54 protein-coding genes and 3 pseudogenes (1 of these 57 running past the window's edge) are annotated in these 56,686 nt (G+C 65.6%); 23 read left to right on the forward strand and 34 right to left on the reverse strand.

The features are described 5' to 3' along the window. Positions 1–389 carry the 3' portion of a restriction endonuclease gene (locus QJS31_RS02120; protein WP_306355812.1) on the forward strand. Its footprint begins 169 nt before the window's first position, so the window shows 389 of its 558 coding nt (coding positions 170–558); its start codon lies off the left edge, out of view; the stop codon is at positions 387–389. A gap of 54 nt (positions 390–443) precedes the next feature. Beyond that, a complete protein-coding gene (locus QJS31_RS02125; protein ID WP_306355918.1) occupies positions 444–575 on the forward strand; it encodes a hypothetical protein in 132 nt (43 codons plus the stop codon). 230 nt (positions 576–805) lie between these two features. Here QJS31_RS02125 and QJS31_RS02130 read toward each other — a convergent pair. Next, positions 806–928, reverse strand: a pseudogene (locus QJS31_RS02130) (tetratricopeptide repeat protein); the annotation flags it as partial. Positions 929–1,271: 343 nt separating this feature from the next. On the opposite strand from QJS31_RS02130, the gene QJS31_RS02135 reads away from it, so the two are divergent. From QJS31_RS02135 to QJS31_RS02155, 5 genes and pseudogenes are all read left to right on the forward strand, one after another. Next, positions 1,272–2,570, forward strand: a complete 1,299-nt coding sequence (locus QJS31_RS02135; protein ID WP_306355906.1) for an ISL3 family transposase — start codon at positions 1,272–1,274, stop codon at positions 2,568–2,570. Between the two features lie 223 nt (positions 2,571–2,793). After that, positions 2,794–3,417, forward strand: a pseudogene (locus tag QJS31_RS02140) (LLM class flavin-dependent oxidoreductase); the annotation flags it as partial. A gap of 199 nt (positions 3,418–3,616) precedes the next feature. Further along, the gene (locus tag QJS31_RS02145; protein ID WP_306355813.1) at positions 3,617–4,234 is read left to right on the forward strand and encodes a class I SAM-dependent methyltransferase; all 618 of its coding nucleotides are present in this window, start codon (positions 3,617–3,619) and stop codon (positions 4,232–4,234) included. Positions 4,235–4,240: 6 nt separating this feature from the next. Continuing rightward, complete coding sequence (locus QJS31_RS02150; RefSeq protein ID WP_306355814.1) at positions 4,241–4,837, forward strand: N-acetyltransferase; 597 nt, start codon at positions 4,241–4,243, stop codon at positions 4,835–4,837. A 334-nt stretch (positions 4,838–5,171) separates the two neighbouring features. Next, positions 5,172–5,393: a hypothetical protein gene (locus QJS31_RS02155; protein WP_306355815.1), complete on the forward strand. Its 222-nt coding sequence runs from the start codon at positions 5,172–5,174 to the stop codon at positions 5,391–5,393. A 348-nt stretch (positions 5,394–5,741) separates the two neighbouring features. Here the strand turns inward: QJS31_RS02155 and hemC are convergent, their stop codons facing one another. From hemC to QJS31_RS02190, 7 genes are all read right to left on the reverse strand, one after another. Then, on the reverse strand, positions 5,742–6,668 hold the full coding sequence (gene hemC, locus QJS31_RS02160; RefSeq protein ID WP_306355816.1) for a hydroxymethylbilane synthase: 927 nt from the start codon (positions 6,666–6,668) through the stop codon (positions 5,742–5,744). A 10-nt stretch (positions 6,669–6,678) separates the two neighbouring features. Next, positions 6,679–6,936, reverse strand: coding sequence for a hypothetical protein (locus QJS31_RS02165; protein WP_306355817.1), 258 nt, complete (start codon positions 6,934–6,936; stop codon positions 6,679–6,681). 22 nt (positions 6,937–6,958) lie between these two features. Further along, entirely contained in the window at positions 6,959–7,402 is a 444-nt protein-coding gene (locus QJS31_RS02170; protein ID WP_306355818.1) for a hypothetical protein, read from the reverse strand. Positions 7,403–7,411: 9 nt separating this feature from the next. After that, positions 7,412–8,011, reverse strand: a complete 600-nt coding sequence (locus QJS31_RS02175) for an O-methyltransferase (RefSeq protein WP_306355819.1) — start codon at positions 8,009–8,011, stop codon at positions 7,412–7,414. Between the two features lie 38 nt (positions 8,012–8,049). Continuing rightward, positions 8,050–9,042 carry a hypothetical protein gene (locus QJS31_RS02180; protein WP_306355820.1) on the reverse strand — a complete coding sequence of 331 codons (993 nt, stop codon included), beginning with the start codon at positions 9,040–9,042 and terminating at the stop codon, positions 8,050–8,052. A 40-nt stretch (positions 9,043–9,082) separates the two neighbouring features. After that, entirely contained in the window at positions 9,083–9,394 is a 312-nt protein-coding gene (locus tag QJS31_RS02185; protein ID WP_306355821.1) for a hypothetical protein, read from the reverse strand. Positions 9,395–9,605: 211 nt separating this feature from the next. Then, positions 9,606–9,944, reverse strand: coding sequence for a hypothetical protein (locus QJS31_RS02190; RefSeq protein WP_306355822.1), 339 nt, complete (start codon positions 9,942–9,944; stop codon positions 9,606–9,608). 362 nt (positions 9,945–10,306) lie between these two features. Here QJS31_RS02190 and QJS31_RS02195 point away from each other — a divergent pair, with 362 nt between their 5' ends. Beyond that, positions 10,307–11,542 (forward strand): helix-turn-helix transcriptional regulator, encoded by a 1,236-nt coding sequence (locus tag QJS31_RS02195; RefSeq protein ID WP_306355823.1) that lies wholly within the window; start codon positions 10,307–10,309, stop codon positions 11,540–11,542. 131 nt (positions 11,543–11,673) lie between these two features. Here QJS31_RS02195 and QJS31_RS02200 read toward each other — a convergent pair whose 3' ends face one another. Next, on the reverse strand, positions 11,674–11,910 hold the full coding sequence (locus QJS31_RS02200; RefSeq protein WP_306355824.1) for a hypothetical protein: 237 nt from the start codon (positions 11,908–11,910) through the stop codon (positions 11,674–11,676). A 31-nt stretch (positions 11,911–11,941) separates the two neighbouring features. On the opposite strand from QJS31_RS02200, the gene QJS31_RS02205 reads away from it, so the two are divergent. Both QJS31_RS02205 and QJS31_RS02210 read left to right on the forward strand, forming a co-directional pair. Beyond that, complete coding sequence (locus QJS31_RS02205) at positions 11,942–12,196, forward strand: hypothetical protein (RefSeq protein WP_306355825.1); 255 nt, start codon at positions 11,942–11,944, stop codon at positions 12,194–12,196. Positions 12,197–12,248: 52 nt separating this feature from the next. Next, the gene (locus tag QJS31_RS02210; protein WP_306355826.1) at positions 12,249–12,434 is read left to right on the forward strand and encodes a DUF6374 family protein; all 186 of its coding nucleotides are present in this window, start codon (positions 12,249–12,251) and stop codon (positions 12,432–12,434) included. A 106-nt stretch (positions 12,435–12,540) separates the two neighbouring features. On the opposite strand, the gene QJS31_RS02215 is transcribed toward QJS31_RS02210, so the two are convergent. The 6 genes from QJS31_RS02215 to QJS31_RS02240 all read right to left on the reverse strand — a co-directional run bounded on the left by QJS31_RS02215 (position 12,541) and on the right by QJS31_RS02240 (position 18,508). Further along, positions 12,541–12,855, reverse strand: coding sequence for a tyrosine-type recombinase/integrase (locus tag QJS31_RS02215; RefSeq protein WP_306355907.1), 315 nt, complete (start codon positions 12,853–12,855; stop codon positions 12,541–12,543). Positions 12,856–12,935: 80 nt separating this feature from the next. Beyond that, the gene (locus QJS31_RS02220) at positions 12,936–13,562 is read right to left on the reverse strand and encodes a hypothetical protein (protein WP_306355827.1); all 627 of its coding nucleotides are present in this window, start codon (positions 13,560–13,562) and stop codon (positions 12,936–12,938) included. Between the two features lie 732 nt (positions 13,563–14,294). Continuing rightward, positions 14,295–14,624, reverse strand: a complete 330-nt coding sequence (locus QJS31_RS02225; RefSeq protein ID WP_306355828.1) for a hypothetical protein — start codon at positions 14,622–14,624, stop codon at positions 14,295–14,297. A gap of 481 nt (positions 14,625–15,105) precedes the next feature. Continuing rightward, positions 15,106–17,457: a tetratricopeptide repeat protein gene (locus QJS31_RS02230; protein ID WP_306355829.1), complete on the reverse strand. Its 2,352-nt coding sequence runs from the start codon at positions 17,455–17,457 to the stop codon at positions 15,106–15,108. 41 nt (positions 17,458–17,498) lie between these two features. Continuing rightward, positions 17,499–17,627, reverse strand: a complete 129-nt coding sequence (locus QJS31_RS02235) for a hypothetical protein (protein WP_306355830.1) — start codon at positions 17,625–17,627, stop codon at positions 17,499–17,501. Between the two features lie 431 nt (positions 17,628–18,058). Next, positions 18,059–18,508 carry a hypothetical protein gene (locus QJS31_RS02240; RefSeq protein ID WP_306355831.1) on the reverse strand — a complete coding sequence of 150 codons (450 nt, stop codon included), beginning with the start codon at positions 18,506–18,508 and terminating at the stop codon, positions 18,059–18,061. 194 nt (positions 18,509–18,702) lie between these two features. On the opposite strand from QJS31_RS02240, the gene QJS31_RS02245 reads away from it, so the two are divergent. After that, entirely contained in the window at positions 18,703–21,687 is a 2,985-nt protein-coding gene (locus QJS31_RS02245) for a hypothetical protein (RefSeq protein ID WP_306355832.1), read from the forward strand. A 586-nt stretch (positions 21,688–22,273) separates the two neighbouring features. On the opposite strand, the gene QJS31_RS02250 is transcribed toward QJS31_RS02245, so the two are convergent. Then, positions 22,274–22,468: a hypothetical protein gene (locus QJS31_RS02250; protein WP_306355833.1), complete on the reverse strand. Its 195-nt coding sequence runs from the start codon at positions 22,466–22,468 to the stop codon at positions 22,274–22,276. A 298-nt stretch (positions 22,469–22,766) separates the two neighbouring features. On the opposite strand from QJS31_RS02250, the gene QJS31_RS02255 reads away from it, so the two are divergent. The 6 genes and pseudogenes from QJS31_RS02255 (at position 22,767) to QJS31_RS02280 (ending at position 27,749) form a co-directional block, all read left to right on the forward strand. Beyond that, entirely contained in the window at positions 22,767–23,831 is a 1,065-nt protein-coding gene (locus tag QJS31_RS02255) for a hypothetical protein (protein WP_306355834.1), read from the forward strand. 115 nt (positions 23,832–23,946) lie between these two features. After that, positions 23,947–24,162 (forward strand): annotated as a pseudogene (locus QJS31_RS02260) (transposase); the annotation flags it as partial. Continuing rightward, positions 24,078–25,142, forward strand: coding sequence for an IS3 family transposase (locus QJS31_RS02265; RefSeq protein WP_306355908.1), 1,065 nt, complete (start codon positions 24,078–24,080; stop codon positions 25,140–25,142). The pseudogene QJS31_RS02260 and the gene QJS31_RS02265, both read left to right, overlap by 85 nt. A 257-nt stretch (positions 25,143–25,399) precedes the next feature. Then, the gene (locus QJS31_RS02270) at positions 25,400–25,816 is read left to right on the forward strand and encodes a hypothetical protein (RefSeq protein ID WP_306355835.1); all 417 of its coding nucleotides are present in this window, start codon (positions 25,400–25,402) and stop codon (positions 25,814–25,816) included. A 310-nt stretch (positions 25,817–26,126) separates the two neighbouring features. Beyond that, positions 26,127–27,125: a DUF6615 family protein gene (locus QJS31_RS02275; RefSeq protein WP_306355836.1), complete on the forward strand. Its 999-nt coding sequence runs from the start codon at positions 26,127–26,129 to the stop codon at positions 27,123–27,125. 285 nt (positions 27,126–27,410) lie between these two features. Beyond that, a complete protein-coding gene (locus QJS31_RS02280; RefSeq protein ID WP_282780694.1) occupies positions 27,411–27,749 on the forward strand; it encodes an Lsr2 family protein in 339 nt (112 codons plus the stop codon). A 299-nt stretch (positions 27,750–28,048) separates the two neighbouring features. Here QJS31_RS02280 and QJS31_RS02285 read toward each other — a convergent pair whose 3' ends face one another. After that, on the reverse strand, positions 28,049–28,648 hold the full coding sequence (locus QJS31_RS02285) for a TetR/AcrR family transcriptional regulator (RefSeq protein WP_306355837.1): 600 nt from the start codon (positions 28,646–28,648) through the stop codon (positions 28,049–28,051). Positions 28,649–28,686: 38 nt separating this feature from the next. On the opposite strand from QJS31_RS02285, the gene QJS31_RS02290 reads away from it, so the two are divergent. After that, on the forward strand, positions 28,687–29,910 hold the full coding sequence (locus tag QJS31_RS02290) for a saccharopine dehydrogenase family protein (RefSeq protein WP_306355909.1): 1,224 nt from the start codon (positions 28,687–28,689) through the stop codon (positions 29,908–29,910). Here the strand turns inward: QJS31_RS02290 and QJS31_RS02295 are convergent. Both QJS31_RS02295 and QJS31_RS02300 read right to left on the reverse strand, forming a co-directional pair. Then, positions 29,870–30,247, reverse strand: coding sequence for a hypothetical protein (locus QJS31_RS02295; protein WP_306355838.1), 378 nt, complete (start codon positions 30,245–30,247; stop codon positions 29,870–29,872). The two genes, QJS31_RS02290 and QJS31_RS02295, sit on opposite strands and share 41 nt — an antisense overlap. Positions 30,248–30,542: 295 nt before the next feature. Further along, positions 30,543–31,916, reverse strand: coding sequence for an AarF/ABC1/UbiB kinase family protein (locus QJS31_RS02300; protein ID WP_306355910.1), 1,374 nt, complete (start codon positions 31,914–31,916; stop codon positions 30,543–30,545). A 104-nt stretch (positions 31,917–32,020) separates the two neighbouring features. On the opposite strand from QJS31_RS02300, the gene QJS31_RS02305 reads away from it, so the two are divergent. After that, positions 32,021–32,701, forward strand: coding sequence for a TetR/AcrR family transcriptional regulator (locus tag QJS31_RS02305; RefSeq protein WP_282776723.1), 681 nt, complete (start codon positions 32,021–32,023; stop codon positions 32,699–32,701). On the opposite strand, the gene QJS31_RS02310 is transcribed toward QJS31_RS02305, so the two are convergent. Next, the gene (locus QJS31_RS02310) at positions 32,696–33,934 is read right to left on the reverse strand and encodes a CdaR family transcriptional regulator (RefSeq protein ID WP_282776676.1); all 1,239 of its coding nucleotides are present in this window, start codon (positions 33,932–33,934) and stop codon (positions 32,696–32,698) included. The genes QJS31_RS02305 and QJS31_RS02310 overlap by 6 nt on opposite strands. Before the next feature lie 395 nt (positions 33,935–34,329). On the opposite strand from QJS31_RS02310, the gene QJS31_RS02315 reads away from it, so the two are divergent. Continuing rightward, entirely contained in the window at positions 34,330–36,408 is a 2,079-nt protein-coding gene (locus tag QJS31_RS02315; protein ID WP_306355839.1) for an AMP-binding protein, read from the forward strand. 8 nt (positions 36,409–36,416) lie between these two features. On the opposite strand, the gene QJS31_RS02320 is transcribed toward QJS31_RS02315, so the two are convergent. The 11 genes from QJS31_RS02320 to QJS31_RS02370 all read right to left on the reverse strand — a co-directional run bounded on the left by QJS31_RS02320 (position 36,417) and on the right by QJS31_RS02370 (position 47,037). Further along, positions 36,417–36,575 (reverse strand): hypothetical protein, encoded by a 159-nt coding sequence (locus tag QJS31_RS02320; protein ID WP_282776680.1) that lies wholly within the window; start codon positions 36,573–36,575, stop codon positions 36,417–36,419. Positions 36,576–36,866: 291 nt separating this feature from the next. Further along, positions 36,867–37,385, reverse strand: a complete 519-nt coding sequence (locus QJS31_RS02325) for a hypothetical protein (RefSeq protein WP_306355840.1) — start codon at positions 37,383–37,385, stop codon at positions 36,867–36,869. A 176-nt stretch (positions 37,386–37,561) separates the two neighbouring features. After that, positions 37,562–38,200, reverse strand: a complete 639-nt coding sequence (locus QJS31_RS02330) for a hypothetical protein (RefSeq protein WP_282776683.1) — start codon at positions 38,198–38,200, stop codon at positions 37,562–37,564. Between the two features lie 25 nt (positions 38,201–38,225). Continuing rightward, complete coding sequence (locus QJS31_RS02335; RefSeq protein ID WP_282776684.1) at positions 38,226–39,467, reverse strand: MCE family protein; 1,242 nt, start codon at positions 39,465–39,467, stop codon at positions 38,226–38,228. Next, positions 39,464–40,711: an MCE family protein gene (locus tag QJS31_RS02340; RefSeq protein WP_282776686.1), complete on the reverse strand. Its 1,248-nt coding sequence runs from the start codon at positions 40,709–40,711 to the stop codon at positions 39,464–39,466. The genes QJS31_RS02335 and QJS31_RS02340 overlap by 4 nt, the downstream gene beginning before the upstream one ends. After that, entirely contained in the window at positions 40,711–41,940 is a 1,230-nt protein-coding gene (locus QJS31_RS02345) for an MCE family protein (protein ID WP_282776688.1), read from the reverse strand. Before QJS31_RS02345 ends, QJS31_RS02340 begins: the two co-directional genes overlap by 1 nt. 1 nt (position 41,941) lies before the next feature. Further along, on the reverse strand, positions 41,942–42,955 hold the full coding sequence (locus tag QJS31_RS02350; RefSeq protein WP_282776689.1) for an MCE family protein: 1,014 nt from the start codon (positions 42,953–42,955) through the stop codon (positions 41,942–41,944). Then, entirely contained in the window at positions 42,955–44,028 is a 1,074-nt protein-coding gene (locus QJS31_RS02355) for an MCE family protein (protein WP_282776691.1), read from the reverse strand. Before QJS31_RS02355 ends, QJS31_RS02350 begins: the two co-directional genes overlap by 1 nt. Beyond that, the gene (locus tag QJS31_RS02360) at positions 44,025–45,380 is read right to left on the reverse strand and encodes an MCE family protein (protein ID WP_372341528.1); all 1,356 of its coding nucleotides are present in this window, start codon (positions 45,378–45,380) and stop codon (positions 44,025–44,027) included. The genes QJS31_RS02355 and QJS31_RS02360 overlap by 4 nt, the downstream gene beginning before the upstream one ends. Further along, a complete protein-coding gene (locus QJS31_RS02365) occupies positions 45,373–46,239 on the reverse strand; it encodes an ABC transporter permease (protein ID WP_282776694.1) in 867 nt (288 codons plus the stop codon). The genes QJS31_RS02360 and QJS31_RS02365 overlap by 8 nt, the downstream gene beginning before the upstream one ends. A gap of 3 nt (positions 46,240–46,242) precedes the next feature. Further along, positions 46,243–47,037 (reverse strand): MlaE family ABC transporter permease, encoded by a 795-nt coding sequence (locus QJS31_RS02370; RefSeq protein WP_372341515.1) that lies wholly within the window; start codon positions 47,035–47,037, stop codon positions 46,243–46,245. A gap of 145 nt (positions 47,038–47,182) precedes the next feature. On the opposite strand from QJS31_RS02370, the gene QJS31_RS02375 reads away from it, so the two are divergent. Then, positions 47,183–48,067 (forward strand): AraC family transcriptional regulator, encoded by an 885-nt coding sequence (locus tag QJS31_RS02375; protein WP_306355841.1) that lies wholly within the window; start codon positions 47,183–47,185, stop codon positions 48,065–48,067. Positions 48,068–48,300: 233 nt separating this feature from the next. Then, positions 48,301–48,753, forward strand: a complete 453-nt coding sequence (locus QJS31_RS02380) for a MarR family winged helix-turn-helix transcriptional regulator (protein ID WP_306355842.1) — start codon at positions 48,301–48,303, stop codon at positions 48,751–48,753. A 66-nt stretch (positions 48,754–48,819) separates the two neighbouring features. Here the strand turns inward: QJS31_RS02380 and QJS31_RS02385 are convergent, their stop codons facing one another. The 3 genes from QJS31_RS02385 to QJS31_RS02395 are packed head-to-tail and all read right to left on the reverse strand — an operon-like array spanning position 48,820 to position 54,551. Next, a complete protein-coding gene (locus QJS31_RS02385; protein WP_306355843.1) occupies positions 48,820–51,441 on the reverse strand; it encodes an aminotransferase class III-fold pyridoxal phosphate-dependent enzyme in 2,622 nt (873 codons plus the stop codon). 24 nt (positions 51,442–51,465) lie between these two features. Beyond that, complete coding sequence (locus QJS31_RS02390; RefSeq protein WP_306355844.1) at positions 51,466–52,509, reverse strand: 3-oxoacyl-[acyl-carrier-protein] synthase III C-terminal domain-containing protein; 1,044 nt, start codon at positions 52,507–52,509, stop codon at positions 51,466–51,468. Beyond that, entirely contained in the window at positions 52,506–54,551 is a 2,046-nt protein-coding gene (locus tag QJS31_RS02395; protein WP_282776702.1) for an AMP-binding protein, read from the reverse strand. Before QJS31_RS02395 ends, QJS31_RS02390 begins: the two co-directional genes overlap by 4 nt. 1,009 nt (positions 54,552–55,560) lie before the next feature. Between QJS31_RS02395 and QJS31_RS02400 the strand changes: the two genes are divergently transcribed. Next, the gene (locus tag QJS31_RS02400) at positions 55,561–56,679 is read left to right on the forward strand and encodes a nitroreductase family protein (RefSeq protein ID WP_306355845.1); all 1,119 of its coding nucleotides are present in this window, start codon (positions 55,561–55,563) and stop codon (positions 56,677–56,679) included. Positions 56,680–56,686: the final 7 nt, after the last annotated feature.

Below are 56,686 nucleotides of genomic sequence, written 5' to 3' on the forward strand. Positions count from 1 at the left end.
CGCTGCGACAGAACTCCTTGAGCCCCGCCGCCTTCGAGCACGCACTGGCCGCGTTGTGCCGCCGCGACGGCTGCCGGGATGTACGAGTGGTGGGTGGCGCCGGCGACCTGGGCGCGGATGTGCTGGCACGCGGCCCGGCAGGACAGCGGATCGTGCTGCAGGCCAAGCGGTATCGCAATAGCGGCAAAGTGGGATCCCAGGATGTGCAGCGCTTCGGAGGTACCTGTTTCACCATCCACCGCGCGGATATCGCGGCGGTGGTGACCACCGCGCGGGACTACACCTCGGCGGCACGGTCCTACGCGCAGGCGGCGGGCATCCTGCTGATGGACGCTCGCGCGCTGGCGGCCTGGGAGTCACGCACCGGCCCGGCCCCGTGGGAGCTGTAGCCGGGCGTGCAGGGGCAGGGCCTACTGGTCGCGATCCCATCGAAGCCACATGCCATGACAGAGCAGCAGGTCTCGCACCCAGCGCTGGTCAGCCCGTACCTGTGGGGCATCGGCATCGAGCAGGGCCTGTCGTTCGATGGGGTCGTTGTCCATACCGGCTCGCCCGGGGTGCCCGCGGCGATGTGACACGCCGCTGAGTGTCCGCCGATCAGGATGCGCGCCAGGGCGGCATGCTCGGCCGGGTGAAAGACGGACCCGTAGCTGCTGATGCCTTCTCCCACAGGAGGCCCGGGGCGGCGGTGGGTCACGAACACTGGCCCGCGCGTGCGGCCCTTGATCAATCTCGGGAGCAGCCGGGCGGTGCCCGCGTCCCAGTACACGATCTCGAGGACGTGTTCGTGGTGGGCGGCGCCGGCGAGGTTGTTGCGCGAGCTGAGGGTGTGGGGGTGGTCGGGTCCGAGGGCCCGCTCGCGGTCGATGAGAGTCTGCTCGCAGAGCGCAATGGCTTCATCGAATCGTCCCGACTTCATGCAAGACATGAAGTCCGCGTACTCGTTCACTAACCGGCCAGCTGCCGTTCGATCTCGCTGCCCGGGTCACGAGGGGGCACGGCTGCGGCGGCGCTCGGTAACGTCTGTCCGACTTTCTGGACAGTCCATACATGGCAGCTATCAAAGGTCGAGGTTCGCGCAGGCGTCAGTGCTGTCGGCAGAACGTGAATACTGGAACTGGCACGGTTTGCGTGATTGACCCGACCTGGATTGCCAACGGGCGCTTGATGATCGATCATGTGGCCGGTGTTCTGATCTTGGACCGACGGCGGTCCTGTTCCCGCATCTGAATGGGCTGAGGATCGACAGCGTGGACTCGGCAGTGGGCCGGGTGCGAATCGACGCGAGGACGGGTGACGAACCCGCCGCGTGCTCAGGATGCGGCGCGTTGTCCCGCCGGGTCCACAGTCGCTACGGACGCCGATTGTCCGACGCCGCGATCACCGGCAGGGAGGTGGTGATCCGGCTGCGGGTGAGGCGGTTGTTCTGTGACAACTCCGACTGCGGGAGACGGACTTTCGCCGAACAGGTGCCGATGCTCGCAGCACGGTATGCGCGGCGCACCGCCGTCCTGCAACGCCTGCTGTGCGCGGTCGCATTGGCCCTGGGTGGTCGTCCGGGCGCCCGGATGACTCGACATCTGGCGGCCACGGTCAGCCGGATGACGCTGCTGCGACAGATCCGGACACTGCCCGATCCGGAGCTTGCCACCCCGCGCGTGCTCGGCGTCGACGACTTCGCCCTGCGTCGCGGGCACCACTACGGAACAATCCTGATCGACATCGAGACCCGGCGACCCGTCGACGTGCTCGACGACCGAACCGCCGCAACCCTGGTCGCCTGGCTGCGCGCTCATCCCGGCGTCGAGATCGTTTGTCGCGACCGCGCCGGCGCCTACGCCGAAGGCATCGCGGACGGAGCGCCCGACGCGGTGCAGGTCGCGGACCGCTGGCACATCTGGCACAACCTCGGCGAGGCAGTCGAACGCGTCGTGGCCCGATACCGAAACCACCTCGACACCCTCACCGATACCGAAGGCGACACCGATCCAGAGAGCACGGATCGGCAGGAGATCCCGATCATTCCCGAAGCGGTTGCACCGGCGGACCGGACCGACAAGTGGGCCGTGCGGACCCGCGAACGTTACGCCACGGTCCACGCACTTCTCGCCGACGGCGTGAGCTTGCGGTCGGTCGGCACTCAGCTCGGTCTTGCCCGGGGAACCGTTCGACGCTTCGCACGGGCCGTCACCGTCGAGGAGTTGCTGGTCAACACCGGCACTGGACAGCGCCGGAGTCTGCTCGAGGAGTTCAAGCCCTACCTGCATCAGCGATGGAACGAGGGCTGCACCAATGCCACCGAGCTGTTCCACGAGATCAAGGCCCGCGGTTTCCGTGGCGGACCGAAGATCGTCATGAACTACCTCCACCCGTTCCGGACGACCGGCCAGGTTCCTCGCGCTGTCCGCAAGCCGCCGTCGGTGCGTCGTGTTGTGAGCTGGCTTATGAGCGACCCCACCAACCTCGATCCCGACGATCGGCAGCGGCTCGATGCGATCCTCACCAAGCGCCAGATGTTCGGGCGCGCGAAACCAGACCTTCTCCGGAAGCGAATCCTGTTGAGCGACTGAGCAACCCGGACCGGCCGAATCAGGAATTAGTGCCAGATCCAGGATTGGCGTTCCGTTGACAATGTCGTTCACCGAACAGGGCAGACACACCCTGTCACTGCGACTTACGCCACGCCTTCAGATACCCGAACAGCCCAGATCACCCCGGCAGTGTTGTCGATGACGCATATGGCGAAAGACAAGCCGATCCCTTCGATCGATCCCGCAACGATGAAGGAGCGCCGCACAGCGATGCCGGATACTGCAGCATCTGGCCAAGGGACGACTGGATCTGATGCTGGGCCGGGGCAACACAGGGCCGGTCTACCCGTGGTTCGGCAAGGACATCCGCCAGGGCGTCCACCTCGCGTTGGAGAACTACAACCTGCTACACCGGCTGTGGCGCGAGGACGTGGTCGACTGGGAGGGCCACTTCCGCACACCGCTGCAGGGCTTCACCTCGGCTCCACGGCCGCTCGACGATGTCCCACCCTTCGTGTGGCACGGGTCGATCCGCACCCCCGAGATCGCCGAGCAAGCCGCCTACTACGGCAACGGCTTCTTCGCCAACAACATCCTCGCCCCCAACGGGCACTTCGTCCCGATCGTCAACTTCTAATGGCAGCGGTTCGAACACTACGGGCACGGCAGTCAGCAGGACGCGATCGTGGGCCTGGGCGGACATGCCTACATCGCCAAACGTTCGCAGGACGCCTACGCCCAATACCGGCCATACTTCGCCGGCAGCAGGCTCTACGGCCTCACCGATTCGCTGGAGGACTTCGCGCAAGCGACTCCGACGAGCGTCGGCAGCCCTCAGGAGGTCATCGACAAGACACTGACCTTCCACGATCAGTTCGGCGATCACCCTGGAACCAGCTCTACCAGCAAATCAAGATCAGACATTGCAGCCCCCTGCACTACTTTCCTGATGTTCCGGCTACGAGTCTTTCACATAGCAAACCTCGGGCATCGTTGGCGTGGGCGGCGTCTCAGCCGCCGAGAGCCCGCATGAATTCTGTGATTGACTGGCCCGTGTGCGACTAGGTGATGTGAAAGCTTCCCTGATGGCCGGATTCGCCAAGCAACTGGCGCTCCCTAGCGGACGGGTGGGGCTGGCGGTGATGCGGCTGCTGAACGTGGCAAATCGCAAGTTGATGGACGGTTCGGTCGACGCGGTGAGCGCTGCTCCTGGGCAGCGGGTGGCGGACATCGGTTTCGGCGGTGGTCACGGGCTGCGGCGGCTACTCGGTCAGGTAGGGCCGACCGGCATCGTGCACGGGGTTGACCTGTCGGCCGATGCGATTGCGCAGGCGCAAAAGACTTTTCGCAATAAGATCCGCGACGGCCGGTTGACGCTGCACCACACGTCTATGGACGCGTTGCCCTTCGATGACAAGAGCCTGGCGGGCGTGGTCACCGTGAACACGGTCTACTACATCGAGGACGAGCCGCTGGCGGCCTCGCTGGCGGAGGTAGCGCGCGTGCTCGAGCCCGGCGGCCGACTCGTCATCGGGGCCGCTGATCCTGCCTATCAGGCGGGCCTGCCGTTCCGTGACGGCATGATCAGCCGCACGCCCGAGCAGATCCAGGGATTCATGGAGGCCGCGGGCTTCTCGGTGACCGATCATCGCCGCGTCGGCGACAGCGACCGCGCGTTTCACGTCTACGTGGGCACCCGGTAGCCACCGATGGGCATCCGCACGCGGGCAGCTACCGACGCAGATGTCACCGCGATATCCGCCGTCCTCGCGGAAGCCTTCGCCGATGATCCCGTGATGGCCGCCATCTGGCCCAACGACGCGCACCGATACCGGCTGCTACCACGCTATTTCGCGGTCTCGCTACGGCATTTCCACCTACCGGGCGGCGGGGTCCGCGTCGCCACCGACCGCGACGGCCATATCGGCGCGGTCGCGGTGTGGGACCCGCCCGGCTCGCAGGCCGGGAGTACCGCCCGCACCGTGCGGGCGCTCCCTGACCTGTTGCCGATCCTGGGCAGGCGGGCCGGGGCGGGATTGGCGGTACGCCGGGCCATCGACGCCCGCCGACCATCCTCGCCCCCGGAGCATTGGTATCTGGCGCACCTGGCTTCCCCGCTTTCGCATCGTGGGCAGGGCTACGCCCGCACGCTGCTGACCTCGAGTGTGGAGCGGCCCGCGTGGCTGGTGTGCACACGAGAGACCACCATCCCGTACTACGAACGCGCCGGGTTCTCCGTGGCTGAAAGCTTCCACCTGCCCGCAGGGGCGCGGCCACCTGTGTGGGCGATGGTCCGCAGGACATGATTCGCACTCACGCCAACCCGACCGGTTAGTTCTTTTCGTGGCTTATGGAGGACTCACCTGCGGCGATGGTTGAGCGTTTCCCTAGCTCGTGCGAGGGGGGTGTGTGGCCCTCCAGGGCTCGATGACTCTTCGGATAAGCTCTCCTCCAGCTTGAAGGGACACTGATTTCCCTCTTCCGCTCAACGGCTTTCGCCTGACGAAGGCGCGGGCATCGAGGCAGATCGCATGCTTTGTGGCGGCCGAGTCCGCTCCCGGTTCTGCTGGGGGTGGACTCAGCCGCCGCAACAATGCGGCGGCCTTTGAAGCCCTTCGGGGCGGAGGAGTCGGAATTCAAGTGGATCAATCAAGTCAGCCAGGGCCGGAAGACCCTGACGACCCCACGGCCGGAAAGCCGTGGTGGCCGATCATCGTTCGTACGGCGAAAGTCGGTGCGGTGGTGCTGGAGGTGTTAGTGGTGGCGCAGGACGCGGCCGGATACGACACCGCCAGCTCGGCGATGGTGGTCACCAAGCTGGCGGTGGCGGCACTGCGCGCGGTAACTGAGTTAGGCCCTTAGCCCGCGGCAGTAGTTGGGAGGTGGCAGGTTGGGTAGCTGCGGGAACAGCGCCCACCTGTCACTACCTGTCACTCATTCTGACGGGCTGATACTACTGAAGTACAGAAATCTGTCAGTCCCGGGGTTGCCCAAATGGGCGGGACTTTTCGCCGCTACCAGCGTAAATGCCTCCTAAAACAACCGAGCTGCTTTGACTGTGTTCGGCACGGGTGCTCCCGCGCGACACCCAGCAGCGGACCGCCCGCCACCAAGAGTGCGGGCTCGCCTTCCGCCTCTCCGCGTTGCTCGGGGCAGAGAATCCCGCATGGGCGAACAGCCGTCCGTCAGTCAGGCACTCGCCGCACGTGCTCAATGCGGTATGGCGTCGATGATTCGCCTAGCTCCTTGGCGGAGCAGATCGGCCCCGACGAAGAATCCGAGGGCCTGCGGCTCATCGGGGACGCCCCAGTGGTGCGAGTCGAGCCATTGCGTGCCGTCAGCGGTGAACACCTTGGCGCGCAGGGTGAGCCGCCCCGTGGGGTCGGTGCTGGCGTACCCCGCGATCGGGGAGTTGCAGTGTCCTTGCAGGGCGTGCAGCATCGCCCGTTCGGCCTCGGCCTGGCGGCGAGTGTCGGGGTCGTCGAGCCGGGTCGTGAGGTCGCGTACGTGGTGGTCGTCGGCGCGGCATTGCACCACCAGGATTCCGGCCCCAATCGGCGGGCACATCACCTCGAGGTCCAGGGTCTCGGTGATGCGGTGCTGCTGGCCTACACGGTGCAGGCCGGACACGGCCGCGATCAGCACGTCTACGTGTCCCTCGTCCAGGCGGGCCAGGCGGGTGTTGACGTTGCCGCGCAAGGGAGCCGGGGTCAGATGCGGATGGTGCAGGCGCAGCTGAGCGACGCGCCGCACAGAGCTGGTGCCGACGGTGGTCCCGGCGGGCAGCTCGGCCAGCGTCGCCCCGGTGCGGCTGATTGCCGCGTCGTGGATGTCATCGCGCGGCAGGAATGCCGCGAACTCGGTTCCGGCGGGTATGGGCACGTCGCCGGGAATGTCCTTGAGGCAGTGCACCGCGATATCGGCGCGGTCCTCGAGCAAGGCAGCGTCCACCTCTTTGACGAACGCGCCTTTGCCGCCGAGCTTCGACAGATCTCCCATCCATCGGTCCCCGGCGGTGGTGACCTTCACCAGCTCGGTTTCCGCGCCGTGGGTCGCGAGCGCGGCGGCGACCTGTTCGGCTTGGTGCAGGGCCATGGGGCTGGATCGGGTGGCGATCCGCAGAATGCGCGACGGCATGGCGGGCACTCTACTCGCGGCCTTCCTCACTCTGGCCGGGGCCGACGGTGTAGGCGGCGTAGCCCGAGGGGTGATCGGGCCCGCGGTGCGGCAGCGTGCCGGGTTCAGCCAGTTTCTCACCTGCTTCGCCCAGCAGAACGACGCTGGGATGCTCCGCGCCGAGGATCACGCGGAGCTGCTGACGTATCGCGCCGAGACGGTCGCGGTAGGCGATGAGCAAATCCGCTCCCAGCACCACCGTTTCCGGCTGGGGGTCGTTGTCGGGCATGAAGGTTGGCCTTTCCTCGTCGCTATGGTCGCCGCGCGCATTGGGACTCGGGCACGTCGATATTGTCGGATACGTCGTAGAAGTCGAATGGGATGCCAGCGGCGGAGGTTCCACTGATCGTGACGAGAGAGTGCCACGTGCCCGCGTAGCAGGCCGCTGTGCCACCGTAGTTCGCCCACGGGGCGGGAATCTGGCTGTCGGTTTCGCCGATCGCGTGCGTCTCCCACGACTGCGAGCCCAGCGGCCGGAACGTCACGAACAGTTGTAGGTGATGCTCAAGCGGCGGCACGTCACATTCGACCCTGCCCCGCACGTTGATGTCGGGCGGATCCACCTCGGGGACACCGAGCAGGGTGGTGAACGCCCACCCGCATTGATAGGGGGCCGCGTGCGCCACCGGCGCGGTGACGAACCCACCGGCCCCGGCCGTGATCATCGCGGCGGCCGCGGTGCAAACAATCCGCATGGTGTTGCCTCATCCTCGGTTACTCGGGGTGGTGCCGTGCCAAGCTCGTTGGCGTTCTGGTTCGGGCTTACGTGCCCCGAGTAGCAGGCCGCTGTTCCAATGCATCGCGGTGCAGACCAGCGCGGGTTCGGCGTGGATCTCGGTCAGGAAGCGGTCTACCCGCTGCTGATGGTCCTCGGGCCAGGTCGGTTGCGGCAGAAGGTCATCGACCACGTACAGCGCGCCCGGCGCGAGCCGCGCGAACAGCTCGGCGCGGTGGCTGAACTTGCCGGGCCGACAGTCCACGAACACGAGATCGAACGGGGCACCTGCCACGGTGGTCAGCCATTCGGCGGCATCGCCGCAATGCAGGCTCACCCGCCGGTCGCCCATGATCACCCCACGCGCGACCGCGCACCGCACCGGATCGGCCTCGACGGTGATCAACCTGGCGTCGGGGTCCATGCCTGCCAGCAGCCAGGCCGTACCCACGCCGGTGCCGGTGCCCAGCTCGAGCAGCCGGCCACCGGGCTTACTGGCGGCCAGGGCCCGCAACATGGCTCCGGTGCGGTCGGTGCAGCTCATCGCGAATTCGGCTGCCTTGGCGGCCCTCTGGGCCTGGGCCACCATCGGCGGCAGCGGCCGCGGTGCCACGTCGATGGGTGCCATCACCGGCCCCCTGCCAGCGCGGCCGCGATACGCGGCGCGTCGTAGGTCATGATGAAGTCGGCTCCCGCCCGGCGCAGCATCCGCGCGTACTCGAGCACCAGGCCGTCATCGGCGGCAGCGAACATCTGCTGTTCCTGCGACACCGAGAAAGCCGTAATCGGTGCCTCGGTGACCAACCGGAGTCGCGTCAGGACATCGACACTCATCATGGCGGGCTGCACCAGCAGGCTGTCTGCTCCCTCCGACATCCACCGTTCGGCCTGGGCCATGGCCTGGCGCTGGTGGTCGGCGTCGATCTGGAATCCGCGGCGGTTACCTCGGCCCGGATCGGTGCACATCGCGGACTTGTAGGCGGTGAACAGGCCGGAATCGAATATCACGCTGGGGGTGATCCCGACATCGGGGTAGCCGTGCTCGTGCAGGCCACGGCGGATGATCCGAACGGACCCGTCCAGCATCGCGGCGGGGCCAATGAGGTCCGCGCCCGCCTGGGCGTGCAGCACGGCCATTTTGCCCATGAGCAGGTAGGTGGCCTCCACGTCGGTGCGGCCGTCGGCATCGGTGATCACGCATTCGCCGCTGTCGGTCCATGCGCACCCGCATACCTCGGTCGAGATCACCATGTCCTCGACCGCCGCGCGGATGGTTTGGATGGCGGCCACCATGAGGTTGTCGGGTCGCAGCGCTTCGGCGGCGTCGGGGGCCTTGGCGTCGCAGTAGACGAACACCTTGCACGCCCGTATGCCCAGCTCCCGCAACCCGACCGCGTAGGGCCCGAGTTCCGAAATCGCCACGGCGGTAGGCACATACGTGTACTGCTCCGGCGGGCGCGCGTCGGGTTGCACCAGGATCGGCACAATCAGATCGGCGGGGCTCAACAGCTCGCGGTGCAGCAGCTCGCGCACACGCGCCCTCGCCCGGACGGGGTTGATACCGGTGATTTCGCGGCGCGGCCGCGGGGGTGCGACGGTCGGGGTCGGCGTCGAGTTCATCGGCGTATCTCCTGATTCAATTGGTGTTATCGGTTGGGAATCAATCGTTTTCGGGCCGCTCGTAGATCAGCCGGTACTGCGAGGCGGACAGGTTCACCCGGTCGGCCTCGTAGAGCACACGCAGGGCGGCGCGGCGGCGCGGGCAGTCCTCGAGCCGACACCGGCGGTGGGTGTTGGCGTCGCGGACGGCCTCATCGAGGTTGGGCGTTGCCGCGCGGGCACGGTGCGGGATCTCGGCCTGGATGTCCCACACGCTCGGCCCGTCGGGGCGGGGTGCTCGACGCAGCACATACAGCAGGGCTGCACCGACGGCGGCCGCGGTGAGCAGCGAAACCCACGCCAGCGCGCCCATCAGCGGCCGCCGGGGCCGGGGTCTTGGGCAGGTGGGGCCTCGGCACGGCGGCGGCCGCTGGCGGGCCAGTGGTATTTGTGCAGCCCTGCCACAACTCGGGCAAGCAGTTCCGGGTCACCCTCGTAGGTCCATGCGGGCGCGGGTTGAGCGGCGCGGCCGGGGATTCGCCAGGGAGCGGGGTGCTGTCCACGTCGTCGGGCCTTTCTCGCTGCTATGCGCCGTTGAACTGCGGCAGTTGGCCGGTGGAGTGGCGCGCGTAGGTGTGTACGTCGTCCACGGTGATCACATCGGCCACTTGCACCAGCTCGACCGGGACGCGGCTACCGTCGAAATGCGCGGCGCTGGGTACGAATACGGCCTCCGCCCGCGTGCGGCCAGCGGCGACGCACAGCCGGTGAATCGGCTGGTCGATGTCTGGGCCGAAGGCCAGAATCCTGATCAGGTCGTAGCCGAGTCTGGTGGCGAGCCTTCGCATCTGGGTTCGGTGCCATTCCAGCTGGAGCCCGGAGATGTGTGGCCGCAGATAGCCGATTGCCGGTGGTGAAGTCATAACGATCACCCCTTCCGTCCCGATGACTGCTCAGTCCTCAGTTCCGGCGGAGATGTAGGCGTGAGCAGCCAGAAAGCGACGGCACTGGGGGCCGTGGGCGGCGTGCAGCGCTAGCACCGCGTATGCCTCATCCGAGGCGGCGAAACCGATTGGATCGGTGGCGCAATCACGATGACTGACCTCGCAGAGCGATACGTCGAACGATGACACCGCTTGCCTCCTGAATCCGGTTGCTCACGCTGGGACCTATCGGCCGCCAAAAAATGAGTGAATTCAGCTCAGCACCCACCAACCCAGCGGTGCAGGTCTACGGTGGTGACAAAGCGCGCACCTGCGATTTGTCACCACGGGAAAGATGAGAGATGACCTCGCACGCTGCACGATTGCCGAATATGCACGCGAACCGCACCGGAACCACGCTGCGGCGTATCCGCCGCGCTCGAGGCACCAGTCAACGCGAGCTTGCCGCCGCGCTGTTCTGCGATCACACCTACATCACCGCCATCGAGGCAGGCCGCCGCTGGCCGGGCAATCGCGGTTTCATCGAGGACGCTGACGTATCGCTGGACGCGGGCGGGGAACTGGTGGCGGCCTGGGACGCCGATCAGGCCGAACGCGCTCGCGCGGCAGACACGATGCGAATGCTCAACGATGCACGGCGCGCGTCCGAAGCACTGCTGGTCACCCCCGACGGGGCATCCCTCGATGACATCGGACAGCGCATCGTCGATATCGCCACCAAGGCCCGCCTCGAGTCCTACGAGGACACCTTGAACAAGGCGCTCGGGCTGCGGGCGGAGCTGACCCGCCGGCTACGGGTCGGCGCACACTCACCGAACGCCATCCGGGACCTGTATGTGGCGCTCGGGCGAGTGTGCGGTGTGCTGTCGTACCTGACCCTCGACCTCGGCCAGGCCGACCACGCGAAGGTCCACGCGGAAGCGGCGTTCCAACTCGGTGACCGCGCCGACCACAACCAGCTGCGCGCATGGGCGAGGGGCACCCAAGCTCTCGCGCTGCGGTTCACCAAGGATTTCGAGGCCGCGCGCAGCGCAGCCGAAGACGGGTTGAACTATGTCAGCCGCACGACCGGGACCACCGAACCGCGGCTGTTGTGCAGCCTGGCCGCCTCGGTCGCCAATCTGGGCGACTCGGCGCACGCACTGGAACTACTCGAGACCGCCGACCGGGTACGCGAGCACTGCCAACCCGATGAGATCCCCGGCCTGTTCACCTTCACCCCGGCGAAACAGATCTACTGCCACGGGTTTTCGCTGATGTGGGCCGATGACCCGAAAATGCTGCGCCGCTCGATCACAGCATCCGAGGACGCCCTTACCGCCTGGCAGGTACAACGGTCCCCCGGTGACGAGATGCTGACCACCATCTACCTGGCGATGGCCAACGCCCGCATCGGCGACCTGGACGCCAGCCTGGCGGCCGTCTCCCCGGTGCTCGCGCAGCCGATCGAGGCGCATTTCTCGTGGGTTCGCAAACGGCTGAATCAGCTCGATAGCCTATGGGCCGAGCACTTCCCGGACTCGAAAACCGCCGCCGAGGAACGCAAAACGCTGCGTGCCTACGTCCACGCGGCATAACCCGACCGCGCAGTGTTATGGCGGCGGGATCTATGTCACAGCAGCAGTATTCGACCGCCCGGGCCTGGTTGCTGATGCTCTCACGGGCCACCGACAACCGCCCGCCGGTTCCTCGTCCCGCGCAGCGGGGTCTAGTCGTTGCCGTACAGCGCCGCGGGACCGAACAGGACGCAGAGATTCAGATCGGCGTCAAGCTGGTCGGCGGCTTGGCGGCGGCGTACCGCGGCCACGGTGTCGCGGCCGTAGCGGTCGAACAACTCGTCTAGCAGGGCGGTCGCGGTCTGCTGATCGCCGCTGTGGTGCGCGTCCTGGAGCCGCCGTAGCTGGTCGAGTATGGCGCGCTCGTCGGCGGCCGGGATATCGCTCATGCCTCGATCCTGCCTGCCTACGCTGGATCTCATGGCCGAAGACGATGAGGTAGCGCGGCTGCGTGAGCAGATCGCAGCGAGCAAGCTCGCCGAGCTGCGCGCCGACCGCGCCGATATCCTCGCCGAACTCGACACGGCCACCGGCGATGATGTGGCGTTCCTCGAGGCGCAGCTCGAGGACGTTGACGCCGAGATCGCCGCTCACCTCGACCGGCGCGGCCACGGCCGCGCCGCGCAGCAGCGCACGCGGCCCGCGCCGCCGGATGCGCCCGGAACACTGTTCTGAACCAAACCGATAGGTTCGAACAATAGTTCGACTCGAGGTAGGCTCCCTGCCTATGCCCGAACTTGATCGCCGCGACTGGGCAGCACTGAACCTCCGGCAGGTCCGCGCCCAGCTGCTCGACGCCGCCGCCTTCGGCAAGTACCTGACCCCCGAACAGCTCGAAAACGCCGCAGGCAAAATCGGCGAGGGCCTGCGCGTATTCCTCGAGGAGACCACACCACGCTCAGATGGCCGGTAGCGTCCCTGGGGCCACGTTGCGGCGCGTGGCCTCTGGCAGACTGGCCGCGCGGGCCGTGGCGGGCGGGCCCTAGGGCCTGCTGATACAACATTGCGCAGTAGATCAGTTAGAGCCCGATGCCTTTGGTGGCGTTTTCGGCCCAACGGTCCACGATGCGCAGGTACTTGTACAGTTCGGCGCTGGTCGGGTTCCAACCGCCTTGGTCGGCAATGGTTTTCACGTCGTGTCCGGCTTTGCGGGCCTCGGTCGCCAGTCCGGCGCGCAGACTGTGGCCGGTGAGGTGGACGGGCACCTCGGCGGCCTTCGCGGCGCGGGTGACGGCCTCGCCGCATGCCCGCGGCGATAGCCGGGTGTCGCTGAGGTTGCCGTGCCGGTCGATAGGCCGGAACAGCGGACCTGTGGTGAGGCCGGCGGTCTCGATCCATGTGCGTACGGCCCGGACCGGGCAGGTTCCGGGATGGGTGCCTCGGTCTACGGCGGCCTCGCGCGCTCCGGTCTTGGCTAGCGGACGGTGACGGCCAGGCCCTCGTCATGCTCGACCACATCGCCGACATCCAGGGCAGCCAGGTTCGACCGGCGCGCGGCAATGGCGAACCCCAACAGGACGATTGCGCGGTCGCGGTGTCCGGTGAGGTTCGGCGGCAGGGCCGCGCAGATGCGCCGCAGATGCGGCACGGTCGCCGCCGACGCCTGCCCGCGCCCGCGCGGGGTGTTGGCCTCGGCCAGCTCGCGGCGGTAGTTCGTGAGTGTCTGCCGGGCGGCGCTGATGGTCTGCTTGGGCACTTCGATGCCGTAGTGCTGGCGCAACGTCATGATGACGCCGTAGAGACGGCGCTCTGCGGTGGTCGGTGCCAGCTGCTTGCGTTCGTGCCAGGCCATGAACGCCACGAACACACCCATGCTCGTCACGGTCGGCGGCACCGGCGTACCGTGCGGATCATCGTGGACCAGAGAGGAATTCAGATCCGCGAGGAACGCCAGCCAGGCCCGCCAGTCGGCGCGGTACGCCTGTTCGGTGTTCTGGATCGGGCGGGCATAGGCGGCGGCCGCCGCGTCCAGCGCGGCCAACCGATCCACTAGCACGGGGTCGGCCAGCCCGCGCGCCTGCACCGGTTCGATGTCGGTCACGGCCGGATCATAGGCGGCGGCACCGACGCAAAACGGCGGCCAGGACCACGGCCGGATCGGTATTGCGTCCGGCCGCGGCCCTTCCCTGGTTAGTCGTTGCCCTCGTTACGGTCGGCGGCTTCGTCGGCTCGGTCGGCGAACCCGCTGGTAGCGGTAGGGCTTTCGGGGTCTCGCTCGGCAGCCTCGCTGATGCGGTCGGCGGCCTCGCGGTCCATCGGTGTACTGCTTCCCTTTCCCACGGTCATCCCTTTCCGATCGCAGCGTCCGGGCACCAAACCGTTGGCGGCCGGAGTCCGGCCCGCCTGCTGTGGATATGGCTGGTTGTCGTCGGCCGCGTGGGCATAGCCTCACGCTCCGACTCCCGGCGTCGGCAAAGCCTGACGCGAGCCTGAAGCAGTCGCGGCGCGTTGTGCCGAGCCCCGCCAAAGACTGGGCCATACCACAGGGAGGAACTACTTACTGGCGTCCGGCCACGACTACGCCCTCGCCAGCTCCCGGCATATGTTGCGCAACGCATCCATGGTCGCACACAGAGCGGTATTCAGGGGATGGCTCCCCTCCTGACCTGCCGGTTGTGACCGGCGGTCGCGTCCGCGCGACCCCTGCGCTGTGGCCCTGCGGGCGGGTTGCTCGGCGGCGGGCTGGCTGACGGAATTCGACCTGGCGCGCTCCGGATTGCGGATCACCACGCCGACGGCCCGCAAGGGGACAGCCCCCGGCCCGAACTGTCGTTCATGGGTTCGTTTCACCCACGGAAACGACCTCGAGCTGGCCATCGATGATCTGAAGTACCGCTCGGGAATCGGCGTGAACGATCAGGCCGATCAAGATGTCCTGGGCGAGATCCTGGGCCCTCTCCTTCTTGCCTCGATACAAGGAAAGGGCCAAGGGATCGAGTTCGCCGTCTCCGCCGTCGAACCAACTCCCGGTGAGCAGGTTGGTTCGGACCTTGACGTCAGATTCGCCTGAGTAGGGGTTCTGCCGTTCCCCGGCGAAAACGTGGATGATCTGATCGGCGCGTACCCAGCCGCTATTGAGAGTGGCGACCCACAAATTTCCCATCGCCGCATTGTCGCCGTCAGGACCGACAACCTTGCCAGGGCTCGGCTTTCCCCTCCTGGGTCCGCGATTGTGACCGGCGTCCGCCTCCGTGCAACCCCTTCGCTCTGGCCCTGCGGGCGGGCCTGCACCGGATCGCAACCCTCGTTCGCCAGGACGGGGTCTCCGTAGAATCGGTGCGAAAAACAACATTTATAGCCCTGACCAGCAGCGACGACGCGTTCTGCTCGCTGTGAGTCGGTCTGAAGTGCTGTAAACCCTTGTCTTGCAACCAATTGCGTGCACGGACCCAGCAGGCCCGAAGGGGCCGCATGTGTCAGGCTGAAATCTATGACCCTGCCGGACGAATGCCAGAAAGCCCAGTATGGAGCCCCATTCTGACGCGCATTGGCAGTGCATCGAGCGTGGTTCTGGGGTGTACCCCAACACCACACCAATCAATGTTTCTCCTCCGTCGCTGTCCTCGGCGAGGAGACGACCGGGCTCACGAAAACCGGAACCACGCCAGCACCCGCGGATCCCCCATCGCCCTCGCCTGCCGCCACCACATCCACGCCTCCTTGACCACACCGCGGCCGTGCAGAAGATTCGCCAGCGGAAACATCGCAGCCGGGAAGTTCGCGCTGGCGGCGCGGCGGTAGCAGGTTTCGGCCTCGACGACCTCCCCCCGCTCCTCGAGCAGTACCCCGAGGTTGAACATGGCGGCGGTGTGGCCGGTCTCGGCGGCGCGCCGGTACCAGGTTTCAGCCTCGACCAACTCCCCCCGCTCCTCGCGCAGGACCCCGAGATTGTTCGTGGCGTCGGTGTGGCCGAGGTCTGCGGCCGCGCGCCACCAGGTTTCAGCCTCGACGACCTCCCCCCGCTCCCTCAGCAGGACCCCGAGATTGTTCGTGGCGTCGGTGTGGCCGGTCTCGGCGGCGCGCCGGTACCAGGTTTCAGCCTCGACCAACTCCCCCCGCTCCCTGAGCAGGAGCCCGAGATTGACCATGGCCCCGGTGTGGCCGAGGTCTGCGGCCGCGCGCCACCAGGTTTCGGCCTCGACGACCTTGCCCTGCTCCTTGAGCAGGAGCCCGAGATTGACCATGGCGTCGGTGTGGCCGAGGTCTGCGGCGCGCCGGTACCAGGTTTCAGCCTCGACCAACTCCCCCCGCTCCCTGAGCAGGAGCCCGAGATTGACCATGGCCCCGGTGTGGCCGAGGTCTGCGGCCGCGCGCCACCAGGTTTCGGCCTCGACGACCTCCCCCCGCTTCTCGAGCAGGACCCCGAGGTTGAACATGGCCCCGGTGTCGCCGAGGTCGGCGGCTTTGCGGTTGAGGCCGGCGGCGATGTCGGGGTAGCCCCGTAGGTAGGCGGTGGCGCCGACGTTGGTGAGGATCTTGTCGTCGGCGTGCTGGGTGGCGGTGTGCCAGAACGGTTCGGGGATGGGTCGTGGGGTGCGGTTGTGCTGGCCGTCGTCGGCGGCGATGAGGTAGTCGAAAGCGCGGTAGCCGCGGACGCGGTCGTCGAGCCATTGGGTGGTCAGGGCGGCGATGTGGGCGTTGTCTTCGACCGGTTTGCGGGCTTTGCGGATCGCGGCACGGAGTTTGGCGGGGTCGTAGTCAGGCCGGTTGCGCCGCAACGCGATCGCGGCCAGGTCGGCCAGGACCGGTTCGGGGATCAGGTCGCCTCGGCCGATCCGGGCCCAGTCGATCGCGGTTTCGAGCACCGCCCGCAGCGGCGGATTGCTCCGTGCGGCCCGGTCGTAGGCATCGAGCGCCGCGGGGGCACCGGCGAGGACCTCACCCAGCCCGTACCCCAGCGCCCGATAGCGGTCGAGGTCGGCGTCGGGGTAGGCGGCTTCGGCGGCGGCTTGTTCGGCCGGGTCGCCGAGGGTCGATTCCAGCTCGATCAGGGTGGCTTGGCGTAGCAGTTCACCGATGTCACCGGCGATCTCGCCCTTCTTCGCGTCGTGGAATCGGTCGTGTTCCTCGCGGCGCAGGGTCGCCACCACCGTGGTCGGTGCCGGGCGGGCCAGCAGATGCGTCAACCGCCCGGGGGTCAGCCCCGGAGTGCCGGTGAGGTAGCGGCCCAGGTCGTCGAGCCACACCACGACCGAGTCCGGACTGGTGGTGTAGGCCGGGTGCACGGGGAGCGCGTCGAGGTTCTCCCGCGCCGGCACCAGCACCCGCGCGTCGGGACAGGCGCGGGCGAGGGCTTCGAACAGGGTGCGGGTCTTACCCGCTTTCGACGGCCCGATCACCACCGTCAACCGCCGCCGAGCGACCGAGGCCGCCAACTCGGTGTCGACCCCACGCGGCACGTACGGGTCCGCGGCGCCACGCCGGCCGGTCGGGTCGTAGCGGTCACGGTCGCCGTAACGGGACTCGGTGGCCCCCAACCGATACGGATCCACCGCCGTCACCCGCGGCAGCTCTCCCGCCTCGTCGAGGGCCACCACCAGACCCGCCCACCCCGCCTCGACCGCCCCCGAACCGGCAACCGTGCCGGCCTTCCACGCCTCGAGCAGAAGCTGTTCGTCGGTAGTTTCTAGCTGTCCCAACGCTTTCCACCGCGCGTACCACAATGCGGGCTCGAAGTGGCGTTCGTCGATGCCGAGCTGTTCCCGCTCGGCCAACCACCGGCACGCGAGCACGAACTGGACCACCGTCGGCAACCGCGGCGGCTTCGCCCCCGCGGCAGCGGCATCGCGCAACACGGTCGGACTGCGCGCGTCCTCCGGACGCTTCTCGACCAGGATCCCCGTCATCACCCGGTAGCTCGGATTCCCCACCAGGGCACGCAACTGCGACAGTTCGGCCGCCAAGCGGGCGCGAGGTTCGCGATCACGAGAACTCATCGCTACCATCCTGCGTCACCAGCCCACCCCTACGGGGGCGTTCACGACGCTCCCATCCACAACAACAACGCCGCCGCCGCGGTGAGCACCGCCACGCACACCACGAATCGCCACAACGCCGGCCACTCCTTCATGGCCTCACGCACCGTCTTGCCGAGTTCGCTCCACATCACCGGTCTCCGTCCCGTACTCGTTCCGAATGGATCGAAAACCACTCCAGCACAGGAGAAACCGAAGATCAGCGACCCGATCAACTACGATGAAGAACGCGCGGAAACGATCGGAAACGATGCGAGACCATCACGATTCGTGAAGCTGAGGTCTCCTCGGCACGCGATCTCACTCGCTTCCCGATGGTATTCACTCTCCCCTCCCCTGGCGCGAGTGAATACGACTTCGAACCTCAGTGAAACCAACTTCGAACATCGACATTTGGAGCCCATCCTGACGCGCTTTGGCAATGCGTCGGGCCCGGACAACTCTTGGCGACATCTGTGCAGGCACGATCGACCACGGCCGTGCCCGCGGGGGGGTGGTCTGTACCGACGCGATGTCCCTGGTCGTGGCGTCCGGGTCGCAGGAGCAGGAGCACAGGGGACAGTCAGGATCGCTGGAGTCTACGGCGCGCGGCACGGGCTGCCCGCTGTGCGGCACGGTGGACCGCTGTGCCGGTGCGGCGCAGGAAGGCGATGGCCTTGCCGATCACGATCGCGGTGACCGGGTTGGCTGCGGTGGCGAGGACGCCGGAGACGATGCGCACCACGGTGGCGATGTCGCCGAAGCCGAGGACGTCCAGGATCTGCGCGGTGATCCCGCCGAGGAACCCGAGCCCGGTGACCAACTGGGCGATGAGTTCGCGGCGGCGGGAGATGGCCGCGGCCACACCGGCGGCGCGGCCGGCGAAACGGTGCCCGCGCCGGTTCTCGGTGGTGGGCGCGGTGTCCGGTGCGGGCGCGGTGGGTGCGGGGTCCGGGGCGGCGACAGCCACCGCTTCGCGGGCGTCGGTCGTGGGGGCCGTCTGTTCGAGCGGGGTCCTCGTCGGGGGTGTCATGGCTTGCTCCTTCTCTGGGTTGCGGGTGTTGAAATCCACTGCAACACAGGAGAATTTGCAGGTCACGGCCGTTGTGGAACATTGTGGCAGGTTGTGGAAGCTCGAGCAGGATTGAGCGTCCTCGAGCTCGTCACCGCGGAGGGGGATGCCGTAACCGGTCTCGGGACGGCCGCGGTTGGGCGATGATGGTTTCCGTGGCCAGCGACACCGCCCGCGGCGGGACCGGGGGGAACAACGAGCGGCTTGCCCGCGAACTCGAAGCGCTGCGGCACAGCGTGGGTGCTGATGTCAACGAGGTGGCCAAGCTGTCGGCCGGGGACCTGACCGTCAACACGGTACGCAATATCGAGGCGGGCAAGAACGCCTACGAGAGGTCGGTGGAGGGCTACGTCCGCGCCTGCGAGCGCGCCGCCCGGGAGAAGAACGTCGAGACCGTCCAACACCAATTCAATATCGGGTACTGGTTGCAGCTGCGTAAGTACGGCGATGCGACACCCGCGTTCGCGGACTGGGTCGCCGAGCAGACGGCCACCGCGCGGCCGGCCGGGAGCGGCCGCGCCGCGCGGCCGCCCGGGGTGGGGTGGCCGTTGGAGCAGGTCAGTGACCCGTTCGGGGGTGGGGTCGATGTGCATCGGTCCATCACCGTGGACGCCGCCCGGGAGACGAGCCCGCTGACCCCGTACGTTCGGCGCGCGCACGACGAGGTGCTGGCGGAGTTGGTGGAGGCCGCCCGGGGTGGTCGCAGTGGGATGGCGGTGTTGGTGGCGGGTTCTTCGGCGGGCAAGACGCGCGCGTTGTGGGAGGCGCTGGCTCGCCTGCGGGAGGACGGGGGGTGGCGGTGGTGGCATCCCGAGGAATCCGCGACGCCGGAGGCGGTGCGGGCCTTCGAGGCGGTGACACCGCGGACGGTGGTGTGGCTCAACGAGTCCCAGAACTACCTCACCGACACCGTGTCCGGTGACCCACAGCAGTTGGCGCGGCGGCTGCGGGATCTGCTCGCGGACACCTCACGGGCCCCGGTGCTGGTGTTGGGCACGCTGTGGGACGAGCACTACACCGCGCTGCGGCGTGATCACACCCGGCCGGCGGCGAAGCTGGTCGAGGCCGCCAAGATCTTGGTGCCCGACAGCTTCGACGGCGCGGACCTGGCGGCGATGCGGGCGGCCGCGGCCGAGGATCCCCGGTTGCGGGAAGCGGTCGAGCACGCCGTCGACGGGCAGATCACCCAGTATCTGGCGGGTGGGCCGGAGTTGATCGCCCGCTACGAGCACGGGACGGCGGCGATGCGGGCGGTGATCGAGGTGGCGATGGACGCGGTGCGCCTGGGCCACCGCAACCGGTTGCCGTTCCTGCTGTTGCACGACGCCGCGCCCTACTACATGTCCGACAAGGCATGGAATGCCTGCGCGGACAACTGGTTCGAGCAGGCACTCGCCGAGCTCGGGGAGCCCTGCAAAGGCGCGCAGGGACCGATCACCGCGCTCGTCGACCGACCCGACCCGTCACACGGCGGCCGACCCCGCCCCGGAGTCGATAGCGGCCGACCGAGTGCGGACAGGCTGTATTACCTGACCGACTACCTCGCCCAATACGGCCCCCGCCTGCGCCGCGACATCGTCCCGCCGATCGGGTTCTGGGAAGCCGCCACCGCTTATGCCCATCCCGACGACCACCGCACCCTCGCCGACGCCGCCTGGGGGCGTGGCCTGTATCGCAACGCTGCCCGCCTCTGGAAATCCGCTGTCACCCACGGCCACACCGCCGCAGCACACAGACTCGTTACCCGCCTCCGCACAGTGCTTCCCGAGGACTGGCGTCCCGCGACATGGGCGGCCGCCCATGTCGCCCTCGACGATCCGGGCGGGCTGGGCATGCTGCTGATGGCATTGCGGGAGGTGGATGCGGTCGATCAGGTGGAGGTGCTGCTTGCTCGTGATCCGGCCGCCCATGTCGCCCTCGACGATCCGTTCGGGGTGAGCACAGTGCTGATGGCATTGCGGGAGGTGGGGGCCGACGGTCAGGCGGCGGTGCTGGCCGCGCGGGCGGCCGCCGAGATCGCCCCCGACGATCTGAGCCGGGTGGGCATGCTGCTGAGGGAGCTGCGAGCGGTGAGCGCCGACGGGCAGATGGCCACGCGGGCGGCCGCCGAGGTTGCCCTCGACGATCCGTTCGGGGTGGGCACGCTGCTGAGGGCGTTGCAGGAGGTGGACGCGGACACCGAGGTGGAGGTGCTGCTTGCTCGTGATCCGGCCGCCCATGTCGCCCTCGACGATCCGTTCGGGGTGAGCACAGTGCTGATGGCATTGCGGGAACTGGGTCTGATGGCATCGCAGAATCTGAGTGCGGACGAGCAGGTGGCGGTGTTGCTTGCTCGTGATCCGGCCGCCGAGGTCGCCGTGGACGATCCGGGCGGGCTGGGCATGCTGCTGATGGCATTGCGGGAGGTGGGTGCCGACGGTCAGGTGGCGGTGCTGGCCGCGCGGGCGGCTGCCGAGGTCGCCTTGGAGGATCTGGGCGGGGTGGGCATGCTGCTGATGAAGTTGCGGGAGGTGGGTGCCGACGGTCAGGTGGCGGTGCTGGCCGCGCGGGCGGCTGCCGAGGTCGCCCTCGACGATCCACACAGGGTGGGTTGGCTGCTGATGGAGTTGCGGGAGGTGGGCGCGGTCGAGCAGGTGGCGGTGTTGCTTGCTCGTGATCCGGCCGCCGAGGTCGCCGTGGACGATCCGGGCGGGCTGGGCATGCTGCTGATGGAGTTGCGGGCGTTGGATGCGGTCGATCAGGTGGAGGTGCTACTTGCTCGTGATCCGGCCACCCGGGTCGCCTTGGAGGATCCGCACAGGGTGGGTTGGCTGCTGAGGGAGTTGCGGGCGGTGGGCGCGGACGGTCAGGTAGCGGTGTTGCTTGCGCGTGATCCGGCCACCGAGGTCACTCTGGAAGGTTCGTCTGGAGTGGACATGCTGCTGGAGGAGATGCGGGCGGTGGGTGCCCACGATCAGGCGGACCGGCTCATCGACCGACTATCGACAGGTGGCCGGTTCGAATCGTTCCTGCGGGAACGCCCGGAGCACGCCGAGCGGTTCCGCTTCGGTCGGGAACCTGACGGCGCACCCACCGCACCCTGGTCCTGGGACGACCTGGAGACGTCACAGTCCTGGGACGACCTGGAGACGTCACAGTGACGGTTCTCGCCTGATCGACGGGCCGTGGTGGATCTACCCGCGGGTGTCCCATCGCCCCGAACTGCCGGACCTGCGACTCTCGGCGTGCTACCCCGGATAACTGCCCTTATCCGGGGTAGGGCAACAGGAATCCGGTGTGACCGGGCTGCGCGGCGGTGAATTGGCGCGGGTGCGAGTCGTCCTGTTGCGAGGCCGCACGAGAATGTCAGTGGTGTGAGCTGGGCAAACGTCATTGGGTGTCAGTTCGGGCTGCATGAAAATGTCAGTAGAGTGCAACTTCCCGACGTAATGACAGTTCTCTGACCTGCGGTTTTCCCGCAATATGTCAGTAGCTTTTTCCGCATGATGTCAGTAACAGATGCCGTGATCTCAATGCGCTGAACTGGGCGTTCGCGCCTGGGCGCGGACACCGGCGACGGCGCGCTGCCGTTCCTGCCAGGTGGGCCGTGCCCGCGCCGCTGCATGAGCCTTACTGCTTCAGCTAGCCCACCCCCGCGAGCCCTTCGGAACGAGCGGTGTCGATTAGCGAAACCGCGGCACTGTCGCGGGTCTCCCCGAAAGTTCTCCGGGGAGACCGCGCCGTCGGCTACGCGAGCAGCCGGTGGGCCGCCGTAGCGACGGCGCATGCCGCCATGATCGCCGGGATCGGGCCCGCCACGAGGAACGCACTGGTCGCGGCCAGGGCCGACCAGGTGCCGATCAACGCCCAGCGGACGGGCAGTCGCTGGGGCGCACCACCCTCAGGCTCGCGGACAGGCGTGCGCCGAGTTACCTTGTTCAATGATTCTGCTTTCTCTCAACGGATGGAAACCGGGAACCTCGCGGCCTTCGGGGGTGGAGCCCCGAAGGCCGCTCCCGGTCTCGTTCGGGATCGAACTCCACCGCAGGCACTGTCGCTCGAATCGAGCTTCTGACCTGCGGCTTGAAACCTTTGTACCGACTTCCGCAGGGTCTGTATACTGGGAGGTGGCGACGTCTTGACCCGCCAGAAAGACCCCTGGTCCCCGTCGAAGGCGAAGCCGTTTTCTGGCGGGTCAAGACGTTCAGATCAAGAATCCGGATCAGTTTGAGAATTTCTGGTGATTAGCTTGACGATAGTTCGGTTCGACTTCAGCCGCCTGCCCACCGAGCGTGAACGCAAGGCGCTGACCATCCGGCGAGACCGTTTGACCGCCGCGCAGAAGACGCGCACGGTCGCGATAGCCAACCTGGGCAAGCTCGCCGCCGAGCGCGAGCTGACCGCCGTACGAGTACGCGACGGGTTCGTCCGGCTCCCCGCCCCCCTGGTCGACGACACCTCCGATCGGTCCGCGCCAGCCCTCGAACATCGGCCGACCTCGACGCGGCTGATGACGCCGAACGGCATCGGCCTGCGGCTGATGCTCATCGCCTTGTTCGAAGCCCAGTCGCGTACCGCGCCCGGCACCCGCGCCGACGGCACCCCGATTCCGCTGCACGCCCCCGCCGGCAGCGGACGCATCGGCTGGACGACCCTGCTGTCGAGCTCCGCCCAGCCAGCCGGTGACGGCAAATACCGCATGAGCGTCGTCGACAAACAGATGCGGCAGTTGCAGACCACCTTCACCAAGCTCGAACGCGAGGGACTGATCGAACCCGCCGATCCGAAACGCCGGGGCCGCGGCCGATACGAAGGATTCTTCCTCCGCTACGAGAACATCCGCTCCGGCGAAACCGGCGACCGCTATCGCGTCCCCGACAGCGAAGACCCGTACTTCGATATCCCGGTCTCGCTGTTCGCCAACGGCTGGATCCATGTCCTCGAGGACAGCGAGTTGGCACTCTTACTGATCACCATCCGCATGCACCACCGCCACGGCGCCGAACCCCAGAAACTGGCCGCGGGTACACGCCTGCTGCACTACGGGCTGAGTCGCGACGCTACCGAATCGCACCTCATGCTCACCCGGCTGGGCCTGATCGAATCCCATGGAGACCCGGCACGGACGGACCACGGGAAGGTCACCGACTACAAGAACATCGGTGCACAACCACACGAGTTCCTGTTCCTCCCCGCCGGCCTCGATCGCGACGCCAGCACGACGACACTCGAGGAAATCCAGTTTCAGCTGGACCGGGAGACAAAAGGGTCCGCGAGATCCATCGCGGACGCGGAGACCACGTAGATCTCCAAGCCCTAGGGGGTCCAGGTTGAAGTACTAGCCGGAATCGGCGGGTGAGGTTCCCCCGCTTTCTCGGAGGGCTCTGACTGTGGTCCGATAGGACCGGAAGGAGTCATTCGTGGCAGCACCGAAGAAGTATCCAGATGAGTTGAAGGCGCGGGCGGTTCGGCTGTATCGGGAGTCCGATCCGCAGCCGACGATCCGCAAGCTGGCCGCCCAGCTCGGGGTGCATCACGAGGCGTTGCGGAACTGGATCCGCCAGGCCGAGGCCGATGCCGGCGAACGCGCCGACAGACCGAGCAGCGACATGCTCGCCGAGAACCGCGCGTTGAAGAAGCGGGTCGCGGAGTTGGAGCGAGTCAACGAGATATTACGTTCTGCGAGTGCGTATTTCGCCTCGGATCTCGGCCCGACCCGGCGGTGATCATGCGGTTCATAGAGCAGAACAGCCAGCACCCGGTCGAGCTCCTGTTACGGGTCCTGGGCATCGCGTCCTCGACCTACTACGAATGGCGCAAACGCGCGCGGCAGCCGTCGGATCGATACGTCGAGGACGAGAAGCTGCTGGCCGAGATCGTCGACATCCATACCAGTTCCGGCGGCACCTATGGGTCACCGCGAGTGCATGCGATGTTGCAGCGCAGAGGGATTCGAGTCGGTCGCAAGCGGGTGGAACGGTTGATGCGGGCCTCGCGGTTGCAGGGCGCGTTCCTGCGCAAGAAGTGGCGACTCGGATCGACCCGTCAGGATCCGCAGGCCAAACCGGCAGCTGATCTGGTCGAACGCAACTTCACCGCCGAAGAACCGAACCGGCTATGGGTGGCCGATGCCACCCGGATTCCGTGCGGGCAGGGCGCGTTCTGGCTGGCCGCGGTCCGCGATGCCTTCTCCAACCGGATCGTGGGCTGGAAGACCTCCGACCGCTGCGACACCGAGCTGGTGCTCGGGGCGATGGAATACGCGGTCTGGAGCCGAGAGATCCGTGACGGCCAGCTGATCCATCACAGCGACCGCGGCTCGACCTACACGGCTATCCGGTTCGCTAATCGGTTGGCTGACAACGAGATCGCGCAATCGATGGGATCGGTTGGCGACAGCTATGACAACGCGTTGATGGAGAACTTCTTCTCCACCCTCAAGACCGAGCTGGTCTACCGGCGGACTTGGCGGACCCGTGACGAGGCCGAGAACGCCCTGTTCGCCTACATCGACGGCTGGTACAACTCCCAGCGCATCCAGAAGAAGCTGGGCTGGCGATCACCGGATGAGTTCGAAGCCGGTTACCATCAACAGGTTCCAGCCGGAACCAGATAATCCGCTCTCCGGATTAGCGGGGGAACCTCACCTGACGATTTGACCGTCCAGTTGGATCTGGCGTGGATTCGATATCTGCTGTGGCGAGAGGTCACCTACCGCGGCGGCGATCCACGCATGCTGGGTAGAGCACCGTCGCGACGTCGCGGACATTCTGTGCCTACCTCACACAAACCAGACATCGACCGTTAACGCCGCCCCTCTCGCATCGGATGCCCCGACCACGACGTTCATTCCACGCCTCGAAGGAACATCCAATGAAGACACGCGCTCGAATCGCCGGCATCGCCGCGCTGGTGCTACTCGTAGGCGCCCCGACCGCCGCGGCACTTCCCACCGGCAGCGGCGACAACAACGCGCCGGCGCCCGCACCGGCAAGCGACACCGTCACTATCGGCGACTACTGCGCGTCCACCTACGCGCCGACGCGGACCGTTGCTCAGACCGCGGACGGGCAGACCGTGTATTGCGTGCAGGTGAAGCGTACCGACGCGTACGTGTGGTGGCCGGTCAACGAGGAGTTGCCGGTCGACCCGCATCACAGCGTTTCGCCCGGCGATGACTGCTTGGGTGAAGGTGAGCAGTGGGTCGACGGGCAGGGCCGCGCGATCCAGTGCAACAAGACCCAAAACGGCCGCCTGCGCGGCAACCTCGTCTGGCAGCTCCAGCACTAGCGAGTCCGACGGCAGCGGGTTCTGTGCTTGTCGGCGGGTCCTGGTAGCGTCCGACCGTCAACCACGCTGATGCGATCAGCACGGTCCGACTACCCCCGAACGAGCCCCGCGCCGACGCAGACGGTCCGGGGCTCGGTTTGGCTCTTGGGGACGGAGTGGGACCTGCCCACCAGAGCGCGCGTTGAGACCGCTCGAGGTACGCGCGAAACGGTCAGGGCTCCATGCCGTTTCGGCAGTACCGATTATTGGCCGGACAGCAGATCGCGTGCTACCGCTGGAGCGGCGCCGGTCTCTCCATCATGATCGATCTATGGCGACGCACGCGGACCTGACGGCAGCGATGGACTACCTGGCAGTGGACACGTGGCGTCGCCTCGAACACGGACAGCCGCGTGGCCTGGCACCCAGCGAAGAGTCCATCACCGACTATCTGCTGTTCGAACTGAACCAGCAGTTTCCACAGGTTCTCGTCCACAAGCCCAGCAAACGGGAGGAGGCACGCGTCGGTGCGGACTGGGAGTGGTGGATCGGAGCAGATACCCGGTGGCTGTGCCTGCGGGTACAGGCGAAAAAGTTCTTCGGCCAAAACTATCGGCATCTCGGCCATACGATCGGGAACACGGGTATTCGGCAGATCGACCTGCTGATCGCCGGATGCGATCAACGCGGGTACCTTCCGTACCACGTTTTCTACAATGGTTGGGCCAGTGGCCATTTCGACGGCCACGACCTCGCCGCCCTGAAGACCAACGACCAGTTCTTCCCGCATACGTCGGGGCGGCCGATCACGATGCGAAACCCCATGCACCCGCACGGCTACGAGACAGTGACGCTTGGGGAGGAGAATCCGCGATGGTGGGGATGTTCGGCCTTGCCGAGTCGTGTCGTGCGGAACCTGCTGCAGGCCCGCCATCGACACTACGTCCCACGCTATTTGGCGCACGCTATGCCGTGGTCGATGCTGTTTTCGCCTACCGACGCCACCCGTGCGCACGAACGTATCCCTGCGGGGCTTACCGACATCGTCGACGTCATCCATTGGCGTCTGCTCAGCGGCACTCCCGAGACCACAGCGCCTATGGCTCCGGTACCCGAGGACACGCAGGACGCGGATTCTATCTTGGACGGACAACGACTCACGGCCCTTCCACGCTATGTCCGGGCCGTATTCGACGGCCACCGGGCCGCCGATCTGGGTGACGTAAACAAAGCGACGGATGACCGACTCCCTGCCCAACGACTCGTCCTCACCGATCTGGACGACTTTCCCACCGACCTATCTCCGACATCGGTACGGCCGCTACCCTGAAATTCGCCGGAGTCCATCGGTTCGAGCCGCGTGACGTGCGAACCATGCTGATTGCCGATACCCGGCGGTGAGCATACGCGCGGTCCGGGCGCCCCGTCCTGCGAGCCGACACTCGAAACGCAAGCACCCTTTGCCTTCGCTGCCAGACAAGCCGTCCAGTTCCCCTCGGTGCCGACTTGCCCGTCGCGGGCACTCGACTGTATCGGTCATCCGCTAGCGGACGATCTCCTTTCCACGGTTTACGATCCCACTCACCACGGAAATCACACTGGAAAGGGCTGCTTCATGGCACGCAAGGTCATCGTCGAGATGGTGGACGACTACGACGGTCAGTCCAAGGCCGAGGAGACGGTGCAGTTCGCTGTCGATGGTGTGGCCTACGAGATCGACCTGTCGAAGCTGAACGCCGCAAGGATGCGCGGGATCTTCGAGCAGTGGACTCCGCACGCGCGCCGGGTCGGCCGCGTGCCGCGAGGCAAGGCGGCGGGCAAGCCGCGGCCGGCGGTCGATCGGGAGCAGACGCAGGCGATCCGGGACTGGGCCCGCAAGAACGGCTTCGAGGTATCCAGCCGCGGCCGCGTCCCGAGTGAAGTGCTGGAGGCCTACAACAAGGCGACCGCGTAGCACCGGCATGGCCCCCAGCGAGATCCCATGGGCCACTCGGCCCAACCGCCGCATCGACCTGTTGTGGAACCCTCCACCACCTCGGCGTCGCCAGCATGCGTCATGACCGGATCCACGGCAAAGATCCATAGAGCGACGTCAAAGGCGTCGCGCAGCCCCCTGTGAAGCGGGGCCCGCGCGCCACCGAGGACTCCGCCGCCCCGGAAGGGTAGATGTAGTCCGCCCGGACGGGATAGCCTGCAGCAGTCAGCCATTCGGCCACCATCTCGTCGGACCCGATCGGCCGGTTTCCCTTCACCTCAGAGCGAGTTCTGGACCAAGGTCGCCAAAACGGCGCGAGCGGCGCGTTTGGCTTGGACTCCGCGCTCAGAGGTGGCGACATCCTGCAGGTGGAATGCCCAGTGCGCCTCGAACAGACAGGCCAGGGCGTAGGCCGCAGCGGCGACCTGATCGTCACCGGCGTGGGGATAGTCGACGTGCAGTTGCTCTTGCAGTTCCGGCAGCCAGCGGCTGGTCCACAGCTCGTGCAGTCGCTGACGGACCTGGGAGTCACGGGCACCGAGGGCGACCAGCTCGATCCAGATGACGAGATCTTCGCGGCTGCGGTAGGCGCCGGGCTCGAACATGGTGTCGATACGCGCCTCGATCGATTCACCGCCGGCTATACGTAGCATCGCCGACCCGTATCCGGCGACAGCACTGTTGATGAACGCCTGGAGCAGGCCACTTCGACTGCCGAAATAGTGCAGCACCAGCGTGCGCTGCATCCCGGCCGCTTCGGCCACGCGCGACAAGGTCGCGTTCGCCAGCCCGTCCCGCGCGACGACACCGGCCATCGCCTGCAGGATCTCGACCGTGCGCTCGCGAACCTTGCTGGGCCGCCCCAATTTATTTACCATCATGACAGTAAATATAATCTTCCGAGGGTGTGATCATCATGCGGGTTCTGGCCTTGGGCGGCGCGGGCGAGATGGGTCGGGTCGCGGCGCGGGTCCTGATCGGCGCTGCGACGGTAACCGACCTGGTCGTGGCCGATATCGACGGCGGTCGCGCGGCGGCGGTCGCGCAACGCTTGGGCACCAAGGCATCCAGCCGGCAGGTGGACGTCACCGACCAGACGCAGTTGGCTGCGGCCCTGAGTGATTGCGACATTGTGGTCAACACAGTCGGCCCGTTCTTCCGATTCGGCGTACCGATTCTGGCGGCGGCGATCGATGCTGGCCGCGACTACGTCGACATCTGCGACGATCCGGAGCCGACGCTGGAGATGTTGGCCTTGCACGGACGCGCCCGCACAGCCGGAGTGACCGCGCTGATCGGGATGGGTGCCAGCCCCGGCGTCGCGAACCTCCTGGCCGTCATTGCCGCTCGGGAATTGGACACTGTCGACAGCTTGATAACAGGATGGAACGTTGCCGATACAGCACAGCCCCATACCAGCCCCGGACCACCCAGCGCGGCGATTGCGCACGGGTTACGGCAGATCAGTGGCACCATCCCTGTCACCCGCGACCGGCAGGTCGTGCCGCGTCCGGCACTCGAGAAGATCGAGCTCGACTATCCGGGCATTGGCCGGATAGCAGGCCGCAGCTTCGGTCACCCCGAGGCCGTGACACTGCAGCATGCCTTTCCCGAACTGCGCGACAACACGAATATCGTTGTCGGCGACCGATTCACACTCGCCGTACTGTCGGCACTACGCTTCGGCATGGACCGCGGACTGTCCCTCAACTGGGCCGCCCGGCTCGCCGCCAAGGCCGAGCGAATGCTTCCCGCCAAGCCGGCCGACATCATTACCCCGGGCGGGCCGCCACCATTGTTCGCCGTAGCCCGCGGCACGCGCCGAGGCGAATCCGCCGCGGCAGCCACGGCCCTGGCTCAGATTCCTGGCCTGACGATGAGCGAGAACACCGGCGTCCCCGTAGCCGTGGCGGCACTACAACTGCCGTCCGTGCGCCGCCCCGGGGTGCACCCACCAGAGTCACTGCTCGATCCGCACCAGTTCTTCGCCGCGTTCGCACCGCACTGCATCGGCAACCCCCCTACCGCGACAATGACGGTAACCACCCGATCCTGGGCGACAGTGCAGGACAATTCCGAAAGTCTCTCCTCCGCAATACTCACCGCGTTCCTCGCACCACGCCAACCCCAATGCAGGTAATACCGGCGGTCCAAGCCGCAACCCCGGGTCGGCTGCGGTGCGCCGCTCGTGGCGAAGTCATGAGAATGATCACTGCAATGACCAACGCCGCCGCGTGGCGGGCCAGTGCGATCCACCAGCCAAAACCCGTCACGGCCCAGGCCATCAGAAACGGGTGCACGTGAACGGCGACGAATACGAGATGGTCACCCGTAGTCTGTCCGGGGCGGTGCCACCACCGTTTGGCTGCGTCCATGGCGTTCACGGTGACACCGCCGAACAGATCGAAAACCACGAAGCCGAGCACGATCAGGGCCCATAGCCCTTGGTCAGCGCAAGCCCCGGCAACGACGGTCAACACCGCACCGAACACCGCAACCGAGCCAGCGGTCCGCAGCGGTGGTATGGGGCGCGATTCAGGTCGCTCAGAGGCCAATTCATTGTGCGCGGTCCGCACCATATCCGGTCGCCGCTGTTATCCACACAGAACCGAGACACATTCCGTGACAACACGATCAAATGTCATAGGTTGGCCCTGGCGTGGGGCCGTGCGCGGTCGGTCCCACGCCCACTCACCGACAGTTCACCCTGAGACTTCAATCCCCTATGGTCGAAAACTTCCGGATCCAGACCAAGCTCCGCCGCCGCCAACGCTATTGTTCGGCCTGCCACCGTGCCATGACCTGTCCGATAACGGTTGCCGGTCGCTCACGGTAAAGCCATTCCCGAGCGAGCCTGTGCCAGTTGGCGGTTGTCTCCAGCTGTCCGAGAGCAGCGAAGGTGAACAGGTCGGTGCGCCGGGAGAACACAGTCTCCGGGGGCAGCATCTGCTTGCGCATGCCGCGGAATTCGTTGGCTCTCGGGTCGATAGCGAGCACCACGGCGCCGGTGGCGAGTTCAGGGGTGATGGTGATCTCCTCGTCCAGGAGGTGCCACCCTGCTGCGGCCCATACGTATTCGAGACATTCCTGTGCGGTGACCCCCGACATCGGATCGACGATTCCGCGGTCGAGCCACTGCTGGAACAGGTCCTCGGCCCGATACTCGGCTGCGGCCTGCAGAGCCTCGCGCTCATACTCGACGTGCACCGGATCCATCCGATGGTAGAGCCCGAAATCCACGAAACAGACCCGCCCGTCGGAAGCCAGCAGGACATTTCCTGGATGCGGATCACCGCAGAACTCGTAATCGGCGAAGATCGAGCCGATGTAGAAGCGGTAGATCAGCTCACCGATCCGATCCCGGTCCGCGGCGGGCAGCTTTCGGAGCTCCGGGAAAGCCTGCCCCTCCACGAATTCGGTCACGAGAACGTGGTCGGTACAGAATTCTTCGACGCTGTCGGGCACCGTGATGAAGGGGTGCCCCCGGTAGCGTGATGCGACTCGGTGCTGGGTGCGGGCTTCCCGTGCATAGTCGAGCTCGCCGCCTATATTGCGCGCGATCTCGTCCAGCACGTCGGCATCAGCCGCGCTGGGCAGCATCGATTTCCAGAGTCTGCTGAAGAACGTCAGATTGCGCATATCGGATAGGACTGCCTCGTCCACACCCGGATACTTCACCTTCACCGCGACGCTCCGCCCATCGCGCAGCCGTGCCCGGTACACCTGACCGATCGAGGCCGCGGCAATCGGAGTCTCGTCGAAGTCCGCGAAGATCCGCGATATCGGGCCGAGATCATTCTCGATGACCTGACGCATCGCCGGAAAGGGCACCTCCGGTGCCCGGTCGCGCAGCTCGGCGAGCTTGAGTCGAAAGAGCTCCCGATGCGACTCCGGAACCAGGTCGACGTCGAGCACCGAGAGCATCTGCCCCAGCTTCATCGCCGCACCCTTCATACTCCCGAGCACGGTGACCAGTTGTTGTGCGGCCTGCAATGCCGAACGCTCGGCGAGCATCTGCCGGACCTGATCGGACCGGCCGAGCATCGACAGCCTGGTCCCGACCCCACGCGCGGCCTGCTCAGCGGCGAACATTCCGAGCCGTCCGCCACGCGCCAGCCGACTACTGGGCACTCGACCAGTAACCATCCGTACCTCCCGGAGAAGCCTCTGGGGAAACAACTTACAGCCGCATCGACGCTCACACCCTACGATGATCAATGTTCGGTTACACCGCACAGAATGGAGCTGTGATGCCGCCGAAGGCCACCCGGCAACGCCGCCCACCGACTCAGGATCGCGCGAAGGCGACCCGAGAGCACATTCTCGATACCGCCGCGCACCTGTTCGGTGAACGCGGCATCGCCGAGACCTCCACCAACCGAATTGCGGCGGAGGCCGGTGTGAGCATCGGAACGGTGTATCGCTACTTCCCGGACCGCACCTTCATTGTCGATGAATTGCTCGAGCGGATGCTCGTCAGCGCTGAAGCGAGCTTCACGGAGTGGATGACGCGACGCCCACTGCAACCAATCGATGACTTGGTCGGCGCAATTCCTCAACTGGTCACCGAGATATTCGAGGTCTTCACCGAAGATCTGGCCGAGAACGCGAAGCTTGTCCGCGCGATGATCGCTGGCGTTCAGTTCTTCCGCAGTGGCATCCCCGAACTCGAGCCACGGCTCCGGCTCCTGGTCAAGCTCTTATTGATCCAGGTACTCGGCCCTGGAGACGACGAGAAGTACGACACGATGACATTCGTGCTGATCAATACCGGTTTCGCGGCGGTGCTCCGAGCCTCGTTGCCATCGGTGGACAGTCAGGAGCGGCGGCGGGCGATAGCCATGACCGCCGGGATGATCGCCACGTTCATTCAGGCCGAGATCCAGGAACCCAAGGTGTATGGCGTGGAATCGGTATCGATACCGTCATGACGTGCCCGAATCGGTACTTTCTCGGAACGAGCGGGCAATCAGCGCCGACCGCAGCTGCCATAGCCCCGACGTAGCAGTCGGATCCAATCCGGTGAGTCGACCGATGCGCCGGAGCCGATAGTCCACGGTATTGGTATGGATATGGAGTGTTCGCGCCGTACGCTGACGATTGAGATCGTTGCTGATATGACTCCGCAGCGTCTCCATCAGTTCGGGATAGGCGTCGAGCGGGTCCAGTAGTGAGCCGAGGATTTCCCGCCCCGGGCCTGGCCGGGTGAGTTGATACTCCAATGCCATATCGGTGAATCGGTACAGTCCCGGAACACAGCGCAGACGCTGAACCATGTCGAGTAGTTCATGCGCCCGGTCGGCAGCACCCGGTACTGCTCCGACCGAGGCAGTGACGACGGCCGCGGTCACCGGTACATGCGCGGCAGCCGACAACTGGGCTATCAGCTCATCGAGTTCATCATCAGCGTATGTACTGGTGGGGATGAGGATGGTCCCACCATCCACGCTGAGCAGGGCGAGCGCGCTCTCGCCGCAGCGGGTGGCCAGCGCCGCCTGCAGTCGGCGCAGTTTGCGACGCGCGACGACCTTTGCGTCCAGTGTCGGCGACTGCTCATCCGGGTGCTTCGAAATAGCCAGTGCCAGAACGGAATACTCCTCCGCCAGGGCGATCCCACATTCACGCGCCATGGTGGATGTGGGATAGCCGCCGAGTAGCGCGGAGGTGAGTGTGTGCACCGCGTTGTGATGTTCGCTCACCACTGCCTTGTGCTCACGGATGTAGGCGTGCGCGACCGTCCCGCTCATGGTGTCGAGCAGCTCCACCACCCGTTTCGCGCCATCCATCATGCTGGCGTAGTCCTGGGGCGTCGCGTTGCCCACGATGAGATCCATACCGACCTTGAAGCCTTCGTGGATGGCATGCAGGATCGTGGTGATCGGTACGCCTTCGCGCGCCCACCCGGCGGCAGCGCTCGCGAGCCGATCGGTCTTGGCCGCGATGTCTCTGCCGTCGAGCATGCCTACCGACAGCTCCAAACAGATACGAGTCACGGCGGTGATGTCACCGGAGATGATGTCGCCGGGCAGGGTGCCGCAGGTGATCACGTTCTCGATGAAGTGTCCGACCAACTGTTGCGACACCCTACGCACGTCCTGCAAAGGCGTTGACATCGGTTTGCCGGACACGGTGAGGCCCGGTCGAAGCATCCCATTGGTTGTCATCGTCGACTCCCTTCCGCCCAGTTGCTGCGGTTCTTGCGATGATCGAACCCTAAAGTGAATACCAGCTCACATTCCACTCCTCTTCGCTCGGCGGCGAGGCATGGGCCGATCATGTCCGTAGCCTGCGAGTAATCCCCCAGCGTGAGCGATTCGGTGAAGTCCGACAGTCGAAGTGCTCGCGTGCCCTCTCACTTTTCGCTGAGCCACGTGGCCTGAGGAGCTGGAACGCGGTGAACACGCACCGGCCGCAGCCTCGTCGTGACGCCGTCCCACTTCGGAGGCACTCGTGATGTGCATTCCGACAAATATGTAGCAACCGCGCCCGTGGTGAGCCCTCGACGGCGGTACCGTCCGCTTTGTCCCGGCAGGCGACGGGACGCACGAGGAGTTGCGAAATGGTTGCCGAAATCGTCGAAGTGGTTCACACTCTGCCGCTGGCGCGGCAACTGGTCTGGAACATTCTTATCCAGCCGGAGAGCTACGCCCGGCTGTTCAACGGAGTCGGTGGTCTGGAACCACTGGAACGGGACGAAAGCTACTGGCGCGCAGCATTTCGTGTCGGTACACCCGAAGTCGGAATCGAAACCGTCGAGGTGAAGCTGGCGATCCGCCAGTGGTACGACCGCCTCGAACTGTCCGCCCCACAGGTGGGCGCGCTGGCTACGATTCGGTTGCAGCGTGAGTTCAGCGACTATGACGCAACCGAGCGCACGGCGGTGCGGGTTACGTTCTTCGCCGCTGCTCGCGCACACCCGGCGCTGGATCGGGTGTCCAAAGCGGCCGTAGGCGCTTGGACCCGGGCGGGCCTGCGACACGTACTGGGACTCGCCCGACAGGCGTCGACATCCGTTGTGATCAATGGCGAGAACCTCCCACTGCGCCGACGCACCAGGACCGCTGGGCAGATGATGCGGACAGGCGTCTTGGCACCGAGCCGACCGGACCGCGGCATGCGGCAACTGGCTGGGCTGGCGAAGTGGCGGTTCACCCTTGCCGGCGGGTACGCGGCGGGCGCGGCACTCGAACCCGATCGACCGGCGCTGATCGACGACCACGGCACACGCACCTTCGACGAGGTGCACCGACGCACCACCGCCCTGGCGACCGCCATGGCCGATCTCGGCATCGACTCCCACCATTCGATCGGCTTACTGGCACACAACCACGCCGATATGGTCGAAACGATGGTGGCCGCAGGCAAGCTCGGCGCCGATCTGGTGTTGCTCAACGCCGGGCTCTCCGGCCGACAGCTCGAGGAGATCGCTCAACGCGAACGCCTGACGGCACTGTTCGTCGATGCCGCCCTCGAGCCGTTGGTGAGCTACCTGCACGACGGTGTTTCGCGATACATCACGGGCGCTCGACGCGGGCGCGACGACCTGTCCACCATCGACGATCTGATCGCACTCGGTCATGATCGAATCCCCAAGCCCGCCCATCCCGGGCGGCTACTGGTCCTGACGTCCGGCACCAGCGGCATTCCGAAATGTGCTCGGCGGCCGCACGCGAAGGGCTTCGGCACCATCGCGGCGCTGCTGTCGCGAATTCCGCTGCGCATGCGGGAGACGATGCTCATCCCGGCCCCTTTGTTCCATACCTGGGGCCTGGCGGCGTTGCAGCTCAGTACCGCCTTGCGCGCCACCGTCGTGCTGCCCGAACAGTTCGACGCCGAGGACTGTCTGCGATTGATCGCCGAACACCGAGTCACCTCGCTGATCGTGGTACCGACCATGGTGCATCGCATCCTGGCGCTGCCAGCCGCGGTCCGCGACCGCTACGACACCAGCAGTCTGCGGATCGTAGCCAGTTGCGGCGCACCGCTTCCGGCGGCCACCGTGCTGCGCTTCCTGGACGATTTCGGTGACGTCCTCTACAACATCTACGGTTCCACCGAGGTGTCCTGGGCCACCATCGCCGGGCCGGAGGATCTGCGCGTCTCCCCCACCACCGCGGGTTGTCCACCCCTGGGGACCAAGGTGGCGGTGCTGGACGCGGATGCTCGCCCGGTTCCGATCGGAGCCGTAGGACGGATCTTCGTCGGCAACCACATGCTCTTCGATGGCTACGTCGCCTCGACACCACCGGCCGAGGCCGACGGAATGCTGGATACCGGCGATCTCGGATACCTCGATGTAGCGGGACGACTGTTCATCGCCGGGCGCGACGACGAGATGATCATCTCCGGCGGGGAGAACGTATTCCCGCGCCCGGTCGAAGAGGCCCTGTCGTTCCTACCGCAGGTGAACGACGTCGCCGTGGTCGGAGTACCTGATTCCGAATTCGGTCAGCGCCTGGCAGCATTCGTCGTCAAACACCGGGGCTCCGGATTGGATTCCGCCATGATCCAGAACTACATTCGTAATCGCCTGGGCCGTGCCGCGGTTCCGCGAGACGTATCCTTCCTGACCGAGTTGCCTCGCACCGCCAGCGGTAAAATCGTCAAGCGGTTGTTGGGGACCGGCCAAGCAGTATGAGCTGACGATCAACGCCAGAGACTGCGGCAGGGCAACTGCCGCAGTCCCGGCCGAATATGGTCGTCGACAGTGACCAGTAGTCCGAGATGACCGGCGGCCGCGGCGAACTCGGCCGCTTCGGGCCACGTCGCCAGATATTCGAGCACCATGCCGGGTTCGGAATCCACTCGACAAAAATATACGGTTACCCGGCAGGTGAGTGTTACATCCACCTCGTCGTGTACGACATGATTCGTGTAGCGTTCCATTGCAATTGCGTTCCTTCGACGACGGTGTCAACTGCCCGATTCGATCGATGGAATCGGTGCAGCGGACGCAATAAATACGCTAGGGATCCGCTCCCCGCGCAGACGGGATATGCCGGCCTTTCTGGACGTTTCACAGCAGAACGCAGGGTGCGCTGTGCGGCGCCCCTGCGTTTCGTGGTAGTCGGTCTGCGGCTACAGCCGGGACCTGCCTCAGCGATCGTGGATCTCACTCGCCAACCAGGTGCCGTCCACTTTCCGCATACGCAACACGATGGTCCCGGAAACGCTCTGCTGAGCAACGCCGTCCTTGTCCGCGGCGACCGTCAGATTCACGAGCAGTTCGGCGCGATCGGCGGTGAGCATGGTGACGCCCACCGGCTCGGCGGCGGCTTGCACGCTCGTCTTCGCCTGCTCGATGGCGTCGACGGTAGTGGCCGAGAATTTGTCCAGGTCGGTCAGCATCTGGCCGGTGACAACGCCGCGTACAGCAGCGTCGTAGCCATCGATCGTGTTCACGTCATAGCCGTAGATGGTCTGCAACGTATGAACTGCCGCCGCTTTCACTTCTTCGGTTGCGGCCGTGTCGACAAGCGCCATATTGGCGTCGTTCATGCCGGATTGCATAGCCGCGAAGACCGCGAATCCACCGAACATCACCGCACCCACCGCCGCGGCCACGACCGTACGCCACGAGCCGTGCCGCCCGAAATCGAAGCGGGGGAACGACATCCAGCGACGGAACCTCGTCGCCGAGTGATCCACCGGGGTGGACTGCGCTGCTGCGGACTCTGTCATGACGCCGTCGGTCTGCTCCGAATCGGCGGGCCCCTGCGCGGGCCGTGATTCCGAGGGCCGCCGTTTGGTGGTGACTCGGTTCACCGGTCGTCGAGTTGTCATCGGTACTCCTACGATCCGGGCTGTGTGGTGGGTGCCGGTTCCGGGACAGGTGCCGGTATCGGTGGTTCGGGGGCGGCACCCGAGTTATCGAGCAGCACAGGCTGAGTCAGCGATGCCACCTGGTCGGTCTTCCATACGTCGCCGTCTTTGATCATGTCCAGGCTCCAGGAGTATCGGTAACTCGACGTCGACTTGTCCTGCTTGGTCTCGGTCACCTTCATGACGACGAGCGCCGTAGCCCGGTCCAATTCGCTGTTCAGCGAAGTCAGTGCGGCAACCTGCACTTGCGATTCCATCCCGACACCGGCCTGCCGCGCCATCTCTTCGGACTTCTCCCGGTTCTGGTCGGCCGAATCCAGAATCGCGCCTGTCATGGAGGAGCGGGCCAAGGCCAGTGAACCAGGAATATCGTCGATCTTTATCGTGGTCATGTTGATCGCGGCCTGGCACGCAGCGGCCAGAGCGGCTTCACGCGCGTCCGCGCGGGGCCCATCGGTGAAGTAGGCTGCCCGCACCCAGCCGCCACCGAACCACAGTGCCGCAAGCAAGGCCGCAGCCAGCGCCCCCACCGCCGCGGCGGTGAGCGGCGCGGGTGGACGCGTGACGCCGGCCGTCACCTCCGCGGAATCGTTTATTTTCGTCACCATTCGCACCTCACGTCATGGTCGTCGGTCACCGCTTCGGCGTGACCCCGAGCAGAGTCGCCACCTGAATGGCGATCGGGCTCACATCGAGCTTGTCCGGGTCGGTTTTCGGGGTGTTGTCCCATGGTTGCGGGATGCTCGGATCGGCGTACTCGGCCCGCGCTCCACCTCGTACGCCGGTCGGATTACCGAAAGGCACGGTGCATTTGGCGTCGGCATTGAACGGAAAGTCGTCCACAGTATCGTCGAAGTCCGGATTCGCGGCCTTCATATCCGCCAGGATCTGGTGCGTCCCCTCGTAACCGACCGAGCAGGCGGGCGGATAGTTCAGCTCGAAGACGTAGCCGAAATGCGTGGTGCCGTCACCGGGCGCGGCGGCCGATCCGCCGAACGAGATTGGTGGCATCATCATGAGAATTGGTTGCAGCGCATAAAATTTCGGCGACACTGTCTTCAGTAGCGTACGTAGCGAGGTCAGATTCTCGGTGAGATCCGGACCACTGTCGGTCACCAGTCCTTCGATCTGCTCACCTGCCTCAGCGCCGGTGCCGATCAGACGGCGCACATCCGGGTCACTGTCACGCAATTGCGCGGTGAGCTGGTCGAGGCCCTCGCTGAACTCCCGGATAGCACCCGACTGCTCGGCCTGGGTGCCGAGTGCGGTCCTACCGTCACGGATCAGCTGGATGGTCTGCGGCAACGCCGTGTGGAAGTCGGTGGTGATGTTGTTCAGCGACTGCACGAGAATCTGCATATCATCGCCCTTGCCATCGAAGGCCTTGCCGAGTTCGGTGATGGTGGTGTGCAGGGCGGCCAGGTCGACCGACTCGGTGAAGTGGTCCACGCTGGCGAGCAAGTCCTCGACCGGAACCGGTGTCACTGCACCGTGGATCACCGAATTATCGTGCAGGAAGGGTCCATTCGGGCTGTCGGGCTGCAGGTCCAGGTATTGCTCGCCGATGGCCGAGCGGCTCGCGACCACGGCGGTCGCCGACGCCGGTATCCGGGGTGCGCCCGAGCTGATGTCGAGCCGCATCGCCACACCCTCCTCGGTCAGCTCGAGTTCGCCGACGCGCCCCACCGGGACCCCGCGGTATGTCACCTCCGCCCCCTGGTAGAGGCCGCCGGTCTGAGCCGCCTCGACCCGTACGTGATAGACGCCGAACCCGAACATCTCGTCCAGCCGCACATACCTGGCACCGACATAACTGATCCCGACCACGGCGATCACCACGAAGGCGATCAGCTGATAACGAACCAGACGAGTCATCGCGGACCACTTTCATCAGCGGGAGCGGGGACCACCCCGAGGTTTTCCAGCAGCGGCGTCAGTACGCCCGGCAGGGTGGGCAACGGCGGCACGGGCAACGTCGGCAGCAGGGTGATCGTGGGCCACCCGGGACGCGGACCATTGCCGTTGTAGTACGGATTCGTCGGGTTCACCGTAACCGGCGGGCCGAACGGTGGCGGGGTGTAGACCGGTTCGGGTTTGCCCACGCCGAAATTGCTCATCAGAACGCCGATCTCCATATCGACCGAGAGCCAGGTGTTGACCGATCCACCGAAGGTGCTCTCGAGCGCCGCGTCCGGGAACGGATAGGTGGGAAAGAGCGGCAGCCCCGTGACCAGATCGCCAGCGCCTTTCGCCAATTCCTGCAGGATGGGCCGCAGCGCGGACAGATCCTTGATCAAGTCGTCCTTAGCGGTGTTCAGCACATCGAACCCGGCCTGTCCGACGCGGTCCAGCTGAGTCAACAGCGACACCAGCTGGGGCCGCTGCTCTTCGAGGATCCCGATCCCCTCGGGCAGCTCGTCGAGCATGGCGCCGATCTGGTCGGTCTGGGCGCTCACCCGCCCGCTCAACGTGGCGAGGCCATCGATAGCCGCCGTGATGTCATGCACCTGTTCGTTCAATCCGGCGATCAGGGTGTTGGCCTGCTCGAGCAGGGAACGTACCTTGTCCTCGCGCCCGCCGAGCGCCTTGTTCAGCTCGGTGACAATGGGCTGCAACTGAGCCACGCCACCACCGTTGACGAGCAGCGACATCGCGCCGAGTACCTGCTCGACCTCGGTCGCGTGACGCGTACTGGAGACCGGGATCACCGATCCGTCGGTCAGTCGCGCGGTATCTGCGCCCTCCACGGGCCCGGTCAGCTCGATGTACTTCTCACCGAGCAAGTTCGATTGCCGTACCTCGGCGCGCGCGTTCGCGGGCAGATCGACCGAGCGATTCACCACGACACGGACGCTGGCGGTCCACATATCCGCGGCGAGCGCGATCTCCTCGACCCGGCCGACCGGTACGCCGTCGACCTTCACCGCGGATTGCGGCACCAGGTCGAGCACGTCGTCAAACTCGATCTCGATACTCATCGGATTGGCGCCGATATCCGCCCCGCCGGGCAACGCGACGCTGTAGATGCCGTCGGAGGCGCACGAACTCACGCCCGCGGCCGTCACCGCGATCACCACAGCGGTGACGAAACCGCGTGCGGTGCGGCGAATTCCGCTCATCATCGATCTCCCTGTTCCGAGGGCGGAAGTTGATTGGAGGGGGTTCCGGGCACCGTCCCGGGCACCGGATCGCGCTGCAGGTTCTCATTGCTGAGAATGCCGAACGGCAAGATCATCGGCGATTTCACCGCCGCGGCGAGCGAGTCCGCGATCGTCGCGCAGTGGTCGAGCAGCGGCCGTAGCTGTCGGCTGACCTCGTCGAAAGTCGGGTTGCCGGGCATCAGTTTGCCCAGATCCATGAACTTGCAGATCGTCCCGAATGGATCCTGTAACTGGTCCTGGAAATTGGACCGCATGTCCAGGGTGCCGGCTTCACCGTTGTGGATGCCGATCACATTGCTCATCGCTACCGGGATGACCGGCAGAGCCGCCGCGATATCGTCTCGGTGATCGGCAAGATTCTTGGTCAAAGCGGTCAACGCATCCGCGTTGTCCGCGATCTTTTCCCTGTTGTCCGACACGAAACCGGCGACATCGCCGAGGGCGATCGAGAGCAGGTTCAGTGCGTTACCGAGACTTTCGCGTTCGCCGGCCAGGAATCCCGACAGATCCGCCAGCTGGCTGTTGAATTCGCGTACTTGCTGATCGTTGGCCGTCAGCATGGAGACGAAGATCTGCAGGTTCTTCACCGTCTCGACGATGTCGCCCCGCGAATCCGACAGCGTGTGTGCCGCACGGGAGAGCTGCGTGATGCTGTCGGCCATCGCCGCACCGTTACCCGCGAGATTCGCCGCTCCGGTTCGAACGAGCTGGTTCACCGCGCCTTCGCGATTGGCGCCATTGGGTCCGAGAGCCTCCGACAGTTCGGTGATGCTCTCGTACAGCTGATCGACCTCCACCGGCGTCACGGTCCGCTCGCGGGGGATGGTGGCACCGCTTTCCATGGTGGGGCCGCCGCGATAGACCGGGGTGATTTGGATGTAGCGATCCGAGACCACCGAGGGGGTGACCAGGGCTGCGCTGGCGTCCGCTGGAATATCGAAGCGGCGCTCGACCCGCAGCGTCACCTTCACCTGCTCACCGATCGGCTGCACGGACTCCACCGAACCCACCGGTACTCCGAGGATCCGAACATCCGAACCCTCGTAGATCCCGACCGTCCGATCGAAATAGGCGGTGATCCGGGTGCTGGTTATCCGGCCGTATCCCCACGACAGCGCGGCGGCCGCGACCAGGACCACGACCACGGCGAGGGCGATACCGGGCAGGGATCGAATCCTACGGACCATGTCAGTTACCTCCGATGGTGCGGATCGGCGGCCGGACACCGGGAATCTCCGGCAACGCGGGCGGCGAGAGGTTCACGATGACGGCTTCGAACCACCTGCCGTTTCCCATCACATTGGCGTAGAGCTCATAGAACGGCGCGGCGAGCTCCAGGGTCTTGGCGATGTTGGCCTGGTTGTCGTTCAAGGTTCCGATCGCGGTACGCAGGTTGGTCAGGGCCGTGCCCATCTGCTCCTCGTTGTCCTTCACCAGTGCACTCAGTTCGGCGGCCAATGTCTCAGCGCCGGTCAGCAATTGGCGGATGGCCTGCTGACGGAAGTTCAGCTCGGCGAGCAATACCCCGCCGGACCCGAGCAACCGCTCGAATTCGGCATTGCGGTCCGCCAGCACCGCCGTGGTGCCCCGGAGCGCGTCGAACATCTTCAGCAACTGCTCGTCGCGGCTGGCGATGGTCGACGAGAGCCGAGCGATACCGTCGATCGATCCGCGGATCTCGGTCGGCGTGGTCGCGAATGCCTCCGAGAGCACCTGCATGCTGCCGGCCAGCTGCGCGGTGTCGATCTGATCGAATTTGGCGGCGGCGTCGGTGAACGCGTCGACGACGTCGTAGGGAGACAGGGTGCGCGACAACGGGATCGGCGTATCCGGGTCGGCCGGATTCAGTCCTCTGGGGTCCAGCGCCAGATACTTCTGACCGAGCAGTGTCTTGATCTGGATAGAGGCGGTGGTCTCATCGCCGATCCACGCGCCGGAGGTGCGGAAATCGACGAGCACCTTGTCGCCGTCGAGATACACGTCCGATACCTGGCCGACCTTCACCCCCGCGATGCGGACCTCATTCCCCTTCTTCAAGCCGGCGGCTTCGGAGAACTCCGCGGTGTAGCTCGTGCCCGCCCCGAGGAAGGGCACCCGATCGAGGAAGAAGACGGCGGCCACGGCCAACAGCACCACGCCGATACCGAGTCGGCCCACCGTGGCGGTACTGCGTCGACCGCGCTGCAATATCCGATACTCCATCAGCGGGCCTTCCCGTGGCATCGAGGGGCCGTGTTCGTGTACACGGGCTGGTTGATCGTCGGCATCGTGGGCAGGTTGAGATGCGGAGCGTCCTGGGCACCGGTGCCGAGCTGAATGTCGAGACCGCAGAGATAGAACTGGAACCACCCGCCGTAGCTGCCTACGCGCCCGAGCTTCTCCATCTTCACCGGCAGGGTCTCCAGTGCCGCGTTCACTTCGTCGGAACGCTCGTTCAGAGTGCCGGTGAGTTCATTCAAGCCCGCGATCGCACCCTGCAGATTCGGGCGTACCGGTACCAGCAGGTCCGCGGTGGCCGCGGCCAGGTTCCCCATCGAAGTCACCGACCGGCCGACCGTGTCGCGTTCAGCGGACAATCCGCTCACCAACGCTTCGGTGTTCACGATGAGTTGGTCGAACTGATCGTCGCGTTCGCTGACGGCGGTGAGCACCGCGGTCAGATCGCGCACCAGATTCCCGATCACCGCGTCCTTGTCGGCGATCTTGTTGGTCAGCGATGCCGTCGTGGCCACCAGGTCGTGGATGGTGCCCTGCTCCCCTTGAAAGACCTGGATGATCTCGTAGGACAGCTTGTTCACATCGTCCGCGGTGAGCGTGCGGAACAGCGGACGGAATCCGTTGAACAGCGTTGTCAGATTCAGTGCGGGCCGGGTGCGATCCAACCCGATGGTGGCTCCGGCGTTCAGCTTGCCGCCCTGTTCGCCGGCGCCTTGCTCGAGCGCGATGTATCTCTGCCCCACCAGGTTTCGGTATCGGATCGACGCAGTGGTCGAGGCCGGCAGCCAGTTGCGGTCGTGTAGTTCGAACTCCACTTCGGCTTCACGCCGGTGCACGATCCCGACCTCGGTGACCTTGCCCACCCGCACACCCGCGATGCGCACCTCGTCGCCGGGCACGAGCGAAGTGACGTCGGTGAACCGGGCCTTGAACACTGTGCCACCACCGGTGTAGTTGGCGATCGACAGTGCCAGGACGGCGGTCGCGAACAGCGTCACCATCACGAAGACGGTCAGTTTGACGAATGGGCCTCCCAGGCCGCGTAAACGTCCTTTCATCGGAAACTCACCTCACTGCCACGGAAAGCGGGCGCGACGGCCCGAGTCAGCCAACCGGGCACGGACTCCGGGGAAACATCGTGCGCCGCACCGTAGATCGCGCCGAGTGAGTCCTGCTCGCCCGGTGAGCCGGCCAAGGTGGGCTGCTGTCCGGCGGGGAACACTCGAAGCTGCGGTTCCGGCAGATAACCGGTGGTCTGATCGCCGGGATTGCGGCTGGGCGGTTGGTAGGCGCCGTCGTTCGGGGGTCCGCTCGGGTATTGCCCCGGGTCGATGCCGAGGGGCAGTTCGGGCAGGCACCACGGGCCGCGGTCGTCGAACCAGCGCGGCTCGTCCTGATTGGGCAGATACCGCCCGCGATTGTTGACGAGTTCGATCGTCACCCTGGTTCCCGGCATATCCGTGCCCTTGCCGAAGAGCTCGTCGATACGCGGCTTGATCTGCGCGAAGTTCGCCAAGGTACAGGCGTATGTCGGAGCGAACTTGGCGAGCTTCTCCATCGCCGGACGCGAATCGGCAGCCACATCGATGATGTTGTCGCGGTTGGCGATCAGGAAGTCGGCGAGCGTCAACGAGCTCGGTGTCACGACCGCGTACAGATTCTCGATATCGGCGCGACGCTCGACGACGGTCGCATTGGTGGTGCGGAAGTTGTCCAGCGCCTCGACCAGTTGCGGGGCGGCATCGGAATAGGTATCCGCTACTGTGGCGAAGCGCTGCAAGCCCTCTCGCAGTTCCGGCATCACCGCGTTCACATCGCTGAAAATGGTGTCGAGCTTGTCCACCGTCGATCCCAGCGCCTCGCCCTGACCCGACAGCGCCTGCGAGAGCGCACCCAGCACCGCGGCGAGATCCTGCGGCGGGATGGCCGCCAGCAAGGGCATCAGATCATCCAGCAGCTTGCTGACCTCGATGGCATTGCCACTGCGGTCCTGCTGCAGGGTGACGCCGTCGGTCAGGCGAGCTGTGCTCGGTTCATCCGGAATGACCAGCGCCACATACCGTTCCCCGAACAGCGTCTTCGGCAACAGTCGAGCGGTCGCGTTCGCCGGAATCCAGCCGGCCTTGTCCGGGTCGATCGCCAGATGCACCCGCACCTGCCCCCGTTCGGAGCGGCTGGACCGCACCTCACCGACCGTGACGCCGCGAACCTTGACATCCGCGTTGCGGCCCAATGCGTTTCCGGCGCTGTCGGTAAGGAGCGTCACCTCGACGGTGCGGACGAAGGTCTTGTTGTACACCGCGACGGTGGTCGACAGAAACAGGCCAGCCATCGCGAAGAATGCGATACCCGCTAACCGGACACGCGTCTTCCTGGTCCTACTCAATGCGTGAACTCCCTGCTCATCCAGCGATCCTGACGGTGGTTGTCGTGCCCCACAGGGCGAGGCCGAGAAATAGGTCCAGCACGTTGACCAGCACGATGGCCGCACGCACCGCTCTGCCGACCGCTACACCGACCCCTGCGGGCCCGCCGGTGGCATGGAAGCCGTAATAGCAGTGCACCAGGATGATGACGAACGCGAAGACCAGTACCTTGAGGAACGAGTACAGGACATCCTGCGGTGGCAGGAATAGTCCGAAATAATGGTCGTAGGCACCACTGGACTGGCCGTTGAACCAGATGCTGATCAGCCGAGAGGCAACGAACGTACCGAGCAGCCCGACGATGTACAGCGGTATCACCGCGACGAAACCAGCGATGACCCTGGTGGACACGAGGAAAGGCACACTCGGCACCGCCATGACCTCGAGCGCGTCGATTTCCTCGGAGATCCGCATGGCGCCCAATTGCGCGGTGAAGCCACAGCCTACCGTCGCCGAGAGCGCCAACGCCGCAACCAGAGGCGCGATCTCACGAGTGTTGATATAGCCGGTGAGGAAGCCGGTCAAGGTGGCACTGCCGAGCGTATCGAGCGCCTTGAATCCCTGTAGCCCCACGACGACGCCGACCGATCCGGACATGAACACGATGACACCGATGGTGCCGCCGATCACCGCGAGTGCACCGGTCCCGAAGGTCACCTCGGCCAACAACCGCATGACCTCCTTGCGGTAGTGCACGACGGTGCGCGGGATCCAGGCGACGGTGCGGGCGTAGAACGACATCTGCTCGCCCGCCTGGTCCACCACATTGACGGGCGCTCGAACGATTCCGCCGAGTCGCCGGGACGACCGCGCGAGCAGCGGTGGTTGATACTTCGTCGCCATTCGTCATGCCCCCTTGGCGGGAACGAGTTGGAGATAGACCAGCGTCACCAACAGGTTCACGAAGAAGAGCACCATGAAGGTGATGACCACCGACTGATTCACGGCTTCGCCCACGCCCTTCGGCCCCCCGCTGGGACGCAGGCCCTTGTACGAGGCGATCACGCCGGCGATGAACCCGAACAGCAGCGCCTTGATCTCCCCGACCCACAGATCGGGTAGCTGCGCCAGCGCGGAGAACGAGGCCAGGTACGCACCCGGCGTCCCCCCCTGCAGGAGGACGTTGTAGAAGTAGCCGCCCGCGATGCCGACCACCGACACCAGTCCGTTGAGCAGCAGCGCGACCAACATCATCGCGAGCACTCGTGGCACCACGAGCCGTTGGATGGGATCGATGCCGAGGACCTCCATGGCGTCGATCTCCTCGCGGATGGTGCGCGAGCCGAGATCGGCCGCCACCGCGGAGCCGGCAGCTCCCGCGATGATCAAAGCCGTCACGACCGGGGCGGCCTGCTGGACGGTGGCCAGCACACTGGTCGCACCCGTGAAGGATTCGGCGCCGAGCTGTTTGATCAGCGATCCCGTCTGCAGTGCCACCACGGCGCCGAATGGGATGGCGACCAGTGCGCTGGGCAGAATCGAAACACTCGCGACGAACCACGATTGCTCGATGAACTCCCGAAACTGAAAAGGCCGTTTGAATGTTTTGCGCAGCACATCGTTCGATAGCACGAAGATATTGCCGACCTGGCTGGAGGCGGAATCAATAGATGACCGCAAGTGCGCCGGGTTCGAATTCACCGGGCGAACGTTAGCAGCGAAATAGTTTGCGACACAGCGTAGTTGCCATTGCTGTGCGAGATATCGATATCCCGCACATATCGTTGTGACGAGTCACTGCGAGTACTCGGGCCAATTTCACCCAGTGCGCCATATGCTGTCACGTATGGCCGATACTTCCGTAGCCAGATCCGCGTCCTCGCAAGCATTCCGACCGATTGTCAACGAATTGGGAGACGATCCAGGAGTGATGCCGATCGCCCTGGCGACGGCGTTGCACAGTTCCTCGACGCTGTCGGGCGCGCTGCACGCGGCCTCGCAACAACTGTCCAGGCACGGCCGGTCGTTACGCATCGTCGTGGTCCCTGACCCCTATCAGGCTCAGGGCGTTGTCGCGCTCCGCTACGGCCCACCGACCTACGATCGTCGAAGCCGCCAGGCCAACGACTTCGACCTGGGCTTGATACATCGAATCCTCACGGCGCTGGCGGGCCGCAGTTATGGGCTGCGCAGCGTCGAGTTGCCCTACCAGGCACCCGCGCCGTTTTCGATGTACGAGAGCTTCTTCGAGGCTCCGGTGCGGGATCGTCGACCCGCAGCGCTGTTCCGTATCCCCCACTCCGTGCTGACCTGGCCTATCGCCGAGACCGCCGAGAGACAGGTGCGTGAACTCGCTCTGACCACGCTCGACCGACAACTCCCCGAAGCACGCGCTGAGCTGTCGCCGCAGGTCGCGGCCGTGGTTGCGCGCATGCTCGGATACACCGTCCCAGACCTGGGCATGGTCGCCGATACGTTGCGCGCACACCGACGCACACTGCAACGCAGGCTCGAACAAGAAGGAACCAGCCTGACCGCCATAGTCGACGACGTGCGCAGACGGGAGGCACACCGCTATCTGACCGTGACCGACGTGCCCATGGGTGAGATCGCACGCCGGCTCGGCTTGTCGAGTCCATCCGTGTTCACCCGGTGCTGTCGCAGATGGTGGGGCCGGACACCGAGCGCTGTCCGGGCTCGTCGCACCACGCCCGGAGCCGTGCCGAGCTGAGTGATTGTCACGCTGAGAAGAGAATCCGACCAGGGCGTCGCCGAGAGCGGCCGACACCCGCACTTCCGCTGCAGAGGATCGCGATGACGAATCCGTCCCCCCGCCTCCACTACCACTACAGCGGTACCCACTCACCGGGAACCGAAAGAGCAGGGTCGCATACCGTTTCCGACCGAGGGGCCGGACTCCCCCACGTGGGCCCGGAGCCGCCGGGCCGCGTCGACCCGACCGAAATGGCAGCACGGCTTCGGATAATCTCCGGACTGATAGTGCACCGCACGCGCGATAGCACCGCCGTCGCGGAACTGTCCCCCACACAGGTATCGATTCTCGGCCGTCTCGGGCGCAACGGTGCGCTGTCGTCGGCCGACCTCGCGAAGAGCGAACGACTCAAACCCCAGACGATCCGCAACCTCGTCGACGGCCTCCGCACCCGCGGCCTCGTCGTGGGCGTACGCGACAGCGTCGACGCCCGTCGAAACATGTTCGCGCTCACCACCGAGGGACGCGGCTGGGTACGTGGGAGGCGGGCCACGGCCGCGGATCGCGTCCTCACCCGCGTCCTGACCGAGCAGCTGAGCGAGACAGAACTGGCGACGGTCACCGAGGCATTGTCGTTGTTGGAACGGCTCACATTCGCTCCGCCGGACCCACCCAGCACTCACCGCGATACGCTGACGGGGTAGAAGTGCGTACCGCGGTGAGTGGTTCGCGAGGGTGCGGTGGCGCATAGCGCCGCCACACCATCACTCCTAGGTGACGAAAAGCTGGTCTGCCAGCATCTCGTCGAGGCTCTTCTCGAAGGCGTGCGCGATCTGGTCGAGATCCTCGTTATCGTGCGCGGCGCTGATCAAGAAGCTGTGCATCTCGGGCAGATAGACATAATGCTTGCGCATGTAGTATGCCAGCGCGATCGTCGCCTTGAAGTTGCTGCCCCCCATCCGTTCCCGGTACAGGCCAGCGGCACGGTGGCTGAAGTTCAAGGAGAATATCGAGTGCCGTGCATTGATTCGGCATGCGATACCACGCGACTGCGCGGCCTCGCGCATCAGTTGCGCGAGGTACTCGGTATTGGTGTCGAGTTGCGAGTAGATTTCGCGGTGCGCATCCAGGTGGTCCAATACTGCGAGACCGGCTGTGCACGTGAGCGAATTGCCACTCAGAGTGCCCCCCGCGAACACTTTGTTCTCGTAGTCGTAGAACGGATCCTGGGAACTCTTGGCCATATCGATCAGATGGCGCTTGCCGATCACCGCCCCGCAGGGCAGCCCGCCACCGATCACCTTGCCGAGGCAGGTGAGATCGGGGTGCACGTCGGCCAGCACCTGCGCACCGCCGTAGGCGACCCGGAACCCGGAAACCACCTCGTCGAAGATCAACGGGATATCGAGTTCGGTGCACAGGGCCCGCAATTCGCGCAAGAAGTCCACGTGCAGCGTGACCACCGAGGTCGGCATGGGTTCGAGGAGAACACAGGCCAACTCGTCGGCCTGCTCTCGCAGCCGCGTGAGCCCGGCGATATCGCCGTACTGCAGCACGGTGGTGCCCGCGACCGTGGCCGGATCCGTGCCGAGAGTTCCGGCCACCGGCTCGGGCCGGTCCCTGGGACCGGAGAATCGGAACCACGAACTGACCATCGCCTGATCGGAGAACCCGTGGTAGTGCCCCTCGAACTTGGCCACCCGGGTCCGGCGCCGGTATCCGCGCGCCATCCGAATGGCGAACAGGACCGATTCGGTACCCGAATTGCACAACACCGCCTTTTCCGCGGCAGGGAAGGCCTCGACCAGCTTCTCGGCCAACTCGAGTTCCGGTGCGTTGCCGATGCCGTTCACGAGCCCCCTGGCAAGACCACTCGCGATCACCGCATTGATTTCCGGATGCGCATAGCCGAGCAGGTGCGGCCCATAACCGCCGGACAGGTCGATGAAGCTGTTGCCATCGCAGTCGGTGACACTGCCGCCGGCGGCCTCGGCGACGAACACGGGGAAGCTGCTCGGGAAGAAGTAGCGGTCGATGTGCGTCGGCGCGACGAGCGTCGCCTGCGCCCGGTCGCGCATGGCCAGCGACCGGGGCATCTGATCCTGGAACTCGGCTTCGAACCGCTGTTCCACCTCGGTACTCATGTAGGGCGAGTAGCGGTCGGTGAACTTGCTGGCGTTGGCCCAGATATCGATCTCCGGATCTATCTGGGTCGCGAAACCCTCGCCGGAGAGGAAGACCAATTCCACCTTGGTGAACGTGGTCGTGTACCGCGAATCGTACCGCTGCAGTACGGCGTTGACATCGTTGAAGTACGCGACGGTCGACCACCGGTTGCTCGAGACGTCGAAATGATGGCGCAATACCCCTACCATCTCGGCCTCATAGGACGCGTACTGCGTGGTCAGGGTTGGTGCGGAGAGCACGAAATGGCGGGTGAAGCGGTCGACTGCGATCGTCCACTCCTTGCGGCTGCACGCGTAATAGAAGGAGGACAATCCCCATTTCTCGTCCTCACTGAGCTCGGCTGTCACGCCGTAGTCCACCAGGATGACTTCCCCTGCGGGAGTGAACATCACATTGCCCGGATGCGGATCACCATGGCAGATGCCGTGCATGTACAGCATGGTGTAGATCACGTCCTGCAGCCGCTGCGCGAGGCGTTCACGCGGGAACCCCACTGCGTCGGCGAGCCGACCGGGAATGCCCTCCATGTACTCCATGACCAACATGCGCTCGGTGACGAGTTCCGGTAGCACGGCGGGGATTCGCACGAACGGATGGGACGAGAAGTTCGCGTGGATGCGCTGCTGCTGGGTCGCTTCCTGCGTCATGTCCGCCTGCGGCCGCAGCAGCCGCGCCACTTCCTCGAACCGCTTGGGTAGGTCGAGGTTCCGCACCGGCCACGCCACGGCGTGCACGGCTCGTACCGCGGTACTCAGTGAACGCAGGCTGCCCTCGATCTGCTCGGGCACCGAGTCCTTGACCAGTTTCACCGCGACCTTGCGGCCGTCGAGTAGTTCGGCGACGTGCACCTGGGCGACGGATGCGCTGGCGATCGGCACCAGGTCGAACGATCGGAAGGTCTTCTCCATCGCGCCGCCGAGTTCCCGCTCGACCGCCCGCCGGGTCCGGTCCTCCGCCATGTGCGGCGTGTGATCCTGCAGCACGCGCAGGGTGTTCACCCAGGTTTCCGGCAGCAGGTCCGATCTGGTCGCCGCGATCTGACCGATCTTGATGTAGATAGGCCCCATCCGCAACAGGAAGGCGAGGATCGCGTCGGCCCGACGCTGTTCCGAAGTGGCTCGGGCACGCGACCGCACGGCCCCGAGCGAGTATTCGGCGGCTCCGAGCGCCGCGCAGCCGACGACCTTGGCGAGATGTGTGAACATGTGACAATCCGATTCCGATGGGCGTCAGTAAATGAAAGAGAAAGCGCCGAAGGACATTCCGGCACTACCGACCCAGCCGACCACACGTTCACCGCGCTGCAGCACACCGGAGTCGATGGCGGAGGCCATCGCGGTGGGCACCGACGCCGACACGATGTTCCCGGTCGTGGGGAATACGTGGTGGATCACATTGCCGAGTCCGACGCTGTCCGCCATCAACTGCCACTGGCGCTTGCTCGACGCATGGGTGAACAATGCGGACACCTTCTCCGCGTCCACGTCCAGGCTCCGGAATACCGCCAACGTGTCGGCGGCACCGACTTCGTGCATCTCCGCCCCGAAGGAGCTGAAGGTGCCGACACCGTTGGCGGCCAACTTATCCGACGGTTCGCAGAATCCCTCGTAGCCGGGCAGGGTCACGTTGCACAGCGGCGACAGGTCGGGACGGGAGAGGAACCGGAAATCCCACGGGTCGTCGTCCTCGGCGCTCACTACGGTCGCCGTCGCGGCCTCGCCGAGGGTGTATGCGGGGAAGGTCGAAGCCAGGGCGGCGGCGTTCGGCAGCGCGAAAAGCTGCGGGAAGACCATACCTCCCATTCGTAAGCTGAACTCCGCGTTGACGATCACCGCGGTGCGGTATCGCCCCGTGCACAGCATCGATTCCGCCACCTGCACGGCGCGAGTCCAGCTCATGCAGGCGTCGATGATATCGAAGCAGTGGGCCTTGTCGAACCCCAGCGCGGCGGCGCAGTGGTAGGCGCCGCCCGGCTCGATGAAGCCCCGGCCGATACCGGTGTAGATCAGTAGGTCGACCTCACTCGCGTGCACGTCCGCTTGATCCAGTGCGGTCGCCGCGGCGTCCGCCAGTAGATCGAGCGGTCGCTCCCCCGCGTCGAGCCAGCGCCGCTCGTTCGAGCCCGTATAGCGCAGATAGGAGTCTATTTTGCGCAGTGTGTCGTCGAGATCACCGTCGAAGCAGGCCGAACTCTGCCCGGCGACCATGCCGAGGATGTCGGCATTGGTGACGGTACGCGACGGCAGGCCGGCCGCCACCGAACGAAGCCTCATCGCCCACCCTCGGTCACGGTGCTCAGGGTGTCGGCGATCGCCCGCACCATGTCCTCGACGGTCGCCGACTCCCAGAGCAGTTCCGGAGCGAAGCGCTGCCCCGCCCACGTCTCGAGGCTTTCATGCAGATCGATCTGGTCCACCGAGCCGAGACCGTGATCGATGAGTGATCGGCTCAGATCCAGGACCGGCTGGTCGGGGCCGGGACGGTCGGCCATCCAGGCCCGTACTTGTTCGATCAGACCGAGCCGCACGAGCTCGGTCATGGTGGAGCCGGATGGACCCGGCACCTGGTTCTCGGTGGTTTCCGTCATTGTCTTCTTGCCTTCCCAGCGATATATCTCTGACAGCCGACCGGCCTGAAAGTCGTTGCGGCACTGTTGGCGGCGCAGCTTTCCGCTGGTGGTGCGCGGAATCGTCCCGGGCGCGATGAGAACGACCGACTCGGCGACGATGCCGTGACGCCGCGCCACGAGGTCGGACATCGCCCGGGTCAACTCGCCCGGGTCGACACCACTGTCGGGCCGGTGTTCGGCGACCAGCACTAGCTTCTCCTGCCCGCCCTTCGATATGCCGAATGCGAGCACACCGCCGGCCCGCAGCCCGTCGTGACCGTCGGCGAGAGTGCCCTCGAGATCTTCGAGGTAGTAGTTCACCCCATTGACGATCATCATGTTCTTCACACGACCGCAGATGAACATCTCACCCGCGTGTACGAATCCGAGGTCGCCGGTCCGCAACCAGTCCCTGGTGTCTCCCTCGATCCTGACCCCGAAGGTCTGCGCGGTGTCCGCGGGACGCTGCCAATAGCCGGGCGACACGGCGGGTCCGGATACCCAGATCTCACCAACGCGGCCATCGGGCAGGCGAAACGCCGTGGCCGGATCGACGATGGCCAACTCGGTGGACAACGCGGTGACGCCGAGGCCGACGAGGTCGATGCCGTCTTCTGCCCCGCTCGGCTCCGCCTTTCCGAGGCCGAGGGCTTGGCGGTCGAATCGCACCGCCACGTGCCTGCCACGCACATTGCTACACGTGACCTTCAGCGTCGCCTCGGCAAGACCGTATCCGGGGGTGAGCGCGGTCGCGCTGAGACCGGACGGCGCGAACGTGGCATGGAAGCGGTCGAGCGATGCCTTGCGCACCGGCTCAGCGCCATTGCTCAATGCCCGCCAGCTGCTGAGATCCAGCTCGGCGCGCTGCTGAGGCGTGGTCTTGTCGACACACAGATCGAGCGCGAAATTCGGTGCACCGCTGTGTGTTCCACGGTATGTGGTGATGGCTTCGAGCCAACGCACCGGGTTCTTGACGAAGGTCGACGGTGCCATGAGCACGGCACTGCACCCGGCATAGACGGGCAGCAGCACACCGGTGACGTGACCGAAGTCATGGAAGTGTGGCAACCACGACACGATCACGTCGTCCCGCCCGACCTGCCAGCAGTGCGCCATGTCGGCGCTTTGATGCAGCGCCATCGCGTGATCGATGATCACGCCTTTGGGCGCGGCCGTGGAACCGGAGGTGTACTGCAGGTACGCGACAGCGGAACCGTCGATCGCCGCCCGCGGTGCCGGGTCCTGCGCATCCCTGAGAACGTCGGTGGCGATTCGAGGCAGGCCGGTGAGGGCGTGATGTGTGCCCGGCGAATCGAGTTCGACGACGCCCTGATAGGTGGTGAGCACCGCGACAGCGACGCAATCTCGCGCGACCGCCTCGATCTGCCCGACCCGGTTCCGAGCCGCTTCGGGCATCGGCACCGCGATGACTCCGGCATAGAGGCAGCCGAAGAACGCTGTGACGTAGTCGAGTCCGGCCGGGTACAGCAGCAACACGCGGTCACCACGGTTGAACTGTTCGGCGAGGCAATCGGCGATCACCCGAGCACGGCGGTCGAGATCGCGATAGGTGAGAGTGTCGGATTCTCGGCCATCCGCGGCGAGGAAGGTAAATGCCCTGCGGTCACCGAATTGCCGAACTCGCGTGGCAACGAGATCAACCCAGTTACACGCGGTGACAACAGGATCCATGGACAAGGTCTTCATGCCAGCCCCTACGTAACGATCATTGAACGATCAGCGAACTGAACCCTCACGAATCGAACCGTTCTACTGTGTCGATTCGGATGAACGCCAGCCAAGCTACCCATGAAATCTACAGTGCGTCAATACTTTCCGTAACCATAACGCAATCGCGGCATCCGATTGGTGAACTGCCACCATTCGTCAGCGGAACGTCAGCGGACTCGTCAGCGGATACCGACATAATGGCGAAGTTCACGGACTGGAGAATTCGGAAATGTCGCTACTCGATGCCAGCATTCTCGATCCCGCGCGACCGTTGCGCATTTTCCATGCTGCCGGAGGTCCGACGGTTGCCGTCATGCCGACATATTCACCCTGCCCCACAACGCATTTGTCGAAGGCGGAGGCGGCATACGCGGCCACGATACCGATTCCGAGGCGGCAAGCCGAGTGGGTAGCGGGTCGGGTGGCGGCCAAGCACGCGGTCCAGGCGCACTGTCAGCGCCACTTCGACATTTTCCATGCCACGGCCGACATCGTGGTGCGGACTGTCGATTCAGGGGTCCGCACGGGGATGCCGGTGGTGGACTATCCGGTGGGGATCAGCATCTCGCACAGTAGTCATCTCGCCGTCGCCGCGTGCACTTCCGGCCCGGTGGGGATCGACCTCGAGCGCCACCGCGTTTTCGCACCACGACTGGTGGCCGAACTCGGGACCCCGCTCCCCGTAGCGCCCGGCGACTGGCGACCACGGCTCGACACGATGGGGACTCCGCTGCGATGGGCGTGTCGGGAAGCGGTGCTCAAGTACTTCGGATTCGGCTTGCGGATCGACCCTCGCGAAGTCCAGCTCACCTGCTGGCACTCGAGTGGATCGTTTCACTGGCGGGCCGGTCCCCGGTTACGGCACGGGGCCCGAGGGCTGCGGTGGCCACGCCGCGCCTGGGCGATCGAGGGTACGGACTACTCGCTGGCAGTCGTCTGGTAGCGCAGGGAGACAGGTATGACGATGTGGCGTTCCCCTCGGCGGGTGAGTATTTCGTTCCACGAGGCCCTGGCGGCAGCCGCGGCTATCGCTGCGCGATCGCCCTCCTCGCACAACTGCCAACCGTGGGCATTGGCCCACGTGGTGAGTGACCTGGCCCGTCGCCGCGCCGTGGCGCTGTGTGGCGATTCCGACGCAGACGGCGAGTTCCTGCTGCTCATGGCCGACCGCACCCGCGAACTCGTGACACTGCCCGCCCATCACGTGGAGATGCAGTTGAGCTGCGGGCTGTTCTGGCGACTGCTGGAGCGCGCGATGGCCGCGCAAGGCTGGATGGTCCGGGGCGTCATCACCCCGGCCGCCGCCGATCTCGGTGTGCTCGGCGTACCCACCGACCGCCGCCCGCTGCGATTGGCCCGTTTCGAGCGCACCGACGATCCGACGGAATCCTTCACGCGGCTACGGAATCTCGCGGCGGCGCGCCACACCGATCGGGGCCCATATCTGGACAGGCCCATACCCCGTGAGGTGTTGGATACGCTCAAGAGCCCCAGCGCGGACAGTACCCAGCCGATCAGCGTCCGGCTGCTGACATCCGAGTCCGATCGAAGCCGATTCGCCCGGTTCGTCGCCAGAAATGCGAGTCGGGATTTCACGGATTCGCCAGCCTGGCGGGAGACCCATTCGTTCATCCGTCGCAGCGAAGCCGAGGCACGTGAGCTCGGTGACGGATTCACCTTCACGCAGCTCTTCGGACCGATGTCTCGTCCACAGACACTCCTGCGACGGATCGTGCTGGCTCCCGTCACCATGCGGGCATTGAGCCGCACCGGACTCCCGGAGATCCTCGCCCGCCAGCTTGCCGCCATCGTCCGGCGGACCCCGGTGGTGGTCATGCTGACGCTGCCGACTCCATCCGTCGACGACGAACAGTTGCTCGCCGCCGGCGAGGCTCTCACCGACTTCTGGCTGCGCGTCACCGACGCGGGACTGGTGCTGCACCCGATCAGCATCGTCGTCCAGCACGACGACCTGCGCAATCGCCTGCAGGCCGAGTTCAGCTTGTCAGGGCTGGTGTTCTTCGCTGCGCGCCTCGGCTACTCGACGGGACGATTCCCCCCGTCGCCCCGACGCGATCCGGCCGATTCTCTGCGTGTGCTCTGACGAGCCA

Source organism: Nocardia sp. CC213A, from assembly GCF_030766805.1.
Classification (GTDB): Bacteria; Actinomycetota; Actinomycetes; order Mycobacteriales; family Mycobacteriaceae; genus Nocardia; species Nocardia otitidiscaviarum.

Bases quoted from the DNA above. Each gene is read 5' to 3' on its own strand.
- QJS31_RS02125 (WP_306355918.1), top strand. From the start codon at position 444: ATGACAGAGCAGCAGGTCTCGCACCCAGCGCTGGTCAGCCCGTACCTG.
- QJS31_RS02145 (WP_306355813.1), top strand. From the start codon at position 3,617: ATGGCCGGATTCGCCAAGCAACTGGCGCTCCCTAGCGGACGGGTGGGG.
- QJS31_RS02150 (WP_306355814.1), top strand. From the start codon at position 4,241: ATGGGCATCCGCACGCGGGCAGCTACCGACGCAGATGTCACCGCGATA.
- hemC (WP_306355816.1), bottom strand. From the start codon at position 6,668: ATGCCGTCGCGCATTCTGCGGATCGCCACCCGATCCAGCCCCATGGCC.
- QJS31_RS02165 (WP_306355817.1), bottom strand. From the start codon at position 6,936: ATGCCCGACAACGACCCCCAGCCGGAAACGGTGGTGCTGGGAGCGGAT.
- QJS31_RS02170 (WP_306355818.1), bottom strand. From the start codon at position 7,402: ATGCGGATTGTTTGCACCGCGGCCGCCGCGATGATCACGGCCGGGGCC.
- QJS31_RS02175 (WP_306355819.1), bottom strand. From the start codon at position 8,011: ATGGTGGCCCAGGCCCAGAGGGCCGCCAAGGCAGCCGAATTCGCGATG.
- QJS31_RS02180 (WP_306355820.1), bottom strand. From the start codon at position 9,042: ATGAACTCGACGCCGACCCCGACCGTCGCACCCCCGCGGCCGCGCCGC.
- QJS31_RS02185 (WP_306355821.1), bottom strand. From the start codon at position 9,394: ATGGGCGCGCTGGCGTGGGTTTCGCTGCTCACCGCGGCCGCCGTCGGT.
- QJS31_RS02190 (WP_306355822.1), bottom strand. From the start codon at position 9,944: ATGACTTCACCACCGGCAATCGGCTATCTGCGGCCACACATCTCCGGG.
- QJS31_RS02195 (WP_306355823.1), top strand. From the start codon at position 10,307: ATGACCTCGCACGCTGCACGATTGCCGAATATGCACGCGAACCGCACC.
- QJS31_RS02200 (WP_306355824.1), bottom strand. From the start codon at position 11,910: ATGAGCGATATCCCGGCCGCCGACGAGCGCGCCATACTCGACCAGCTA.
- QJS31_RS02205 (WP_306355825.1), top strand. From the start codon at position 11,942: ATGGCCGAAGACGATGAGGTAGCGCGGCTGCGTGAGCAGATCGCAGCG.
- QJS31_RS02210 (WP_306355826.1), top strand. From the start codon at position 12,249: ATGCCCGAACTTGATCGCCGCGACTGGGCAGCACTGAACCTCCGGCAG.
- QJS31_RS02225 (WP_306355828.1), bottom strand. From the start codon at position 14,624: ATGGGAAATTTGTGGGTCGCCACTCTCAATAGCGGCTGGGTACGCGCC.
- QJS31_RS02230 (WP_306355829.1), bottom strand. From the start codon at position 17,457: ATGAGTTCTCGTGATCGCGAACCTCGCGCCCGCTTGGCGGCCGAACTG.
- QJS31_RS02235 (WP_306355830.1), bottom strand. From the start codon at position 17,627: ATGTGGAGCGAACTCGGCAAGACGGTGCGTGAGGCCATGAAGGAGTGG.
- QJS31_RS02240 (WP_306355831.1), bottom strand. From the start codon at position 18,508: ATGACACCCCCGACGAGGACCCCGCTCGAACAGACGGCCCCCACGACC.
- QJS31_RS02270 (WP_306355835.1), top strand. From the start codon at position 25,400: ATGAAGACACGCGCTCGAATCGCCGGCATCGCCGCGCTGGTGCTACTC.
- QJS31_RS02275 (WP_306355836.1), top strand. From the start codon at position 26,127: ATGGCGACGCACGCGGACCTGACGGCAGCGATGGACTACCTGGCAGTG.
- QJS31_RS02280 (WP_282780694.1), top strand. From the start codon at position 27,411: ATGGCACGCAAGGTCATCGTCGAGATGGTGGACGACTACGACGGTCAG.
- QJS31_RS02285 (WP_306355837.1), bottom strand. From the start codon at position 28,648: ATGGTAAATAAATTGGGGCGGCCCAGCAAGGTTCGCGAGCGCACGGTC.
- QJS31_RS02290 (WP_306355909.1), top strand. From the start codon at position 28,687: ATGCGGGTTCTGGCCTTGGGCGGCGCGGGCGAGATGGGTCGGGTCGCG.
- QJS31_RS02300 (WP_306355910.1), bottom strand. From the start codon at position 31,916: ATGGTTACTGGTCGAGTGCCCAGTAGTCGGCTGGCGCGTGGCGGACGG.
- QJS31_RS02305 (WP_282776723.1), top strand. From the start codon at position 32,021: ATGCCGCCGAAGGCCACCCGGCAACGCCGCCCACCGACTCAGGATCGC.
- QJS31_RS02310 (WP_282776676.1), bottom strand. From the start codon at position 33,934: ATGACAACCAATGGGATGCTTCGACCGGGCCTCACCGTGTCCGGCAAA.
- QJS31_RS02315 (WP_306355839.1), top strand. From the start codon at position 34,330: ATGGTTGCCGAAATCGTCGAAGTGGTTCACACTCTGCCGCTGGCGCGG.
- QJS31_RS02325 (WP_306355840.1), bottom strand. From the start codon at position 37,385: ATGTCGTTCCCCCGCTTCGATTTCGGGCGGCACGGCTCGTGGCGTACG.
- QJS31_RS02330 (WP_282776683.1), bottom strand. From the start codon at position 38,200: ATGGTGACGAAAATAAACGATTCCGCGGAGGTGACGGCCGGCGTCACG.
- QJS31_RS02335 (WP_282776684.1), bottom strand. From the start codon at position 39,467: ATGACTCGTCTGGTTCGTTATCAGCTGATCGCCTTCGTGGTGATCGCC.
- QJS31_RS02340 (WP_282776686.1), bottom strand. From the start codon at position 40,711: ATGAGCGGAATTCGCCGCACCGCACGCGGTTTCGTCACCGCTGTGGTG.
- QJS31_RS02345 (WP_282776688.1), bottom strand. From the start codon at position 41,940: ATGGTCCGTAGGATTCGATCCCTGCCCGGTATCGCCCTCGCCGTGGTC.
- QJS31_RS02350 (WP_282776689.1), bottom strand. From the start codon at position 42,955: ATGGAGTATCGGATATTGCAGCGCGGTCGACGCAGTACCGCCACGGTG.
- QJS31_RS02355 (WP_282776691.1), bottom strand. From the start codon at position 44,028: ATGAAAGGACGTTTACGCGGCCTGGGAGGCCCATTCGTCAAACTGACC.
- QJS31_RS02365 (WP_282776694.1), bottom strand. From the start codon at position 46,239: ATGGCGACGAAGTATCAACCACCGCTGCTCGCGCGGTCGTCCCGGCGA.
- QJS31_RS02375 (WP_306355841.1), top strand. From the start codon at position 47,183: ATGGCCGATACTTCCGTAGCCAGATCCGCGTCCTCGCAAGCATTCCGA.
- QJS31_RS02380 (WP_306355842.1), top strand. From the start codon at position 48,301: ATGGCAGCACGGCTTCGGATAATCTCCGGACTGATAGTGCACCGCACG.
- QJS31_RS02385 (WP_306355843.1), bottom strand. From the start codon at position 51,441: ATGTTCACACATCTCGCCAAGGTCGTCGGCTGCGCGGCGCTCGGAGCC.
- QJS31_RS02390 (WP_306355844.1), bottom strand. From the start codon at position 52,509: ATGAGGCTTCGTTCGGTGGCGGCCGGCCTGCCGTCGCGTACCGTCACC.
- QJS31_RS02395 (WP_282776702.1), bottom strand. From the start codon at position 54,551: ATGAAGACCTTGTCCATGGATCCTGTTGTCACCGCGTGTAACTGGGTT.